Here is a 57,671-nt window from a genome sequence, read left to right on the forward strand (position 1 = left end):
TCCCATTGTGTATTGATCTGGTTGAATCTGGTATGATTGATTTGAAATCCCTGATTTCTCAGAAATTTATGTTGGAGGATGCAGTAGAAGGACTGACACAGTTTGTCCAGAACCCCGCAGAAGCATGTAAGGCTGTGATGGTAACCGATCCGGACCTTTTGTAAAGCGTTCGGAGCATGGACATCGTGTAAATATTCGAGTCGCCGCGAGTACAAGTAGCGGCTCGTTCATTTTATATTAACAGGAGGATCCATGCCATGAGTACCACAATCAAAGATGTAGCGCGGGAGGCAGGCGTTTGCATCGCCACGGTTTCCCGTGCTTTTAATGAACCGGATTGCGTTTCGCAAGAGACGCTTAAGAGGGTCCATTCTGCTGCCAAACGGCTGAATTATTTACCCAATGCCCTGGCAAAGGGACTGATCACGCATTCTACCCAAACGATTGGTGTGCTGGTTCCAGATATTGATAATTTGTTTTATCCATGTGTTGTCAAGGGAATTGATGCTGCATGTTTTAAGAACAATCATTTGAGTATCCTGGCCAATACCTATGACAGTGTTGAAAGGGAACAGTATTATATTCGTTCATTAGGGGAACAGCGTATAGATGGATATATATTTGTAGGAACTCGCTCTACGGATCTGAAGGACAGTGAGCATATCATTAAACTGGCCAAACACAAGCCGGTTGTAATGGTTTATAGTGACCTTTCGGCCTATGGTGTTTGTTCCATTGTGACAGATGATGTTGCTGTGGTTAGTCGTGTTACAAAATCTCTGTTTGAACAGGGACATCAGCGTGTGGCTTTGTTTTCATCTGATGTGCCGCATATGACCTATCTGGATAAGCAGCATGGGTACGAGCAGGCACTGGAAGAAATAAGACGATCTGATGATGCTGTCATTTACAGGGGTCAGCCGTATATTACGGGCGGATATCAATGTATGGAACGAATGCTTCAGGAATTTTCGCCCGAGACCATGCCTACAGCAGTGATGGTCATCAGTGATCAGATGGCACTGGGTGCTTGGCGATGTTGCGAAGACCATGGAATTCGTATTCCAGATGAAATCAAGATTGTTGGATACAGTGGTACAACGTTGATGCGTAAACTGCTGCCTTCCCTGCAAACGGTGGATCAAATGCCTGATAAGCTGGGACATCTGGCAGTGAACATGATTATATCCATGAAAAATGGTGAATATCCGAACATGAAGCAAATAATTTTTGATCCGGTTCTTGGTTAAAAAGGATGGAAAAATATGAATCAATATATTCTTGCCCATGATCTGGGCACGTCCGGTGACAAAGCAACTTTATTTACTATTGAGGGGAACTTGGAAAAAAGTGTGATTGCCAGCTATCCGACCCGGTATCAGGCTGAAAATCACGTAGAACAGGAACCGGAGGATTGGTACAAAGCAGTTTGCCATTCTACACGGGAGCTTTTGGATGGCATTGATCCAGGGGCAGTGGTCGGTGTCAGCTTCAGCGGGCATATGATGGGAGCTGTCCTTTTGGGAGAGGATGGGCAGGTTCTGCGCCCGGCATTGATTTGAGCGGATCAGCGTGCTGTGGAGCAGCGGGATGCGATTTCTGCACAGATTGGCGACGAAGAATTTTACCGGATTACCGGAACGAGGAATAATCCGACGACAGGTCTTGCCAAGCTGCTCTGGGTTTGCGAAAATGAGCATTTACGGCCGGCAAAATTAATAAACTGCAAGGATTATATTGCATATCGGCTTACTGGAGAGATTGGTACGGATTATTCAGACGCTTCAGGTACAGGAGCTTTTGATCTGAATCAATTTGACTGGTCGGATGAAATCCTCGAAACAATGGGAATTTCCAGGGACGTTATGCCGGAACTTCAGGCTTCCGTAGATTTAGTTGGCACTGTTACAGCTGAAGCAGCCAGAGCTAGCGGTCTGTTGGCTGGAACCCCGGTATTTCGCGGCTGTGGTGACGGTACAGCAGCCACAGTAGGTGCCGGTGTAACACGTAAGGGAGAATGCTATTGCTGCCTGGGTTCGTCTGCCTGGGTTGCTTGTGCAGATGATGCTCCCTTATTGGACAAAGAAATGCGTACATTTAACCTGGCTGGTATTCAAAAAGGCAGTGTTTTCCCAATTGGAACCATGCAGGCAGCTGGGGTTTCCTATAACTGGATGAGGGATGAACTTTGCCAGCGGGAACAGTTGGAGGCCGAACGAGATGGAAAAAATATCTATGATTGTATTAATAGCCAGATTGCCCAGGTTCCGTTTGGAGCAAATGGTGTGATTTATCTTCCTTATCTTTTAGGCGAGCGGAGTCCATGGTGGGATGATCGTGCAAAGGGAGCATTCTTAGGTCTTCGGAAATCAACAACACATGCAGATATGCTGCGTGCGGTTATGGAAGGCATCAGTTATAATTTGGCACTGAATCTTGATGTTTTACGCCAACGGCATCAGTTTCGTGAGATTCGTGTCATGGGTGGTTGTGCTAAAGAGATTGTTTGGAGACAGATTTTGGCAGATATGTTTGGACTTCCGGTTCAGAAGCTTAATCATTTGGATGAAGCATGCTCCATGGGAGCGGCTGTTGTTGCAGGCATTGGTGTCGGCATATTTGCAGACAGTGGTGCAGTTGCAAAATTTGTTCAGACCGACGGCGTTTCTGTACCACAGCCAGATGCATCAGAATTTTATAAAAACCAAATTGGGTCCTTTGCTGAAAGTTACCGTCGTTTACAGGGCTTATTTTGAGCAAATGATACTCCATTGGACTGAGAAGCAGGAGGAGACAACGGAGTAGATGATGGTGAAAAGATAATCGCTAAGTGTCCTGAGTAGCAAGCGCAAGCATATCGAGTGTTCTGAACCAACTTAAGAGTTGGATTAGAACACTCGATATTTTTTACTCTATAGGAAATACCGTGTTACATTAAAGTGCGAAAGTCATAATTTCTATAGAGCAAAAAGTCCCTCCGGGGGATCGCACTGCGGCGGAATGGAATCATGTCGCTTATGCGACCCGCCGCAGGCGGATGCTTAAGGATCTGTCTGGGACTGGAGCTTAAGAGAAGGCCCGCTCAAATTTGCGGATGTTCTGGAGCTTTCCGATGACCACGATGATATCCTCCTTCAGGAACTCGTAGTCCGGGGCAAACTCGATGATGGTATCCTGCTGATGCTCGATGGCGATGATATTCAGACTATATTTTTTACGGATATTGATTTCCCGGATGGTTTTGCCCACAAGGGAGTCGCTGACCGGAACCTGTTGGATCTCGATGTCGTTGTCCAGGAAGATGAAGTCCAGAAAGTTGCCGGAGATGAGGCGCTTGCCCAGGCGGGTGGCCATGTCGCGTTCCGGATAGACCACTTCGGCGCCGATTTTCTCCAGGACGGCGCCCTGGTCCTGGCTGGTGGCTTTGGAGATGACGCGGGGGACACCGAGGGAGACCACGTTCAGGGTGGTCAGGATGCTGGTGTCGATTTTACTGCCGATGCAGACCACGACAGTATCGCAGTTCTGGATGCCGACCTCGGAGAGGGCCTCTTTGGAGAGGTTGTCGCATACAAAGGCGTATTCGGTGTACTGCCGCATGGCCTTGACCTTTTCTTCATTCTGATCGACGACGATGACTTCCTTTCCGGCTTCCGCCAGGGTGATGGCCAGTGCGGTGCCGAAGCGGCCCAGGCCGATGATTCCGAAGATGGAGCTGTCTTTTTTCTTTTTCATATTCATGATAATGATCTCCCTTTATATAAGTAAGGTTATTTTTAAAAGTTTTGTAAGTATTTCATAGCTGATTCCTTATGGTGCAAATTACCTGGGTTTTACAGAATCGTGATCGTGTAGAACCTGTTATGTCAACCAATGGTAATGGATTCCTCCGTGTACCGGACGTTCTGCTCCGGCCGTTCAATCCACATGGTGATAATCGTAAATGCGCCCAGTCTTCCGATAAACATCAGGAAAATCAGGATCAGCTTACTGGCTGCATGCAGATCGGCCGTGATTCCCGTGGACAGTCCGACGGTGCCGAAGGCGGAGACAACCTCAAAAAGCAGCTGTCTCATTTCAAAGGAAGGTTCCAGGAGACAGAGCAGAAAGGTTCCGATGAGAACGGCACAGAGGGACAGCTGGGTAATCAGAAAGGCCCGGGAGGTATTCTCTGGTGAAATGCTCCGGTGAAAGGCTCCCATGTGCCGTTTGTTCAGGGCGCTCCGCATGGTCTGCATCAGAATAAAGAAGGTGCTGGTCTTGATACCGCCTCCGGTGGAACCGGGGGACGCGCCGATAAACATCAGCAGAATCATCACAAAGAGTCCCGCGTTGGAAAAATCATTTAAAGGGTAGGTGGCAAAGCCGGCAGTCCGGGCGGTGACGCTATTGAAAAACGCGCCAATCCAGGGCATATGCTCCGTAAAACGAAAGACCAGGGTGCCGGCAGTCAGAAGCGTCAGTGTGGTGCTTATAACCACCTTAGAGTGGAGGGTCAGCTTCCGGAAGGAACGGTTTTTCAGGACGTCCAGAATCACCAGGAAGCCCAGGCCGCCGAAGATAATCAGGCCGCCGGTAACCAGGTTCAGCAGGATGTCGTTCTGATAAGGAATGAGGCTCTGGCCACCGCCTAAAATGTCGAAGCCGGCATTATTAAAGGAAGAAACGGAATGAAAGATACTGATTCCGAGCGCCTTCAGGGGCGGATAGTCCCGGACAAAGACCGGAAAGCTCAGGAGCGCGCCTACTGTTTCGAAAATTAAGGTGGTAAGCAAGATAGCCTTTAACAGTCGGACGATGCCCCTGAAGTTGTCCACATTGAGGGCTTCCTTCAAAAGAAGCCGGCTCTTAAAGCCTACCCGCCGTTTGGTAGCCAGCATAAGGCCTGCGCCCATGGAGGTGAAGCCCAGACCGCCGGTCTGGATAAGCAGCGCCAGAATCACCCGGCCGAAGACCGTATAGGTGTCTCCGGGGTCTACGGTCACCAGGCCTGTGACACAGGTGGCGCTGGTGGCGGTAAAAAGCGCGTCCAGAAAGCTGGTATGGACGCCGGGGCGTAAGGATACCGGCAGCATGAGAAAACAGGCTCCGGTCAGGATAATCAGGAAAAAGCCCGCGACAATCAGTCTTGCGGGCGGCTGGTTTTTAATAAAGCGTAAAATATGTTTCATAGGATCTCCCTTGTTTTTTTAACGACATGCCTCTATTATACGAGGAAAAGGTGGAAGGAACAAGAGATTCGGGAAAATTTAAGAAAAAATCAAACTCTATTTTCAACGCCAACGGTCAACAGAGTTGACATACTAACGTAGTAACGTATAAAATAAGGTTGTAAAATTTTATAGAAACGATCCATTATAAAATGCAGGTGATATCATGAAAATAACCTATATCAACCACAGTGGCTTTTTGGTTGAATCCGGCGACTGTTACTATATTTTCGACTATTACAGGGGTGAATTGCCCTCTCTCGACAGAAAAAAAGAGGTGATTGTCTTTTGCAGTCACTTCCATGAGGATCATTTTAATCCCAAAATCTTCGAAATGCTTGACCATATGGGGATGATGTATCAGGCAATTTTGGCGAAAGATATACGCAACAGGAACCACCTGTCGAATATAAAAATTACATACGCCTATCACGATCAAACCTATGAACTGGACCATGGTACCCGGGTCGATACGTTACTTTCTAACGATAGCGGCGTCGCATTTATCGTTCAAACGAAAGAGGGCACGATTTACCATGCCGGCGACTTAAACGACTGGTATTGGGAAGGAGAGCCGGAAGCGGATAACCGGCGGCTCACTTCGGCGTATCGTGCGGAAATCCGGAAAATTAAGGGCCTGCACTTTGACGCTGCATTCGTTCCCCTTGATCCGAGGCAGGAAGCCCACTATGCCGATGGAATTCTGTATTTTCTGGAAAATGTAGATTGCAATGCTGTTTTTCCCATGCATTATTGGGAGGACGCCAGCGTAATAAAGCGGTTTATCACGGAATATCCGCAATACAAATCACGTATAAAAAACACAGAATGCGCAAAAGGAGAAGTGCTATGAAATTTAAGATGATTCATGAAAACTATAATGTATCCGATCTGGACCGTTCTATAAAATTCTACAACGAAGCTCTCGATCTGCACGAAGTGAGACGAAAGACAGCCAATGATTTTATCATTGTATATCTGAGTAATGAGGTAAGTGATTTTGAGCTGGAGCTTACCTGGCTGAAAGAGCATCCGCAGCCCTATAATCTGGGCGAATGTGAATTTCACCTGGCATTCCGGGCGGACGATTATGAAGCGGCGCATAAAAAGCACAAAGAGATGGGCTGCATTTGCTTTGAAAATGAAGAAATGGGGATCTATTTTATCGAAGATCCGGATGGCTACTGGCTTGAAATTTTGCCGTAAAGCTGTCTGTTATGAAAACGCTGCAATTTTTTTGGAGGAAATGGCACTTGCACCGCCTACAAAACCATGTTATGATTTAGCAGTGAATAGTAGTGAAACAAATGTTAGCAAAGGCTAACCTTTGAAAACAGGAGGACAGTCAAATGTCAATTTTGGTAACAGGCGGTGCGGGCTTTATCGGAAGCCACACCTGTGTAGAGTTATTGAATGCGGGCTATGAGGTAGTAGTTGTAGATAATCTGTATAATGCAAGTGAAAAAGCGCTGGAGCGCGTGGAGCAGATTACAGGAAAGAAGGTTACGTTCTATGAGGCGGATATTCTGGATCGTGACGCCCTGAACGCCATCTTTGATAAGGAGCAGATTGAATCCGTTATTCATTTTGCAGGCTACAAGGCCGTGGGTGAGTCGGTACGCAAGCCCATCGAGTATTACTATAATAATATTACCGGAACTCTGATTCTCTGTGACGTGATGAGAAAGCACAACGTAAAGAACATTGTGTTCAGTTCCTCTGCTACCGTATACGGTGATCCGGCATTTATCCCGATTACCGAGGAATGCCCCAAGGGTAAGATTACCAACCCCTATGGACAGACCAAGGGCATGCTGGAGCAGGTGCTGACTGATATCTTTGTATCCGATCCGGAGTGGAGAGTGGTACTGCTTCGTTACTTCAATCCCATCGGCGCCCACAAGAGCGGCCTCATCGGCGAGGATCCGAAGGGCATTCCGAACAACCTGGTTCCCTATGTGGCGCAGGTAGCCATCGGCAAGCTGAAATGCCTGGGCGTCTTCGGAAATGACTATGATACCCACGACGGAACCGGCGTGCGTGATTACATTCACGTGGTAGATCTGGCAAAGGGACATGTGGCAGCGATTCAAAAGGTAGAGAAGACCGAGCCCGGCGTACTGATTTACAATCTGGGTACCGGAAAGGGCTACAGCGTTCTGGATGTGGTCCATGCCTTTGAGAAGGCCTGCGGCAAGGAGATTCCCTATGAGATCAAGCCGCGCCGTGCAGGCGATATTGCCACCTGTTATGCAGATCCCACCAAGGCAAAGAAGGAGCTGGGCTGGGTAGCAGAGTATGGCATTGAAGAAATGTGTGAGGATTCCTGGAGATGGCAGACCATGAACCCGAACGGTTATGCAGACTAAGATAAGAGTTGGAATATAGAACTGCTTCGGGATACTGCTGCTGAATAGCGGCAGTATCCCCTTTTTGTGGAATAGAAACTATTTTTATATAGAAACTATTTTTATATCGTATGAAAAATTAATTACAGGGGAGAAAACATGAGAAAAGGATTTGACAATGAAAAATATCTGGCTATGCAGTCGGAGCATATCCGGGAGCGCATCGCCCAGTTTGACAATAAGCTGTATCTGGAATTCGGCGGAAAGCTCTACGACGATTATCACGCGTCCCGCGTTCTGCCGGGCTTTGAGCCGGACAGCAAGCTGCGGATGCTGATGCAGCTGGCCGATCAGGTAGAGATCGTCATCGTAATCAGCGCGGAGGATATCGAAAAGAATAAGGTGCGCGGCGATCTGGGAATCACCTACGATTCCGATTTGCTCCGCCTGAAGGCTATCTTCGAGTCCAAGAACCTCTATGTGGGCAGCGTCTGCATTACCCATTTCGCAGGCCAGTACAGCGCGCAGATGTTCCAGAGCCGTCTGGAGAAAATGGGCGTAAAGGTATACCGCCATTACCTGATTCCGGGATACCCGAATAATATTCCCTTTATCGTAAGTGACGAGGGCTACGGCCACAACGAATACATCGAGACTACCAAGCCGCTGGTGGTTGTCACTGCGCCGGGACCGGGAAGCGGAAAGATGGCTACCTGTCTGTCCCAGCTCTATCATGAGCATAAGCGCGGCGTCCGTGCGGGTTATGCCAAGTATGAGACCTTCCCCATCTGGAATCTGCCCCTCGGCCATCCGGTAAATCTGGCTTACGAGGCGGCTACCGCGGATCTGAACGACGTCAATATGATTGACCCCTATCATCTGGAGGCGTATGGAAAAACTACGGTAAATTATAACCGGGACGTGGAGATCTTCCCGGTGCTGCGCGCCATGTTTATGGAGATTTACGGGGAATGCCCCTACAAGTCCCCCACAGATATGGGCGTCAATATGGCCGGCAACTGTATCATAGACGACGAGGCCTGCCGGGAGGCATCCGGACAGGAGATTATCCGCCGCTACTATCAGACGCTGGTCAATATCGCCCGGGGCAAATCCAAAGAGGAAGAGGCTTACAAAATCGAGCTGCTGATGAATAATGCGGGCGTATGCACGAAGGATCGTAAAGTAGTACCGGCAGCCCTGGCCCGCGCCGAGGAAACCGGACACACAGCCGCAGCCATCGAGCTGCCGGACGGCACCCTGCTTACAGGCAAGACCAGCGATCTGATGGGAGCCTGCTCCGCCCTGCTTATTAAGGCGTTGAAGCATCTGGCAGGCATTGACGAGGAGGTACTTCTGATTACTCCCAATGTCATTAAGCCGATCCAGAAGCTGAAGGTAGAGTATCTGGGCAGCCGCAATCCGCGTCTTCACATGGAAGAGGTTCTGATTGCCCTGTCCTCCAGCACAGAGAGCAACCCGCTGGCAGATCTGGCTCTCCGCCAGCTTCCGAATCTCCGGGGCAGCCAGGTGCATACCTCCCGGATGCTGAACGCGGCAGATGAAAAGACTTTCCAGAAACTGGGAATCATGCTGACCTCTGAGGCGAAATAGATACAGAGAATGGGATTAGTGCCCGGAACTGACGCACTTCTGCAGGAATAACAGGAGTGTGTCGGTTCCGGGCCTTGTTTTATTTAGAAATTATTTAGAAATTAGATGTATTGTATATAGCTATACATGGTGTTACAATAGTAATAAAGGAGGTGATAAATGATGGCAGCTAAAACAGCAAATGTGACAGCCAGAATTCAGCCGGATATCAAAGAACAGGCAGAGGCTATCCTGGAAAAACTGGGCATTCCGGTATCTGTGTTTATTGATATGGTATACCGTCAGATCATTATGCGGGATGGGATTCCTTTTGCCTTGGAAATCCCGGAAAAATTTTCCACAAGAGATACATTATCAAAAGAAGATTTTGATACTATCATGCAGACCGGACTGACGCAGGCAAAAAGAGATGAATCTTTATCTGTGGAGGAAGCATTTCAAGAACTGAAAATGGAGAGGTAGGGTATACGGTGAGAAAGTATGAAGTAAAAATCACCAGGCAGGCTCTGACACAGATGAAGGAAATTACGTATTATATTTCATGTGAGTTGTGTGCGCCAGAAGCGGCCAATATACTTGCCGATAAAATGGAAAAAGCAATGTTAACATTGTCAGAACTTCCGCAAAAGTACGCATTATTAGATGAAGAGAATGATAAAGTTCAGGTGATGGCAATTATTTACAATAAAAGAGATCAGATAAAACAGCTTCAAAATTTGGATAGATTAGAGTAAAAAATAAGCTGTGAAACCGGGACTGTCCGCTGAGACAGTCCCGGTTTTTGCTGATGCGCACTCGGCGCAGTGGTAGATGGTTGCCAAGGCAACCGCGCCTCGGCGCGAGAATCCTGCGTTGCAGGATTCTATTTTCACGCTTATAGAAAGCTTAGTTCTGATGTTCATTCCGGTATTCCAGCGCCGCTGCCACAAAGCCCCGGAACAACGGATGGGGCCGGTTCGGCCTGGATTTTAATTCCGGATGGGCCTGCGTCGCCAGGAAGAACGGGTGATCTTTCAGCTCGATCATTTCCACAATCCTTCCATCCGGCGAAATACCGGAAAGCGTCATCCCAGACTGACGCAGCACCTCACGGTAATCATTGTTGACCTCATACCGATGGCGATGACGCTCATGAATGGTCTCCTCGCCGTACAGCTCGTAAGCCTTTGTATCCTTATCCAGAATACACGGATAAGAACCAAGCCGCAGGGTACCGCCGATATCCTCGATTCCATCCTGATCCGGCATCAGATGAATCATCGGATGCGTGGTATTCGGATCCAGCTCCACACTGTGGGCGTCCTCATATCCGATGACATGGCGGGCAAACTCCACAATGGCCATCTGCATACCCAGGCACAGCCCCAGGAAAGGAATATTATTTTCACGGGCATAGCGGATGGCGCTGATCTTACCCTCGATACCGCGATCGCCGAAGCCGCCCGGCACCAGAATACCGTCCACATCGGACAGATACTCCGCCGCATTGGCGTCGTTGACCAGCTCGGAATCCACCCATTTCAGATCTACCACAGAGTGGCTGGCGATACCGCCGTGCTTCAGGGCCTCCACCACACTGATGTAAGCGTCATGCAGCTGGATATATTTTCCAACGATGGCAATATGAACCTCGGAAGTCGGATGGCGAAGAGCTTCCACCATAGAAGTCCAGTCCGTCAGATCCGGTTCCGGACAGGGAAGGTGCAGACATTCGCAGGCCACCTGCGCCAGATGCTCCTTCTCCATAGCCAGCGGAGCCTCGTAGAGATACTCCACATCCAGGTTCTGAAGCACATGGGAGCTGGGCACATTACAGAACAGGGCAATCTTGTCCTTCAGATGGTTGTCCAGCGGATGCTCGCTCCGGCAGACGATAATATCCGGCCAGATCCCCATACCCTGCAGATCCTTCACAGAAGCCTGGGTCGGCTTGGTCTTCAGCTCGCCGGACGCCTTAATATAAGGAATCAGGGTCACATGAATCAGAATCGCGTTCTCATGGCCCACATCGTGCTGGAACTGACGGATCGCCTCCAGAAACGGCTGACTCTCAATATCGCCGACGGTGCCGCCCACCTCAATGATGGCAATATGGGTCTCATCCTCATTGAAATTGCGGTAAAAACGGCTCTTAATTTCGTTTGTAATATGGGGGATAACCTGCACCGTGCCTCCGCCGTAATCGCCGCGGCGCTCCTTGTGCAGAACAGACCAGTAGATTTTACCGGTAGTAACGTTGGAATTTTTCGTCAGAGATTCATCGATAAAGCGCTCATAGTGACCGAGATCCAGGTCGGTCTCAGCGCCGTCGTCCGTCACGAACACCTCGCCGTGCTGAACGGGATTCATCGTACCGGGGTCGATATTGATATAGGGGTCAAACTTCTGCATGGTCACCTTGTAGCCCCGGGCTTTCAGAAGACGGCCCAGAGAAGCGGCAGTAATACCCTTACCGAGACCAGAGACCACTCCGCCGGTGACAAAGACGTATTTAACAGGCATGTGCGATACCTCCTTCAAAAGATATTTAATAGCGGGATAACAGGTAATAAAGAAAGAATCCTGTTCCATAAAAATAACTGAATCATTATACTACTGCGATGGGGAAAAATCCAGATGAAATACGCCGAAAAAATTAGGGAAATGAGGAACAAAATAAAGAAAAAATTGTGGCTGGATCGGACAGTTCAGCCCGCGCCATTCGCAAAAACGCTCCTTTGGAGCTCTCCGCTGCTGTCGCAGCTCATTTTTGCTCATATCGTGGCGCTCCCTCCATGGTTCCATACATGCGGATTTTCATGCGAGCATGAAATCCGCATGCACGGAACCATGGGCTGAACTTGTTTACAGAAATTTCAGATTTTTCCATATTGCTTTATCCAATTCCGGACATTATAATAGAAGTGTTACGTCTGGAAAATAAAACCCATTTTCCGGAGCGTGACATACAAGGAGGAGAAAGATGGAAGAACATAACAACAATTCCAACCGCCCCTCCGGAGGCGGAGATAACAATAAGAATCCGAAGAATCGTCAGAGCATCCTGATGTTCCTGATCATCGCCATGGTAGCGATTCTGTTCTGGAATTACATCGGAAGCATGGGTAACAGCAGCAACACCATCACCTACGACGAATTCGTACAGATGCTGGACGAGGGTAAAGTAGCTAAAGTCGAGATCAACTCCGGCAGCCTGAAAATTACAGCCAAAAACAAAGATGCCCTGGGCCGGGAACAGATTTACACCACCGGTACCGTACCGGATTACCAGCTGCAGGAACGCCTGGAAAAAGCCGGAGTCGAATATTCCGCGCCTGTCGAGGATATGAGAGACATCATCCTGTCTGCCGTGATTAACATCATCCTGCCCATCGTACTGCTGTGGGGCGCATTCGCCCTGCTCATGCGCAGAATGGGCGGCGGAGGCGGCATGATGGGCATGAACGTCGGTAAAAGCAAAGCCAAAGTCTACATCGAAAAAGACACCGGCGTCACCTTCAAAGACGTAGCCGGAGAAGAAGAGGCCAAAGAATCTCTGCAGGAAGTCGTAGACTTCCTCCATAATCCGGGCAAATACGCCCAGATCGGAGCCAAGCTCCCCAAAGGAGCATTGCTCGTAGGCCCGCCGGGAACCGGAAAAACACTGCTGGCCAAAGCCGTAGCAGGAGAGGCGCACGTACCGTTCTTCTCCCTGTCCGGCTCGGATTTCGTAGAAATGTTCGTCGGCGTGGGAGCATCCCGTGTCCGCGACCTGTTCCAGGAAGCCAAGAAGCACTCTCCCTGCATCATCTTCATCGATGAGATCGACGCCATCGGCAAAAGCCGGGACGGCCGCCTGGGCGGAGGCAACGACGAGCGCGAACAGACCCTGAACCAGCTCCTTGCGGAAATGGACGGTTTCGACAGCCACACCGCATGTCTGGTCCTGGGCGCTACCAACCGCCCCGAAGTTCTGGATCCCGCGCTGTTACGTCCGGGCCGCTTTGACCGCCGTATCATCGTAGACAGACCCGACCTGAAAGGCCGCGTAGACATCCTGAAAGTCCATTCCAAAAACGTCAAAATGGACGAAACCGTAGACCTGGACGCCATCGCCCTGGCCACCAGCGGAGCCGTAGGATCCGATCTCGCCAATATGATCAACGAGGCCGCCATCCTTGCGGTAAAGAATGGCCGCCAGGCCGTATCCCAGAAAGACCTCTTCGAATCCGTAGAAGTCGTTTTGGTGGGCAAAGAAAAGAAAGACCGCATCATGAGTAAAGAAGAGCGCCGTATCGTGTCCTACCATGAAGTAGGCCACGCCCTGGTAAGCGCCCTCCAAAAAGACGCCGAGCCCGTCCAGAAAATCACCATCGTACCGAGAACCATGGGAGCCCTGGGCTACGTAATGCAGGTACCGGAAGAAGAAAAATACCTGAATACCAAAAAAGAAATCGACGCCATGCTGGTAGGTCTCCTGGCCGGCCGCGCCGCTGAAGAAATCGTCTTTGACACCGTCACCACCGGAGCTGCCAACGACATCGAAAAAGCCACCCGCCTGGCCAGAGCCATGGTCACTCAGTACGGCATGTCCGAAAAATTCGGTCTCATGGGCCTGGAAGTCCAGGAAAACGAATACCTGAACGGCCGCACCGTCATGAACTGCGGCGACGCTACTGCAGCCGAAGTAGACATGGAAGTCATGAAGATCCTGAAAGCTTCCTATGAGGAAGCGAAGCGTCTCCTGAACGAGAACCGCGAAGTCATGGACAAGATCGCCGACTTCCTGATCCAGAAAGAAACGATCACCGGCAAGGAATTCATGAAGATCTTCCGTGAGGTCAAAGGCCTTCCGGATCCGGACCAACCAGTGGAGGCTCCGCAGGAGCCGACCGCGTCCTCGTTAAGCGGCGAGGAGGCCGGTGCTCCGACCACCATATCGCACAACGAACCAGAAGCATAACGTAACACCTTTCAAAGACAGGCCTGGGCGGAAAAATACATTTCCTAAGGAGCCCCTGATGTGGGGCGAACGGGGAAAAGTATTTTTCCGCCCAGGCCGTCCGTATAAAAGGAGCCCTATCCCATGCAATTCAACATCGAAGAAGAACTGAAAAAACTCCCCGCCAAACCCGGCGTCTACCTCATGCACGATGAGAAAGACGCGATTATCTATGTCGGCAAAGCCATCTCCCTGAAAAATCGCGTCCGCCAATACTTCCAGTCGAGCCGCAACAAAGGACCAAAAATCGAGCAAATGGTCACCCACATTGCCCGCTTCGAATACATTATCACCGACAGCGAACTGGAAGCGCTGGTTCTGGAATGTAACCTCATCAAAGAGCATCGCCCCAAATACAACACCATGCTCATGGATGATAAGACTTATCCGTATATCAAGGTAACAATAAACGAACCCTACCCCCGTGTCTTATTTTCCAGAATGCTGAAAAAAGATAAAGCCAAATACTATGGTCCTTACACCAGCGCAGGGGCCGTCAAAGACACCATCGACCTCGTTCACAAACTCTACAAAATCCGCACCTGCCACCGAGTGCTGCCACGGGATATCGGTAAAGACCGCCCCTGTCTAAACTACCACATCCACCAGTGCGACGCCCCCTGCCAGGGTTACATTTCCCAGGAAGAATATAGAAAAAACATAGGGAAAGTATTAGACTTCCTGAACGGCAACTACGCCCCGCTCCTGAAAGAACTGGAAGAAAAAATGCAGGCTGCTTCAGACGCCATGGAATTTGAAAAAGCCATCGAATACCGCGACCTCCTGAACAGCGTTAAACAGATCGCCCAGAAGCAGAAAATCACCAACAGTGACATGGAAGACAAAGATATCATCGCCATGTCCGTTGACGGCTGGGACGCCGTGGTCCAGGTATTCTTCATCCGCGACGGCCGCCTGATCGGCAGAGACCATTTCTACCTGAAAACCTACGATGGGGAACCAAAAAGCACGATACTCGGCAGCTTCATCAAACAGTTCTATGCCGGAACCCCGTATATTCCCCGGGAACTGATGCTGGAATGCGAGGTCGAAGACCACGAGCTCATAGAACAGTGGCTGACCGCCCGCAAAGGCCACCGGGTTTACCTGCGTGTTCCCAAAATCGGCGAAAAAGAAAAGCTGGTAGAGCTGGCAAAAAAGAACGCTGCCCTGGTCCTGAGCCAGGATCGGGAGCGCATCAAGCGGGAAGAAGGCCGTACCATCGGCGCCATGAAAGAGATTGCAGACATTCTGGGCATGCAAGGCATCCAGCGCATCGAAGCCTTCGATATCTCGAATACCAACGGCTTCGAATCCGTCGGCTCCATGGTCGTCTACGACCATGGCAAGCCCAAACGCAGCGACTACCGCAAATTTAAAATCCGCACCGTCAAAGGCCCCGACGACTACGCCAGCATGCGCGAAGTCCTGACGCGCCGCTTCACCCACGGCATAGAAGAAAGCCGGGAACTGAAAGAACAGGACCGACCCGAGGAACTGGGGAGCTTTACTAAATTTCCCGATCTGCTGATGATGGACGGCGGCCGGGGCCAGGTCAATATCGCTTTACAGGTACTGGACGAGCTGGGCCTCGATATCCCGGTCTGCGGTATGGTCAAAGACGACAACCACCGCACCCGCGGTCTCTATTATCGTAATGTAGAGCTGCCCATTGACCGCAACTCCGAAGGCTTCCGCCTGATTACCCGGATCCAGGACGAAGCCCACCGCTTCGCCATCGAATACCATCGATCCTTAAGAAGCAAAGAACAGGTCCACTCCGTCCTGGACGACATTGAAGGCATCGGCCCGGCCAGACGGAAAGCCCTGATGCGCCATTTTCAATCGCTGGAAGCCATCCGGGAGGCCGACGTGGACGCCCTGGCCGACGTCCCGTCCATGAACCGGGCCGCTGCGGAAAAAGTATGGAAATTTTTCCATTGAGATGAAGGATATGCCTTGTCCCGTCCTGCAACAGTATGATAAAATAGAGATAACGTCCGAGACAGGACACATACGAAATAAACTGGAAAAATAAGGAAGAGAGGAACAACCATGGGCAATATACAAACTGTAGACATGCTGTTGATGGTAGAAAAACTGAACCTGAAAAACCTGACCCCGGATATCGACCTGACTGGCAGAAAGCTGGCGTCCCCGGAGATCAACCGTCCGGCTATCCAGCTGTCCGGCTACTTCGAGCATTTCGCCACAGAGCGTGTGCAGATCCTGGGATACGTAGAGTACACCTACCTGCAGAGCAGAAGCGACGAGGAGAAAAAGCCGATATACGAGCGCTTCTTCTCCAGCAATATCCCCTGCGTGGTCTACACCTCCCGCACCGAGCCGGAGCCCTACGCCCTGGAAATGGCGAACAAATACGACGTACCGGTATTCTATTCCGATAAGAAGACTTCCAACTTCATGGCGGCCATCATCGGCTGGCTGAACGTGCAGCTGGCGCCCCGTATCTCTATCCACGGCGTACTGGTAGACGTATACGGCGAGGGCGTTCTGATTATGGGCGAGAGCGGCATCGGAAAAAGCGAGGCGGCCCTGGAGCTGATTAAGCGGGGTCACCGTCTGGTTACCGACGACGTGGTCGAGATCCATAAGGTCAGCGACGACACCCTGGTAGGCCGTTCCCCGGAGATCACCAAGCACTTCATCGAGCTGCGCGGCATCGGTATCGTGGACGTGAAGACGCTGTTCGGTGTGGAGTGCGTCAAGGAGACGCAGGCCATCGACATGGTCATTAAGCTGGAAGACTGGGATAAGGATAAGGAATACGACCGCCTGGGCCTGACCGAGGAGTACACAGAATTCCTGGGCAATAAGGTAGTCTGCCATTCCCTGCCTATCCGTCCGGGCCGGAACCTGGCCATCATCGTAGAGACTGCAGCAGTCAATAACCGTCAGAAGAAGATGGGCTACAATGCGGCCCAGGAGCTGTACCGCCGCGTACAGGAAAGCATGGCAAGAAAGAACTAAAAAAGATATTGGGGGATATGGGAAATGAAAAAATATTGTTTCGGAGCGGATATCGGCGGAACCACCGTGAAACTGGGGCTCTTTGACGCAGACGGCATTGTCCTGGATAAATGGGAGATTCCGACCCATACAGAAAATGGGGGAGCAGCTATCCTGCCGGATATGGCAAGGGCTGTGTTAGACAAGATAGAAGAGAAGAAGCTGGATAAAGACGGTATCGCAGGCATCGGCGTGGACGTACCGGGACCGGTGGCCGCAGACGGCAGCGTACCCCACACAGCGAATCTGGGCTGGGGCTATAAGGCTGTAACCAGAGAGCTTTCCGAACTCACCGGACTTCCTTGCAAGGCCGGTAACGACGCCAATGTGGCGGCCCTCGGCGAGATGTGGCTGGGCGGCGGCAAGGGCCATCGAGACGTATTGATGATTACCCTGGGAACCGGCGTGGGCGGCGGTATCGTCATCGACGGCCAGATTCTGGTGGGAGCGCATGGCGCAGGCGGCGAGATCGGCCATATCCATGTGAAAGACGGCGAAGAGAGCTGCTGCGGCTGTGGCAACAGGGGCTGCCTGGAGCAGTACGCGTCGGCCACCGGTATCGCCCGCCTGGAGCGGGAGTGGCTGGAGAAGAGCGACGAACCTTCCGTTTTACGCGACCGCGAAATCAGTGCCAAAGCAGTCTTTGACGCAGTAAAAGAGGGCGACGCCCTGGCAAAGAAGGTAGCAGATGAATTTGGCGCGTACCTGGGTAAGGCCGTTGCCTCCATGACCGCCATTCTCGATCCGGAGGTCATCGTTATCGGAGGCGGCGTATCCAAGGCCGGCCCGATTCTGTTGGACTATGTGCGGAAACACTACCAGCCGGTGGCTTATAAGTCCACCCGTGACACCGCCTTCGCCCTGGCGGAGCTGGGCAATGACGCAGGCATCTACGGCTGCGCGAAGCTGATGCTGGACTAGAACGAAAAGAGGCGTTTTTCGACCGAATTTGTGCAATTTACAGAAAATGTGGAAAAAATATCGGCATTTTTCGACGGCAGAAAGTATTGACTTTTGCGGAGCCCCGTAGTAGAATCATCTCAACAAAAGATAATACATAATAAAAAACGAATGATAACAAAGGCGTTACCAATTCCCGTGGTAACGCCTTTTTCCTATTTACAGGGCAACTGGCCCTATCTCTCCCTTTTATTTTATTCGACCTTGCGGTTGCGCTCTCCCGGCGCAGCCGGACAAGTCGAATACACAAAACTATAAGGTTCAAAAAGTTCGTAAAAGCCGTGCTCCTGTTTGCAGGAACGGCTTTTTTTTGCTCTATAGGAAACACTGTGTTACATTAAAGCGTGAAAGCTATGATTCCTATAGAGCAAAAAGCCCTCCGGGGGATCGCACTGCGGCGGAATGGAATCATGTCGCTTACGCGACCCGCCGCAGGCGGAGAATCCTGCAGAGCAGGATTCTATTTTGAACTGATACGCCTTTCCCGGTTGTGTTCCCTGTGTATTATTGTTATAATAAAAATGATGTCGGGGTCAAAAGCCCCCGACTTGATGCCTACGGATTGCTCCGTGCTACGCACTCCCACAATCCTACCCTATATTCGCATATCGTGGGATTATCATCCCACTTTTATGCTCATATCGGGGCGGGTCCTAAGGTCTTTCACCCACCTATGAGCAAGCTCATGTGGGCTTAGACCTTTTGACCCTGGCATCATGAAAATAATACGCAAGAAAATATGAATCAAAGGACAATTGAAATATATGAAAAAGCTTACGAAAGAAAACTGGCTGGAGCTCTCCTTCTTCGCCTTTATCCTGCTGGTCTGGCTGGCCTGGGCCTGGATCCTGCCCTTCAACGAGGGACCGGACGAGTATATGCGTTCCCGTATCGTGGACTACATTGTGGAATACGGCAAGCTGCCCACGGGCTATCAGCAGGAGATTATGGACTATTCCTGGGGCTTTACCTACGGCTTCCGCCCCATTCTGCCCCAGATGGTGGAGGCAGTCTTTGTGCGCGTGGCCATGATCTGGACGAAGGACGCCTTTTCCCTGATCCTTGCGGGCCGTCTGGTGAGTGTGGTCTGCGGCGTGATTTTCGCAGGGCTTGTCCGGGCCATTTCCAAAAATCTCTTTGAACGGGCTGATATCCAGTGGCTGTTCACTCTGCTTACGGTCTGCCTGCCCCAGGCCTGCTTCCTGTTCACCTATCTGAACTGTGACTCCATGGCACTGATGGCGTCGGCTATGATTCTTTTGTTTGTGATACGGGGCATGGAAGACCATTTTTCTGTCAGAAACTGTGTGTGGATTGCGGTATCCTGTGCCATCTGCGTCCTGTCCTATTACAACGCCTACGGCTTTCTGATCACGGCGGCGCTCATTTATCTGGGCTGCCACCTGAAATGGAGCAGGGAGGCAGTGGATGCGACGCAGAAAAGAGAGATCTGGAAGGCCTTCTGGAAAAAGGGTTTTCTGATTCTGGGGCTCGTATTGCTCCTGGCGGGCTGGTGGTTTGTGCGGAATTATTTCCTTTATGACGGGGATATTCTGGGACTGAAGACCCAGGATCAATATGCGGAGCACTACGCCATGGATATTCTGAAGCCGTCGAACCGGCAGAATTATCAGAACCAGGGGTATTCCATGGCATATATGCTGTTTCATTCCGACTGGGCCGCGTCGGTGCTGAAGAGCTTCATCGGCGTGCTGGGTCCCCTTTGGTACGCCCTGCGCTGGTGGATGTATGCGGGTTATGGCCTGCTGTTTATCGCCGGAATCCTCGGTATGCTGCTCGAATGTGCGGCGAAGCTTCGTGACCGGAAGAAGGGCGGCAGCGGGAACCCGGAGCGAATGTTCTGGCATCTGGGTCTGCTGGTGGCGATTCTGGTGCCGAACGTGCTGAACTTCTGGTATTCTTATGCCACGGATTATCAGCCCCAGGGACGCTACAGCATGCCCATGCTGATCCCGTTCATGTACTATATCGCCAGAGGCCTCTTTTTCTGGGTAAAATGGGTGGAGCAGCGGACCGGAGAGGCGATACGCCGGGTCCTGTCCGTCCTGGTGACGCTGGTGTGCCTGTGGATCGCAGGCTGTGCCCTGTTCTGCGTGGTGAAAATCATGTGGCCGGCCTATAAGGATGTGGAGGATAAGTCGGTAGTGAAGGTGTATACCATGGAAGAGCTCTACGGGGATGACTGGGAAGAGAAGATGAGTAATTAAAAAAGCCCCTGAAAAGGGAGGATGCCAGGCAGCTGTTCTGCCTGGCATTTATTATGAAAAAGTTTATTCAAAATAAGGTAATAAGCATTTATTAGGTGTTGCTTTGTTTTTCTTTATCTTATGATGTTATTATATGGGCGGAAAATGAATGGGGTATGAGCACTAATTGAACGATTTTTAAAAGAAATATGAATAAAATATGAACGTCGATCCGGATCAGGGACAGGCGAAAAACAGAAGAGAGTGTGTAAATTTGTTAAAAATCTAAAAATTTTATAAAAATTACGGAAATAATTTTAGATAATCTTAACATTGACAGTTTCTGGAATCTTTGATTATAATATTGCTCATATCAAAGGAGATTTGAAAGCGGAAATTCCGCTGTTCAGGTCTCCTTTTTTAGTTCCATTCGGAAGGGAATGTATTACAACTCCGGAGCCCTTCAGGATAATCTGTAAAAAAGAGGAGGAAGTGTTATGACCCAGGAAATTTTAAGTGCAATCGACGGACAGTTATTCGCTGTCTGGTTCCTGATAGGAGCCGCGTTGGTATTCTGGATGCAGGCAGGCTTTGCCATGGTGGAGGCCGGTTTTACCAGAGCCAAGAATACAGGAAATATCCTGATGAAAAACCTGATGGACTTCTGTATCGGCACGGTGGTCTTTATTCTGATTGGCTTCGGGCTGCTGCTGGGCGAGGACGTGGCAGGATTCATCGGAAAGCCCGGTTTTGATATTTTTACTGCATATGAGAATTTTGATTATTCCAATTTTGTATTTAACCTGGTATTCTGCGCGACCACAGCGACCATCGTATCCGGCGCTATGGCAGAGCGGACCAAGTTCCTGTCCTACTGTGTATACTCCGGCATCATTTCTGCGCTGGTATATCCGATAGAGGCACACTGGATCTGGGGCGGCGGCTGGCTCTCCCAGTTGGGCTTCCATGATTTCGCAGGCTCCTGCGCCATCCATATGGTGGGCGGCCTCAGCGCACTGATTGGTGCGAAAATCCTTGGACCCCGTATTGGAAAATTTGTAAAAGATAAAGAAGGCAAGATTACAAAGGTAAATGCGTTCCCCGGACACAACCTGCCCCTTGGCTGTCTCGGCTGCTTCATTCTGTGGCTTGGCTGGTATGGATTTAACGGCGCTGCCTGCACCAGCGTAGAGCAGCTGGGAAGCGTATTCCTGACCACTACGGTAGCTCCGGCTGTGGCAACCGTCGTATGTATGGTATTTACCTGGATCCGCTATGGCAAGCCCGATGTATCCATGTGCCTGAACGCTTCTCTGGCAGGTCTGGTAGCTATCACAGCACCCTGCGACGTGACAGACTGCTTTGGCGCTATCGTCATCGGCACGGTAGCAGGCGTCCTGGTTGTATTCGGCGTATGGTTCCTGGATTATGTACTTCGCGTAGACGATCCCGTAGGCGCGGTAGCCGTTCATTTCATGAATGGTATGTGGGGAACGATCGCAGTTGGTCTTTTCGCTACTACAAGCGCGCCGGGAAATGATACCCTGACAGGTCTCTTCTACGGCGGCGGCTTTACACTCCTTGGGAAACAGCTTCTCGGTATGTTCTCAGTGCTGGCCTGGACCGCAGTGACCATGACACTGGTATTTTTCTTTATCAAGGCTGTCTTCGGACTCCGCGTCAGTGAGACAGAGGAAATCGTCGGACTGGATTCCATGGAGCATGGTCTGCCTTCCGCATACGCTGGCTTCAGTATCATGGATATCTCTAACACCATGACCATGGAGGTCAACGAGAATACGAACCTGGGTGTGGGCGAGTATGAGGAGGCTTCCGAGGCTCAAAAGAACGCGGCGGTCAAGGTGGTACAGACTCCCGTATCCGCAACCGGTATTTACAAGGTATCGATTATCGCGAAGCTGTCCCGGTATGACAAGCTGAAGAAGGCCATGAACGACATCGGCGTCACCGGCATGACTGTGACCCAGGTCATGGGCTGCGGCATCCAGAAGGGTGCGGGCGAGAAATACCGTGGCGTTGAGATGGATGCGACCCTGCTCCCGAAGGTGAAGGTTGAGGTCATCGTGGGCAGCATCCCGGTGGATACGGTCATCGAGGCGGCCAAGAAGGCCCTGTATACCGGCCACATCGGCGACGGCAAGATTTTTGTATACAATGTGGATAAGGTGGTCAAGGTCCGCACCGGCGAGGTGGACATGGACGCCCTGCAGGATGTAGAGTAAGAGAAATCTGAATTAATAGAACCAATAGAATCAATGGAACCGTCCCGGCGGACGAAGCTTCTTTTCACGCGGATATCGGCGCAGCCAGCCGAAATCGCCTTGAAAAGTATCTTCGCCTGTCCGGGGCGGTTTTGTGTTATACTATAGGCAATTATATAAGAAAGGTTTCTGTTCCAAATGATAAAGGAAGACTTAATTTACGAAATCCTGTCCGTAGTGGAAGAGATTCCGGGGGGCCGGGTCGCCTCCTACGGCCAGATCGCCCGCCTCATCGGTCGGGATAAAAATTCCCGTCTAGTGGGAAAGGTGTTAAGCATGGCTGAGTATTATGGCAGGTACCCCTGCCACCGGGTGGTGAACCACGCCGGGCGAACAGCTCCGGGCTGGAGGGAGCAGAGACTCCTTCTGGAGGACGAGGGAGTGGAGTTCCGGAAAAACGGGTGTGTGGATATGAAACGGTTTCAGTGGGATGCGTGATTTTACACAAACTTAACAAAACCTGCGATTGTCCTTTACCTCTCCTTGATAAGGTGATAACAGAATCAAAAGAAAAAATTAACTTTGAAAAGTTATCATGAATGTAATATCAGGAGGGAGTACAACATGCAACATGTAGAAATGCTGTTTCGTTTTATCGGCGGCCTGGGGATGTTCCTGTACGGCATGAATGTCATGGCGGACGGACTGCAGAAATCTGCGGGAAACAGAATGAAACATTTACTGGAGTTTCTGACCAGGAACCGTCTGATGGGAATTCTGGTGGGAGCCGGAGTGACCGCTATCATCCAGAGCAGCTCAGCCACCACAGTTATGGTAGTCGGTTTTGTAAACGCGGGTCTGATGAACCTGACCCAGGCCGTAGGCGTCATCATGGGCGCCAATATCGGTACGACAGTGACGGCCTGGCTGGTGTCCATGAGCGAATGGGGCGCTTTTCTGAAGCCGGAATTTTTTGCTCCGCTTCTGATTGGTATCGGCGCCTTCATGATGCTGTTTTCCAAGAAGGAAAAAATCGTGGATGTGAGCGAAATCCTGGTCGGCTTCGGCGTTCTGTTCATCGGACTGAATTTTATGTCCGGTGCGATTACCCCTTACCGGGACGCGCCGATTTTCTCTGAGGCATTCCGGGTACTGGGACGGAATCCGATCTTAGGCATGCTGGCCGGCCTGGCGGTTACGGCTCTGATTCAGAGCTCTTCCGCGTCGGTGGGTATTCTGCAGACGCTGGCGGCCAACGGCCTGGTCAACTGGAGCTCGGCGGTATTTATCACCCTGGGGCAGAATATCGGTACCTGTGTAACCGCGCTGCTGTCCAGTCTGGGAGCCCATAAGACGGCCAAGCGCGCGGCAGTCATCCATCTGATGTTCAATACCATCGGCGCAATTGTATTCGGCCTTCTGATGTTTGTGGTCTTTACCATCAACAAGGCCTGGGCGTCTTCGGAAATTAACAGCGTGGGAATTTCCATGTTCCATACCTTCTTTAATGTTACGAATACCCTTCTTCTTTATCCCTTCGGCAATCTTCTGGTAAAGCTGTCCGGAATGATTGTGAAGGACGACGGGGAGGAGGAGCAGGCGGAGGAGGTCTTCGAGCTTCCCCATATCGAGGCTCGTTTTCTGGAGACTCCGTCCTTTGCGGTAGAGGGCGCCCTGAAGGAAACCGTTCGTATGGGCGAACTGGCGATTGCTCACGTGGAGCTTGTATTTGACGCCATTCGGACCGGCAGCCAGAAACGGGTTGACAAGGCAGTCCGCTTAGAGCAGAATATGAATGAGTACGAGAAAAAGATGACAGAATATCTGGCGGAAATCAGCAAGGGTTCCCTGACGGATCATCAGCGTCTGATCATCAATGATCTGTTCTACACCGTCAGCGATCTGGAACGCATCAGCGACCACTGTGATAACCTGGCGGAGCTGACCCAGACCATGATTAGCGAAGGGCTGCATTTTTCCATGGAAGCCATGCAGGGCTTCGAGGAAATCGCCGGACTGACCGTGGACGCGGTGAAGGCGGCGGTGCTGGCCCGTGAGACTGAGAAAATGGCCTACGTGCAGCAGGTGGTTCAGATTGAGGACGAGATCGATGATCTGGAGGAGGATCTCAGAACCCAGCATATTAACAGGCTGGCGCACAATGAATGTTCCGCGGCCCGGGGCGTCATTTTCCTGGATATGCTCAGCAATATTGAACGGATTTCGGATCATGCAAACAACGTGGTAGGCTACGTGGCAGACGAGAAAGAGGGATAAACGTGAAAAAGAAGGTTCTGGTAGGCTATATTATTGCGGCAATGATTGCGTTAGTCGCGTTTGAATACGCATTTTGGACAAACGGCTTCAGCTATCTGGAGCATCAGAGCGAGAAAAGCTATCTGACTCAGGCAGAAATGCTGCGGGATTTGTTCCAGGCAGAGGATGTGGCCGGGGAAAACGGCTATGAGCAGTTTGCGGAGAATTACGCGAAAACCTACAATATCCGGATCACCATTATAGATTCCGAGGGTAACGTGCTGGGAGAGTCCCAGGGCGCCAGCGATTTGATGAGCAATCATCTGAACCGGGAAGAGGTGCAGAAGGCCCTGGAGGGGGAGAGCAACAGTCTGATCCGGAAATCAGATACCTTTGACGTGGACTACTGCTACTGCGCAGTCCCGGTGGACAGCGGCGACTTCCATGGCGTCATGCGTGTGGCCCTGCCTTTAAGTGAACTGAAAAATATGGATAATGAATTTGTCCGCTCCACGATTCTGGTAACCCTGGTGCTTCTGGTTGTGGTATTTTTCCTGGGCGCTTATTTCCGAAAATATGTGCAGGCCATGAAGAAGGTGGAAAATATGCGGCGGGAATTCGTGTCCAACGTCACCCATGAGCTGAAGACACCGCTGACCTCTATCCGGGGCTTTGTGGAAACCCTGAAGGACGGAGCCATTGAGGATCCGAAGATGGCCCACAGATTTTTGGATATCATTGACATTGAGACGGAGCGGCTGAGCCATCTCATCAGCGATACTCTGCTGTTGTCCGAGATTGAGAGCAAGCAGGACACCAACCGGGAGCCCTGCGACGTCAACGCAGTGATCGCCGAGGTGGTGGAGCTTTTGCAGCCCAAGGTCAAGGAGCATGTCCGCCTGATTTTCCAGCCGGATCCGACGTTGAAGCCCTATAACTGCAACCGGGATCGGATCAAGCAGCTGCTGATCAATCTGGTGGACAACGGTCTGAAGGCTACGGAATTCGGCGCCGTTACCGTCAGGTGCCGTACCATGGGAAATGAACTGGTGCTGGAAATCTCGGATACGGGTATCGGAATGGAGGAGGAGCAGCTGGAGCGGATTTTCGAACGCTTCTACCGGGTAGATAAGGGACGATCCAAGGCCCAGGGCGGTACCGGACTGGGACTGTCCATTGTGAAGCATATCGTGGAGTTGTATCACGGAACCGTTCATGTAACCAGTAAACCGGGCGTAGGTACGGAATTTACAGTGAAGCTGCCGTATTAAAAAGCGTATAGAAATATTTGCAGACACGGAAGCATTGCAGAGGAGATATCATGGCAAAAAAAGTCATATTAACCATAGACGATGAGGAACATATCTTAGATCTGTTGGAGTACAATCTGGAAAAAAATGGATACGAAGTTCTGCGGGCTGAGACCGGAGAAAAGGGATTGGCGATTCTCAAAACCATGCAGGTGGATCTGGTGCTGCTGGATTATATGCTGCCCGGCATAGACGGGATTGAGGTGCTGAAAAGCCTGCGGGCAGACAAAAACCTGTCCGCTATGCCGGTGATTATGCTGACCGCCAAGGGCGAGGAAATTGACAAGGTCCTGGGACTGGAGATGGGCGCCGACGATTATATCAGCAAGCCCTTCGGTATCCGGGAGCTGCTGGCCCGGGTGAAAGCCCTGCTTCGCAGAAGCTCCCTGGAAAAAATCGAGTCGGAACCGGAAGATAAGATCACAGCGGGAGACCTGATCATCAACAATACCTCCCGGGAGGTTTATATGGAAGGAAAGCCGGTATTCCTGTCCCTGAAGGAATTTGAGCTTCTCTACCTTCTGGCCAGCCACCGCAACCGGGTATTTACCCGGGAGCAGCTTCTGGAGCTGATTTGGGGGTATGAATATTCCGGAGAAACCCGGACTGTAGACGTCCATGTGCGGAATCTCCGCAAGAAGATCGAAAAGGATCCGGATCACCCCCAGTATATTCAGACCGTGCGCGGCATGGGTTACAAATTTGTCTGAATGATAATTTCATAAGCTCTTCGGTCTGAAGAATCCTGCTTAGAATCCTGTTTGGCAGGATTCTTTTTTTATGCAATAGGAAATTCCTATGGAATCCCCTATTGCATAAAAGCAAGCGGAGCTTGCAAAGATGCGCACTCGGCGCAGTGGTAGATGGTTGCTGATGCAACCGCGCCTCGGCGCGAGAATGTGCCAACGGCACATTCTTTCTTACACAAAAGCCTTACCGGCACTTTACATGAGCTTTACGAAACCTGGCTTTTACCCTTTACATTGGCAGACTAAGATATAAATCACAGGGCGGACAAGAGAAACCAAACGCCCTGGAGAAGAAAAGAGAGAAGAGGCCGGAAACGTTCACCCGGCGAAAAGGAGAAAACATTATGAAAAAGAAAACAGTTAGCTTATTGATGACCATGGCACTTACAGCAGCAATGCTGGCAGGCTGCGGAAGCTCTGAGACCGCAGATACCACAGCAGCTGCGGATACTGCTGCAGCGGCAGATACAGCAACAGCAGATTTTGACACCGAAGAGGATATCTCTGTATATTCCCGTGAGGACGGTTCCGGAACCAGAGGCGCATTCATCGAGCTGTTCGGTGTAGAAGAGAAGGACGCCAACGGAGAAAAGATTGACAACACCACCGAGGACGCCACCATCACCAACAATACTTCCGTTATGATGACCGGTGTGGCAGGCGATGATTACGCAATCGGATACGTATCCTTAGGTTCCCTGAACGATACCGTAAAGGCGCTGAAGATTGACGGCGTAGAGCCGACCGTAGAAAATATCAAGAGCGACAGCTACAAGGTATACAGACCCTTCAACATCGCAACCAAGGGCGAGGTAAGCGAGGCTGCGCAGGATTTCATCGATTATATCCTGAGCGCAGAGGGACAGCAGATTGTAAGCGATGAGGGATACATCACCATCGACGACGCGGCTCCGGCATTCGCAGGCGGCCAGGCAAGCGGCAGCGTGACAGTAGCAGGTTCTTCCTCCGTATCTCCGGTGATGGAGAAGCTGGCAGAGGCTTATATGAAGCTGAATGGCAACGTAAAGATTGAGATTCAGACCAGTGATTCTACTACAGGTATGACCTCCGCTATCGACGGCGTATGCGACATCGGAATGGCTTCCAGAGAGCTGAAGGACACAGAGGCGGCAGAACTTACTGCAACGGTTATCGCACAGGATGGTATCGCGGTAGTTGTAAATAACAACAATCCCATCGACAACCTGACTAAAGACCAGGTAAAGAGCATTTACGTAGGCGAGACTACTTCCTGGAGCGAGGTAGAGTAAGCAAAAGAGGGCAAATGATATGAAACAGGCGGCTTGGAAAGCGCGTATCAAGGAAGTATTTATGCAGGCGGTGTTCTTCATAGCCGCCTGCACCTCTATTCTGGCAGTAATACTCATTTGTGTATTTCTGTTTGCCAACGGACTTCCGGCCATCGGAAAAATCGGACCGATGGAGTTCCTGCTGGGAACCAGATGGAAGCCGGGCAACAACATTTTCGGAATTCTGCCCTTTATCCTGGGCAGTATCTACGTGACAGCGGGAGCAATTCTCATCGGAGTTCCCATCGGAATCCTGACCTCGATTTTCATGGCGTACTATTGCCCAAAGAAAATCTACCGTCCCCTGAAGGCAGCCACTGAGCTGCTGGCAGGAATCCCGTCGGTCGTATATGGTTTCTTCGGCATGATGGTTCTGGTTCCCCTGCTCCGGCAGATTCCCCATTGCAAGGGAAATGTCATGCTGACTGCGTGCATTCTTCTGGGTATCATGATTCTGCCAACTATCATCGGAACCACGGAAACGGCTCTTCGGAGCGTACCGGCCATGTACCATGAGGGAGCGCTGGCACTGGGAGCAACCAAGGAGCGGAGCGTATTTACGGTTATCGTCCCGGCGGCAAAATCCGGCGTGCTGACCGGAATTGTACTGGGAATCGGCCGCGCCATCGGCGAGACCATGGCGGTTATCATGGTAGCCGGAAATCAGACTAAGATGCCGGAAAGTCTGTTTAAGGGCGTCCGTACCATGACGGCAAATATCGTCATTGAGATGGGCTACGCCACAGACCTGCACCGGGAAGCTTTGATTGCCACGGCGGTTGTACTCTTTGTATTTATTCTGATTATCAATTTAAGCGTATCACTGTTAAGGAGGGGCGGAAATGGAAGCAATTAACAAGCAGACGGCAGGCGATAAGCTCCATGCCCTGCAAAAGCATCCGGGTTCCCTGATTCTGTTCCTGCTGGTGGTGCTGGCAGCATGCGTAACTTTTGCCGTACTGATTTTCCTGATCGCCTACATTCTGATCCGGGGCGTACCCTATCTGACGCCGGAGCTGTTCTCCCTGCATTATACCTCGGATAACGTTTCCCTGATGCCGGCGCTGTTCAACACCATCGAAATGATTTTCCTGGCGCTGATTCTGGCGGTTCCTGTGGGTATCTTTTCTGCCATTTATCTGGTGGAATACGCGAAAAAGGGAAATAAATTCGTAGGCGTGGTGCGGGTAACGGCGGAGACGCTGTCGGGTATTCCCTCTATCGTCTATGGCCTGTTTGGTATGCTGTTTTTCGTAACAAAGCTGAAATGGAGCTACTCCATGCTGGCAGGCGCCTTCACCCTAGCGATTATGATTCTTCCGCTGATTATGCGGACCACGGAGGAAGCGTTGATTTCCGTACCGGATTCCTATCGGGAGGGAAGCTTCGGACTGGGAGCCGGAAAGCTCCGGACCGTCTTTCAGGTGGTACTACCTAGCGCGATTCCGGGTATCCTGGCAGGTGTGATCCTGGGAATCGGCCGTATCGTGGGCGAGACGGCGGCGCTGATGTACACCTCCGGAACGGTGGCCAAGTATGCGGGAGCCATGGAATCCGGCCGGACCCTGGCTTTACATATGTACGTGCTGACCAGCGAGGCCCTTCATGTGGATCAAGCCTCTGCCACAGCCGTAGTGCTGCTGGTAATTGTCATCGGAATTAACGCGTTTTCGGGCTTTATTGCAAAGAAGCTGGCGAAGAAGACAGGAGAATAGAAATGGGTATTATGAAGATTGAACATCTGGATCTGTTCTACGGGGATTTCCAGGCGCTCAAAAATGTAAATATGGAGATTGAGAAAAATGAGATTACCGCGTTTATCGGCCCGTCCGGCTGCGGCAAATCCACCTTCCTCAAATCCCTGAACCGTATGAATGATATGGTGGCCGGCTGTAAGATTACCGGAAAGGTAACCTTAAACGGACAGGACATCTACAAGGGAATGGACGTGAATGACCTGCGCCGGAGAGTGGGCATGGTATTCCAGAAGCCGAATCCATTTCCCATGAGTATCTACGACAATATTGCCTATGGTCCCCGGACCCACGGAATCCGGAATAAAGCGAAGCTGGACGAAATCGTAGAGGAATCCCTACGGAACGCGGCGATCTGGGACGAGACCAAGGATCGTCTGAAAAAGAGCGCCCTGGGTATGTCCGGCGGACAGCAGCAGCGTCTCTGTATCGCCAGGGCTCTGGCCGTGAAGCCGGAGATTCTGCTGATGGACGAGCCGACCTCCGCGCTGGATCCGATTTCCACCTCCAAGATTGAGGACCTGTGTATGGAACTGAAGAAGAGCTTTACGATTGTGATGGTAACCCACAACATGCAGCAGGCGGCGCGTATCTCTGACAAGACCGCATTTTTCCTGCTGGGTGAGGTTATCGAGTACGGCAACACGGATCAGATCTTCTCCATGCCGAAGGATACCCGTACCGAAAATTATATTTCAGGAAGGTTTGGTTGATGCTATGAGAGATTTTTATGAAGAACAGCTGAATGAGCTGCATACACAGATGATCGCTATGGGCGGTCTGTGTGAAAAGGCCATTTCCAATGCTACAAAAGCTCTGACAGACGGCGATCTGCACCTGGCAGAGGAAATTATGAAGAATGACGCCATCATCAACCGTCAGGAGCGTGACATTGAAAGTCTCTGTATGAAACTGATTCTCCATCAGCAGCCGGTGGCGGGGGATCTCCGCCGGGTTTCCGCGGCCCTGAAAATGGTGACGGATATGGAGCGTATCGGCGACCAGGCGGCAGATATCGCAGACATCGTCATCGACATGAACGAGAAGCTGCCCGACCAGTTTTTACATATCTGTAAGATGGGTGTGGCGGCCATGAAAATGGTTACAGACAGCGTCACAGCTTACGTGGACGAAGATTTGGAGCTGGCCCGTCAGGTCATCCGGGATGATGATATTGTGGACGGATTGTTTTTAAAGGTAAGAGGGGAAATCCTGGACGCCATCCGTGACGGCGGCAGCAAGGGCGAGGAGGTGCTAGATCTGTTCATGATCACCAAGTATTATGAGCGGATCGGCGACCACGCCACGAACATCGCGGAGTGGGTAGAGTACTCCATAACCGGGGAACGGTCCAACGAGAATTAAATATCGTCTGAATGCTTGAATTTCTGAGAAAGCTGTGATATAGCATATCTTATGCAAATGATAGCAGTATTCCGAGAGAATACAAAATGAAAGCCAGAGAGCTGCAACTCTCTGGCTTTCTTGTCATTTGTTCTTTTAAATGACTTTGAAATATCAGAAAATAATGAAATATTTGCACAAATAAAACAATAATAAAAGAAAAAACTTAAAATAAATGAAAAATAAGTATTGACAAATGGGAAAAGTCCCGCTATAATACAATTAAAGATAAGGAACACGAAAAACAAAACAAAAGCTTCAGAAGAAAGGAAGCGAAAAACAACTCAACTATCTTCTTAAATATAACCCAGTTATATTTAACATAGAGAACGAGTAATCTAAGAAAAGGAGGTACAGTCCAACAGGAACTTAACGAACCACCCCATAATCTGAGAAAAGAGAGGTACGGACCGCCGAAGACTTAAGAGGGACTTCCTAAGAAAGCTTTCAGAAAGATGTCAATCTTAATCAAAAGCAGAATTACGGAAGGCAGGAAAAAGGTAACCGTAAATCAATCGTTCGATGAGAATCGGTAAAAAAGAAGAAAAAGCCGGATGAGAAAGAAGGAAGAAAAGGCAAACCGGTACAAATGAACTTTACAGAAGATCGAAAAACAAAAACCGAAGACAGAAGAAATCGAACGGAAAAAGTCAATGAGACTTTAAAATAAAAAGAAACTGAAAACAGAATAAAGAAATGAGGTATTAGTCCAATGGACAGCATAGTTTAGCAGCGGGTATCAATGTAAGTAGAGTTGATGCCCGCTGAATTATTTTGTTCAAAAATAAATCGAACAAATGTTTGCTTTCGCAAAGAATATATGATATGATATAATGAGCGCAAGAGAGTCAACATACTTGTATGATTGACGAACGACGAATGTTGCTCATGAATCGTAGATTCATGAGATAATACAGGAAAAGAAGTTGAGAAGGAGTGTCCCCATGTCCCTGCAATTCATTTTCGGTAATTCCGGCGCAGGAAAATCTTATACTTTATTTCGGAGCGTGATCGAGGATTCCATCCGGCACCCGGAGCAGAGTTATCTGGTGATTGTGCCGGAGCAGTTTACCATGCAGACCCAGAAGGAGCTGGTGCGGCTGCATCCGGACGGCGGTATCCTGAATATTGATATCTTAAGTTTTCAGCGGCTGGCCTACCGGGTATTCGAGGAGACCGGAACCCAGGTGGGAAAGGTGCTGGAGGAAACCGGAAAGAACCTGGTGCTTCGGAAGCTCGCCCAGGAGAAAAAGGGGGAGCTAAGGGTTCTCGGTGGGAATCTGAAGAAAATGGGCTACATCAGCGAGATCAAGTCGCTGATTTCCGAGCTGACCCAGTATGCGGTGACCGAGGAAGCCCTGGCAGATTTTCTGGAGAAGAGTAAGGAAAAACCTCATTTATATTATAAATTATGCGACGTGCAGGTGCTTTACAAGGCGTTCCATGCCTATCTGGCGGATCAGTATATCACGGCAGAGGAGCTGCTGGAGGTGCTCTGCCGGGTGGCGGAGCGGTCGCAGATGATCCGGGAGAGCGTCATTGTGCTGGACGGCTTTACGGGTTTTACGCCGATCCAGAATAAGCTGATGCAGAAGCTGATGCAGTACGCAAAAAAGGTAATGGTGACCGTGACCATCGACGAGCGGGAGAACCCCTATCATGTGGAGGGTGAGCACCAGCTTTTTTACCTGAGTAAGAAGACTGTGGCGGGATTGAAACGGCTGGCACAGGAAGTGGACGTAAAGGAAGAAGAGCCTGTCTGGGTTCATCCCGGGGAGAAGAGCCGGTTCGCGGCAGGCGGCGAGCTCCAGTGGCTTGAGCAGAATCTGTTCCGGCTGCGGTGGCAGCAGTATCCGCAGAATGATGGTGATAAAAAAGAATGCAAGCCACAGCAGAATTCAGAAAAAGTACGATTTGTTGAAGAAGGTATCTTGGAAAGCGGACAAATGAAAGGGCAGATCAGCCTTCATGTTTTAAAAAATCCGGAGGAAGAGGTCGCCTGGGCTGCAGGCCGGATCCGGGAGCTGATTCGCGAGAAACACTATCACTACCGGGATTTTGCCCTGATTACAGGCGACATGGAGAGCTACAGCCCGGTGCTGGAGAGGGTATTGGCGGACTATGAGATCCCCTGCTTCCTGGACAATAAGCGCAGCATCCTGAAAAATCCCTTTGTGGAGTTCATCCGTGCGCTGCTGGAGATTGCAGAGCAGGATTTCTCCTACGAATCCGTATTCCGGTATCTGCGGAGCGGCCTGTCCGGCATGGAACCGGAAGAGACGGATCTGCTGGAAAATTATGTGCTGGCTCTGGGCATTCGCGGCGCGAAGCGCTGGGAAGAGCGCTTTATTCGTAGTTATAAAGGACTAACCGAAGAAGAATTGGAGCAGATTGACAGTTACCGGACCCGGGTGGCGGAGGATTTGCTTCCCTTTGTGAAAATACAGCGGAAAAAGGCGGTGGACGTCCGGACCAGGACGATGGCGCTCTATGAGCTGATCACCCAAAAAGGGATCCAGAGCAGACTGGCGGTCTTTGAGGAACGTTTTAAACGGGAGAATAACCAGGTGCTGGCCAAGGAGTACCATCAGATATACGGAATTCTGATGGATCTGCTGGATAAGCTGGTGGATTTGATGGGTGACGAGAAGCTGACCATCCGGGAATACACGGAGATTCTGGAGGCCGGCTTCGCGGAAGCCAGGGTCGGCGTCATTCCGCCCGGAGTCGATCAGGTCATGGCCGGAGATATGGAGCGTACCCGTCTGAAGGACGTGAAGATCCTCTTTTTCCTGGGCGTCAATGAGGGCAGCGTGCCGAAGAACAGCTCCCGGGCGGGGCTTTTATCGGATATGGAGCGGGAACAGCTGCGGGTGTCCGGCATGGAACTGGCCCCAACGGCCCGGGAGCAGGGCTATATCCAGCGGTTCTATCTGTATCTGAACCTGACGAAGCCCTCGGACGAGCTGTATCTCTCCTGTACGCTGCTGGACAGCGGCGGCAAGGCCCTGCGTGCGTCCTATCTGATGAATGTGATGAAGCGGCTTTTTCCGGAACTGGAGCTGCGGCAGGAGACGGTGCGGCGGGAAAATGGACTTCCCCGGACCGAGCGGGAGGGCGTGAGGCTGCTCATAGAGGGCCTGAAGGAATACCGGGAGGGCCGGGGCAGTGCGCAGTTTTATGAGCTATACCGGTGGTACGCGAAGCAGGAGCGGTACGAGGAAAAGCTGACCCAGCTTCTGAACGGAGCCTTTTTGGCCCATCAGGACACGAAACTTGGCAAGGCCGTGGCCCATGCCCTGTACGGAACCGTGTTGGAGAACAGCGTGACCAGGCTCGAGCAGTATGCAGCCTGCGCTTACGCCCATTTTCTCATGTATGGATTGAAGCTATCCGAGCGGGAGCAGTATGAGTTTGCGCCGGTGGATATGGGAAATATTTTTCATGAGACCCTGGAGGCTTTTTCGAAGAAGCTGGACGCCAGCGACTATACCTGGAGGACCCTGCCCCAGGAGGTGGCGGATGAATGGGTAGAGGAGTGCCTGGCCTCTCTGACCGTAGATTATGGCAATACGGTGCTGAACAGCACAGCCCGCAACAACTATATGATTCGCCGGATGGCCCGGATTCTGAAGCGGACAGTCTGGGCGTTGGGAGAGCAGATTCGGAAAGGCCTGTTTACGCCGGAAAATTATGAGATCTCATTTTCCAGCGTGTCTGATCTGGAATCCATCAATATCGAACTGTCGCCCGAAGAGCGGCTGAAGCTCCGGGGGCGGATCGACCGGGTGGATACCTGTGAGGACGGGGAGCATGTATATGTGAAGGTCATCGACTATAAGTCCGGCAATACGTCTTTCCAGCTTCTGTCCCTGTACCACGGACTGCAGCTTCAGCTGGTGATTTATCTGAATGCGGCCATAGAGCTGATGAAGAAGGAGCATCCCGATAAGGAGGTACTTCCGGCGGGCGTTCTGTATTATCAGCTCCAGGATCCGGTGCTGGATACAGACGGGGAGGAAGCGGACGTGACAGCCCGGGTGCTGGAGAAGCTGAAGCCAAACGGGCTGATTAATGCGGATCCGGAGATTATTCAGCGTCTTGATCAGTCCATGCCGGGGCGTTCCCAGGTATTGCCCATTGCCTATAATAAGGACGGTTCCCTGCGGGCCGGTTCCTCAGTGGCCAGCAGCGGTCAGTTTGCGGCACTTTCGCGTTATGTCAACCGAAAGATCCAGAAGATTGGTTCGGAGGTGCTGGATGGCCGGATGGATGTGAACCCCTATGAGCTGAAGGGCAGGACAGCCTGCGATTATTGTGCCTACAGTGGCGTCTGCGGGCTGGACAGCAAGACCGGGGGTTTTCACAGGCGGAGACTTCCCATCTTTGGGGATGATGAGATCTGGAAGCAGATAGAGGAGGAAGAACAGTGAGCGTCAGATGGACCGAGGAACAGAAAAAAGTCATCGATGTGAGAGATAAAAATGTGCTGGTCTCGGCTGCAGCCGGTTCCGGTAAGACGGCGGTTCTGGTGGAGCGGATTCTTTCTCTGGTCTGCGGCGAGGGGGAAAATGAGTCGCCCCTGGATGTGGACCGGCTTCTTGTGGTGACCTTTACGAAAGCGGCTGCCGCGGAGATGCGGGAACGGGTGGGTCTGGCTCTGGAGAAGCGCCTGGAGGCGGAACCGGAAAATGAGCATCTGCAGAAGCAGCAGACACTGATTCACAGCGCCCAGATTACGACCATCGACAGCTTTTGTCAGTATGTGATTCGAAATTATTTTCATCAGATTGATCTGGATCCGGCCTTTCGTATCGGAGACGAGGGTGAGTTGAAGCTACTGAAAGGCGATGTGGTGAGGGAGCTTTTGGAGGAGCGTTACGCCGCGGAGGATCCGGAGGAGCGGGCCAGGTTTATAGAGTTCGTGGAAGCTTATGCCACCGGAAAGAGCGATGTGGGCATTGAAAATCTGATTTTGCAGCTCTACGAGTTTGCGGTCAGCTATCCCTACCCAAAGCGCTGGCTGACGGAGTGCATGGAGCCCTATCGGGCGCAGACAGAGAACGCGCTGGAAGACAGCCCTTGGATGCGTTATTTGCTGGATTATGTCAACCAGACATTTGCGGATCTGGAGCAGGAGCTGTATCGGATGATCGGGATCTGTAGGCTGCCGGGCGGGCCGTATCTGTATGAGGATGCGGTGCAGGCGGATTTGATTCAGGTGCAGGAGCTGAAAGCCTGCCGGGGCTATGAGGAGATCCGGGAGCGGCTGGAGAGCCTTTCCTTCGCGCGGCTTTCCGCGAAGAAGGATCCGAATGTGGAGGAAGAGCGGAAGAACCAGATCAAAGCCTTCCGGGAGGGCATGAAAAAGAGCCTGAAGGATCTGAAGGAGAAGTTTTTTAACCTGCCTTTGGCGGGCGTGCAGGAGGTCATTCGGAAAGCCGCGCCGACCACGGAGGTACTGCTTTCTCTGACGGCGGAATTCGCGGATCGGTATCAGGAGAAGAAGCGGCTGAAAAATCTGGCGGATTTTCCGGATCTGGAGCATCTGGCACTGGAGATTCTGGTGGAAGATGTGGAGACCGGAGAGGATGGCGGGCTTAAGATTGTGCCCACGGACGCGGCGCGGGAGCTGTCCGCCCGGTACGCACAGATTATGATCGACGAATATCAGGACAGTAACCTGATTCAGGAGATTATTCTGAACAGCGTAAGCCGCGGGCAGGGAGTCCCCAATGTGTTCATGGTGGGGGACGTGAAGCAGAGCATCTACCGTTTCCGCCTGGCTCGGCCGGAGCTTTTTATGGAGAAATATCACACCTATCCCCAGACAGACGAGGGGACGGAGATCCGGATCGATCTGCATAAGAATTTCCGAAGCCGGAAAGAGGTGCTGGACGGGACGAACTATGTCTTTGAGAAGCTGATGACGGAAGCTGTGGGCGGCATTACCTATGACAGCGCGGCGGCGCTGTATCTGGGAGCGCAGATGCCGGAGCCGGATATAGAGACAGCCTCAGAAAAATGTATTCGGGGAAATGATATTGAACGAGAGAATATAAGCGAAACTTCGCTGGAAAATGAGAGAAAATCTCAAATTAACAGACCAGAACTTTTATTGTTAGAGAAAAATAAGGATGCCCTGCCCGAGGCAGAAGACACCGACCAGGCGGAACTGACGGACCGGGAGATGGAGGCTCATGCGGCAGCCGATTGCATCCGCCGGATCATGGGCGAAGGAAAGGTCTGGGATCGGGACGCAGGCGATTTCCGGCCGGTGCACTATGGGGATATCGTGATTCTGCTCCGCAGTCTGACGGGCTGGGGAGACGTCTATGCCCGGGTGTTGAACGCGGCGGGGATTCCGGCCCATACAGAATCCCGGACAGGCTATTTTACCACGATAGAGATTCAGACTCTGTTGAATCTTCTTCGCATCGTGGATAATCCCAGACAGGATATCCCGCTGGCTGCGGTGCTGAAATCCATGATTGGCGGCTTTACGGATGTGGAGCTGGCAAAGATCAAGAGCGCGTATCCGGATGTGAAGTTTCATGAGGCGTGTAGAAAGTATGCAGAAAAGAAAGAGAAGGAAAATGTAAAAGGGAAGGATGCGGAGTGCACAATAGAAGTACAAATCCAGGAGAAACTTCAGACTTTCTTCCATAACCTCCGCATCTACCGCCAGCGCGCCGAATTTCTTCCCATCCACGAGCTCATCGAGGAGCTTCTGGAAACTACCGGATACGGAGATTACCTGGCGGCGGAGCCGGCGGGGGCCCAGCGGGAGGCCAATGTGCGGATGCTCATTGAGCGGGCCATCGCCTTTGAAAAGACCAGCTACCGGGGACTGTTCCATTTTGTAAGGTATATGGAGCAGCTGCAGAGCTATAACGAAGATTTCGGTGAGGCAGGCATTCTGGGTGAAAATGAGGATGCGGTACGCATCATGACTATCCACAAGAGCAAGGGCCTGGAATTCCCCATCGTCATTGTGGCCGGCCTGGGCAAAAGCTTCAACCGCCAGGACATTCGGAGCCGGGTGGTGATTCACCCGGAGCTGGGCGTGGGCGTAGACTGGGTGGACGCGGCGATGCGTACCCGTACCGCTTCGCTTCCCAAGCGGGTTCTGCAAAAGGCCCTGGATCTGGAGATGCTGGGCGAGGAGCTGCGGGTTCTCTATGTGGCATTTACCAGAGCGAAGGAAAAGCTGATTCTCCTGGGAAGCGCGGCAAAGCTGGAGGAGAAAAAGCAGAAAAGCCTGTCCTTCCGGACGATTTCCACGGCGGGAACCTATCTGGACTGGGTGCTTCCGGCGGCAGCAGGATCGGAAGACAGTCCCTTTGCAGTAGAAGAAGTGGCGCTGGAAGGACAGACTGAAGAAGCACTGACCCGGCAGATTTTGCAGGAGGAACAGCGGGAGGCCTTCCTGCGGCCGGAGGAGCTTCCGGGAACAGACGAAGCGTATGCGAAGATTCTGGAGGAGCAGCTGTCCTATGTCTATCCGTGGCAGGATGACATTTCTCTGCGTGGTAAATTCAGCGTATCCGAGCTGAAGAAAATGGGACAGACCGAGGAGGAAGATGAGGATACCCTGCTCTATCCGGCGGAAGAAATTGTGCCTTATATTCCGCGGTTTATGTCAGACAAAGAGCCGGTCAGCGGAGCAGCCAGAGGTACGGCTTATCACCGGGCGCTGGAATGTCTGGATTTCAGGGGACTGTACCATTCGGAAAAGGTGAAGGAAGGACTGGAGCAGTTGGTGGAGGAAGGACGTATGACCCGGGAGCAGGCGGATGTGGTGCGCCCCTACGATATCTATGCCTTCGCCCAGACGCCGTTGGCGAAACGCATGAGCGCGGCCCGGGACCGAAAGGAATTCCATACAGAACAGCCCTTTGTGATTCAGATGGCTGCCAGGGAGCTGGAGATTGGCTGCGGAAGCGACGAGCCGGTATTGATTCAGGGAATCATCGACGCCTGGTTTTATGAGGAGAATGAACATGGGGAAAACGAGATCGTGGTTGTGGATTACAAGACCGATTTCGTGAAGGACGGTGGAGAACTTCTGAAAAAGTACAGGAAGCAGCTGGATTATTATGAGCTGACCCTGGAACGGCTCACCGGAAAACGGGTGAAGGAAAAGATCATCTATTCCTTCTGCCTGAAAGAAGAGATTCAAGTAGAGTAAAAGAACCGTAAGCGGGTGTTCTATAGTTGAACCGGCTTTCCTAAATGTGTATAATGGATGGGACAGCTAAGAAAACGAAGGAGGAGATTCACATGAAAAAATCAAATGTGCTTATGGGCTTAGTGCAGCTCATGGGGGCAATTATTTTGGGGTGGATTCTGTGGCTCTTTATTTTTGCGTCCATCATACCGGAAGAACAGGAGATCAGCAATTTTCAAAGCGGCATTTCCATTTTGCTGGGAGCGGTAACGGGTGTTCTGGTGCTGATGATCATTAAGTATAATGGCGCTCACAGAGCACAGCAGACAGCCAGAAAAGCGCTCAGTGACATAAAGGTTTATGAGGAAAAATCAGATCGCCTGCTGGATAAGGCAAACCGAGTGGCAGATAAATATATGAAGCATGAGAAAAAAATTTATACCGGTATCGAAGAAGCCAGAAACCAGGGAAAGGGAATGGTGATAAAAATTCGAAATGGTTCGGAATTTCAGCAGGCAGTCGAAAAATTTCCGGAGCTGCGTTCCAATGAGAATATACAGCTGCTTCTCCGTCAGATCCGTGAATGTGAAAATGGACTGGCAGGACAGAAGCTGACATATAACACCTGTGTGGGAAATTATAATGTGGCGATTCACAGTTTCCCATTTAGTATCATTCGTAATGTATGCGGATTTGAAAATATGGAATTTTACAAGGATAGCGGAGACGGGGAATTGATCTCAGACGAAGCACTCGGAATTTAAATAAAAACAGAGATAGAGGAGTAACGACATGCCAGTATTTGATTTTAACAGCGCCCCTGCGGGAGCACCGAAGGAGCCGGAGTGCACCTATACCACATATCGTACCAATGCGGGAGAAGCCAGCGCGGAAAAACCGATTCTGCTGCTGGACAATCAAAAGCGCCGGTGGGATCATCATTCCTGCGGCGTATTTACCAACCCGGCTAAGCAGACAGCCTTTGAATTCAAGGAAGAGGATGGAAAATTCAACGCGGATATTCTGCTGATTGACGCCCGTTTTGTAAGTCTGATCAAATGGCTGGGCGAGCATCAGATTCATGTGCGCCTGTCCGGCACCAACCGGGAGGACGGTTATGCGGTATACAGGATCCGTGAGACAGCCTTCGGCGGCGGAACCAAGCTTTCCGCGGAGGACGGATTTTTACAGTTCATGATTGATCGGCTTTTTTCCAGCAATGCGCCTTCGGAGGAGGAGACGGACGAAGATCGGGACGAGGTCGGCGACGATATGAAGCTGACCAGCCTTCAGAGTATCACGGACTTCATGACCTGCGCAGGCTGTACCCTGCCGGACAATATTCAGCTCTGGGCCAGAAGAAACCTGGCTGTGGCCCGCTCCCATGAGGTATCGCCTGAGGAGAAGCGCCACGCCCAGAGAGCCCTGTCCATCATGATGAATATTCAGTGGAAGAGTAATTATTTTGAGGCAATTGATCCGACAGAGGCCCGCAGAATTCTCGATGAAGAGCTCTACGGCATGGAGAAAGTAAAGCAGCGCATTATCGAAACAATTATACAGATTAACCGTACCCATACCCTGCCCGCCTATGGTCTGCTTCTGGTGGGACCGGCCGGAACCGGAAAATCCCAGATTGCCTATGCGGTGGCGCGGATCCTGAAGCTGCCGTGGACGACCCTGGATATGAGCTCCATCAACGATCCGGAGCAGCTGACCGGAAGCTCCCGTGTATACGCCAACGCGAAGCCGGGTATTATCATGGAAGCATTTTCCATGTCGGGCGAATCCAACCTGGTATTCATCATCAATGAGCTGGACAAGGCCAACGCCGGAAAGGGCAACGGCAACCCGGCGGATGTGCTGCTGACGCTGCTGGATAACCTGGGCTTCACCGATAACTATATGGAGTGTATGGTGCCCACCGTAGGCGTGTACCCCATTGCCACAGCAAATGATAAGAGCCAGATCAGCGCGCCGCTGATGTCCCGGTTTGCGGTGATTGATATTCCGGATTATACGGAGGAGGAGAAAAAGGTAATCTTTTCCAGATTCGCGCTGCCGAAGGTACTGAAGCGGATGAGCCTCCGGGAGGACGAGTGCATCGTGACGCCGGAGGGCCTGGACGCGGTCATTGCCAGGTATGCGGACACCACCGGTATCCGTGATCTGGAGCAGGCGGCGGAGCATATCGCGGCCAACGCACTGTACCAGATCGAGGTTAATGGAGTAAAAGCCGTGCAGTTTGACGCGCAGATGGTGAATGAACTGCTGGGATAATTGATAATTTCATAAAGATTTTCAGACGAAAGATGACGCAGAGTACCCGGGAACGGGGAAACTGCGTCATTTTAATCTAAGAAATAAACTTAATTTTCTCTGGTATAGGAAATCGCGTGCCGGATCTTTTTCAAGGATTCGTGGGCTCCTTCTTCATTGTGGAACATGATCATCACAAAAAGGGCGTCCATGATGCACAGCTGCGACAGGCGGCTGGACAGAGATTCCGAGCGCCAGGTAATCTCCTCCGCTGTGGATACCAGTACGATATCTGCCATTTTGGCCAGAGGGGAAAGTGGGTAACTGGTCAGGACGATAAGCTTCGCCCCGTTTTCCTTCGCAAGCCTTGCGATAGCCAGCGTATCCTTGTTGAGGCCGGTATGGGAAATGAGAAACGCGCAGTCCTTTTCCGTGAGCAGACCCGCATTCATCAGCTGCAAATGATAATCCGAAGCATACCCGCAGGGAATGGGACTTCGCAGAAACTTGTGGTAGCTGTCGAAAGCCACAGCATTGGAGCCGCCGATACCGAAAAACCAGACCCGGTCTGCACTGCTCATGAGAGCGGCGGCCTTCTGAAACTGTCCGCCCTGGGCAATATGCCGGGTATCCTCCAGAGCCTTGATACTGGAGTCGAAGACTTTCTGCAGCATGGCGTCCGGGCTGTCCTGTTCGGAAATCTTCTCATGAATGGAGATTTCGGAATCAAATTCCTCAGTCAGCAGATTGACCTTGAAGTCCTTAAAGCCGTCGTAGCCCAGTTTTTTGGTAAATTGATAGACGGTAGAATCAGCGACTCCCAGATTATGGGCCAGATCGCTGATGCTGCTTCGGGAAACCAGCTTGATGTTGGCAAGAATATAGTCGGCAATTTGTTTTTCTTTTGGGTTCATATCGCGGTAAGTACTTTTAATCCGCATTTTTACAGTAAGATGATTCATGGCAGTCTCCATTTTCCGTACATTCTTTTTTAAGAGTAGCATAAAAAAAGGATTCTGTAAATCGAAAAAAGTTTTTTTAGAAATATTATTTACAAAAAAATATTTTTCTGATATAGTGAGGACACAAAAAGAAAATACCATGGAAAGAAGGAGAATTACGATGAAAAAGGCGGATATCGGACTGATTGGACTGGCGGTTATGGGCGAAAATCTGGTGATGAACATGGAATCCAGAGGTTTTACCGTGGCGGTATATAACCGCAGTACAGAAAAGGTGGACAATTTTGTAAATGGCCGTGGAAAGGGAAAGCATATCATTGGCTGTAAAAGTATCGGGGAGCTGGTGGAGAATCTGGAGCGTCCGCGCAAAATCATGCTGATGATTCGCGCCGGAGAAGCTGTGGATCATATGATTGCGCAGCTGGTACCGGTGTTGGAAGAGGGCGATATCATCATTGACGGCGGCAATTCTTATTTCAAGGATACGATTCGAAGAACCAGGGAGCTCACGGAAAAAGGACTCTGCTATATTGGAACCGGCGTGTCCGGCGGCGAGGAGGGAGCCCTTCATGGTCCCTGCCTGATGCCCGGCGGAAATCCGCAGGCCTGGGAGGCAGTCAAACCGATTTTTATGGCCATCAGCGCGAAGGTGGACGGCGATGTTCCCTGCTGCGAATGGATTGGCGACGATGGAGCAGGTCATTTTGTAAAGATGGTTCATAATGGAATCGAGTATGGCGATATGCAGCTGATCTGCGAGGCCTACCAGCTCATGCGCGACGGTCTGGGCATGACGCCGGATGAGATGCACGAGGTCTTCGCAAAATGGAATGAGACGGAGCTTGACAGCTATCTGATGGAGATTACCCGGGATATTCTGGGCTTCCGGGATGAGAAGGGCGAAGCCGTGGTCGATCAGATTCTGGATACGGCAGGCCAGAAGGGAACTGGAAAATGGACCAGCGAATCTGCGCTGGAGGAGGGCATTCCGCTGACGCTGATCAGCGAGGCAGTGTCGGCCCGCTGCGTGGCTGCCCGGAAGGAGGAGCGCATGGAGGCGTCCGCTGCCTACGGAAGAAAATGCGGAAAAATCATCGAAGACAAAAAAACTTTTGTAGAACAGATTCGAAAAGCCCTTTACGCCGCAAAAATCATTTCCTACGCCCAGGGATATTCTCTGATGAAAACGGCTGCGGAGCATTATGGCTGGAAGCTGAACTACGGCGATATCGCGCTGATCTGGCGGGGCGGCTGTATCATTCGAAGCGTGTTTCTGGGTAAAATCAAGGAAGCCTATGATAAGAACCCGGAGCTGCAGAACCTGATTCTGGATCCGTATTTCAAAGAAGCCATCGAATCCTCACTGGAATCCTGGAGAAAGGTGGTAGCTGCAGGCGCAATAAACGGAATTCCGCTTCCGGCCATGAGCGCGGCTCTGTTCTGGTTCGACAGTTATACCTGTGAAAACCTTCCGGCCAATCTGCTGCAGGCCCAGAGAGATTATTTCGGCGCGCATTGCTATGAGCGGATCGACAGCCCGAGGGGTCAGATGTTCCATACGAACTGGACCGGACATTCCGGAAGTACGGCAGCCGGAAGCTATAACGTCTGATTCTGCTTCATAGATTTTAATTCTGGCAGAACCGTCAGCAGCATCACAAGGAAGCACAGACTTCCACCGATGACATTGCTGACAGGCTCTGCCAGGAAGACACCGTCGGTGCCGAGCCTCAGTCCGTAGGGAAGAAAATAGGTCAGCGGCACGACAATGATGACTTTTCGCAACAGAGAGAAGAATACAGCCTGCTTCTTTTTCCCCAGAGATTTGAACATGGTCTGGCCGATGTACTGGAGCAGCATGAAGATAAAGGCTGAAAAGTACAGTTTCAGGGCCGGAATGGTATCAGTCAGAAGGCTGGCATCAGAGCTGAAAATACTGATTAAAAAGTGAGGAGCGAAAAGAATCACAAGCCACATACTCAGCGTATAGATAAGTGCCATTACAGCCATAGTAATACTGGCCTGTTTTACCTGCTCCGGTCTGCGTGCACCGTAATTGTAGCTGATAACAGGTGAGGAGCCCTCTGTCATGGCATGGATAGGGGTTTCTACCATTTGCCGGATACTGGAAATGATCGTCATCACAGAGATGTAGATATCTCCGCCGGTCACGGCAAGCACGCTGTTGCAGCAGATGCTGACCAAGCTGTTGGTGAGCTGCATGATAAATCCGGCAGTTCCCAGGCTGACGATATTAGCTGCGCAGGATCCGCAGTGCCGGATCTCTTCCGGGGTCAGAAACCGGATTTTGAATTCCGCTTTTTTACGAAGAAAATGCAGAACAAAGGAAGCTGACAGAAACTGAGATATAATGGTAGCAATGGCTGCGCCGGGAGCGCCGAGTCTGAAGATAAAAATGAAAACCGGATCCAGAATCAGGTTGGCAGCGGCACCAATGACGACAGATAACATACCGGTCGTGGAATACCCCTGGGCGTTGATGAAAGGGTTCATCCCTGTGGTGAGCATGGAGGGAAAGGTTCCTAAAAGATAGATCATCAGATAGGGGTACGCGTAAATGAGCGCACTGTCGGACGCTCCGAACAGCACCAGAATCGGCCGGGCGAATGCAAGACCGACTGCCATTAAAACCAGAGCGCAGACGGACAGCAGAAAGAACGCGGTATTGAGAAGCATGCCCGCCTGTTCCGGATCCTTACGACCTCGCGCAATGGAAAACAGGGGCGCGCCGCCGGTGCCGAAGAGATTGCTGAAGGCCGTGATGATGACGATGATCGGGAAGCACAGACCCACAGCACCCAGAGCGGCGGTTCCCACGCCCGGGATACGGGCGATGTAGATACGGTCTACAATATTATAAAGCAGAGTCAGAAGCTGCGCCACCAGCATGGGCAGGGCGGCCTGCAGGATATTTTCGATTATTTTTCCATTTTCAAAATCAATGCGTTTCATTTTATAAATCACCTCAGAGAAAAATCGGGAAGCAAAGCAGCAGTGTGGAAGCTCGGCTTTCGGCATTTAGTATAGCACGCTTTTTTTCATTGGAAAATAGAAGATTTGGAAATACCGTGTTCAGAAATACAGTTTCAGAAACACAGAGCAGTCCGGCTAAATCTCAGTATTTACAAATGAATAAGGAAATAGTATGCTCTGATATAGGACGGTCTCGTCTGTATGGGAGAGATTTACAATGAGTAAAGTTACCAATTACATGGATTTACACGATTTTTGCGTATTTTCATACGATTCCGTCACTTTATCTGCTGTATTTCTTCTCCTGGACCATCACATCGGTGGCTGAGATCCTGTACTTCGTATACACCTGGCGGAAAATGGTGAGGGAAGGGCAGTTATAAGGCGGGCTCCGGGAAATGCGTCCGCAGGGCGTGTGAATGAGACGGCAGAGAACGAGAATTTGAGGAACAGCTATGGAAAATTTTGAAGAGAATTTATTTTTAAAAGCCAATCTGGAAAAAGAAATTCCGATTCTGCGGGCGCAGATTCAGAATCTTTACGAGCAGCTTGACCGGAAATTCCATCTGCAGGGGGCGAAGGTGCCGATTACCTTCGGTATGGACACAGACTGCCTGGGCTCTTATACCCGGGGCAGCCACAATGAGAAGGAGCATTTTCATTTTTCTCTGCTTTTTATCGGCTATGCGGTGAAGAATCCGCTGAGCAAAGAGGACCGGACGGATCTCTATCGCCACGAATACGCGCATTACATGCAGTATCATATGGCGATTCCGAAGCAGTATCAGTGGCAGCCCGGGATCCATGGCAGCGCCTGGAAATACTGCTGTTCCCTGGTGGGCGCCGCGCCGACGCCCTATTATAAAGCGGGCGAGGCGTTGATGAAGCATAATTATGAGAAGGCCCTGAAAAGCCCGATTCACGATAGGACGGTTCCCCTGCGGGATCGATACCGACGGGAGCAGGAGCATAAGAAGACCAGGGACAGCGTGATTCAGTATGAGATCGGCGAGCTGGTGGCCCATCCGAAATTCGGCCACGGCAGGGTGGAAAAGGTGGAGCAGAAGACGGGTTCGGTGAATCTGCATATCCGGTTTGAGGACGGGGTGCGGAAGATTGATCAGAAGTGGCTGATTCGGTCGAAATATCAGAAAAAAGGATGAAAGATAGAAAAAAGGAAAAGCATGACGCAGAGTTTAGAGAAACTTTCCGTCATGCTTTTTATAAATGGATTTATTTTATTTCAAAAGCTCCTTCAAATCCGCCTCCGGCGTCGTAACCGGCGCGATGCCGAAGTGCTCCACCAGATAATTCAGCACATTCGGCGACAGGAAAGCCGGGAGGGTGGGGCCGAGCCGGATATTTTTAATCCCCAGATGCAGCAGGGTCAGCAGGATGCAGACTGCTTTCTGCTCGTACCAGGAAAGCACCATGGACAGGGGCAGGTCGTTCACGCCGCAGCCGAAGGCCTCCGCCAGGGCCACTGCGATCTGAATCGCGCTGTAAGCGTCATTACACTGACCGATATCCATGATCCGGGGCAGTCCGCCGATGGTACCCAGATCCAGATCATTGAAACGGTATTTTCCACAGGCCAGAGTCAGGATTACGGTATCCGCAGGGGTCTGCTTTACAAAATCGGTAAAATAACTGCGTCCGGGACGCGCGCCGTCGCAGCCGCCCACCAGGAAGAAATGCCTGATATCCCCCGCCTTCACAGCGTCAATGACCTTGTCCGCCACGCTGAGCACCGCGCCGTGTCCAAAGCCGGTGGTGACGGTATGGCCACCGTTGATGCCGGTGAAATCTTGATCCTCGGTGTAGCCGCCAAGCTCCAGGGCCTTTTTGATAACCGGAGTAAAGTCCTTCTCCCCGCCGATATGGGTCATTTCCGGATAGGATACCAGGGCGGTCGTGTATACACGATCCGCGTAGCTGGGCTTTGGCGGCATCAGGCAGTTGGTGGTGAAGAGAATCGGCGCGGGCAGATTTGCAAATTCTTTCTGCTGATTCTGCCATGCGGTGCCGAAATTACCCTTCAGGTGAGCGTATTTCTTAAGCTTGGGATAACCGTGGGCAGGCAGCATTTCCCCATGGGTGTAGATGTTGATGCCTTTGCCCTCGGTCTGCTCCAGGAGCAGCTTCAGATCGTGGAGATCGTGGCCGGTAATGACGATGAAGGGGCCTTTTTCTACGGTCAGGGGCACGGTCGTGGGTGCCGGAGTACCATAGGTTTCGGTGTTGGCCTGGTCAAGAAGGGCCATGCACTTCAGGTTTTTCTCACCCACTTCCATGACGATGGGAAGCAGCTCATCCATGCCCCAGTCCTCGCCCACGGCGAAAAGCGCTTTGGCGAAGAACCGATTTACCTCGTCGTCCATGTAGCCCAGCACCATGGCGTGGTGGGCGTAGGCAGCCATACCGCGGACGCCGAAGAGAATGAGGGACTTGAGGCTGCGGATATCCTCTTGGGCGTTCCAGAGCTCATTCATGTCATAGTTATCACTTCGACCACAGCTGGAAGCGCAGGCAGAGCAGCCCGGAGCCAGCTTTGCCTTTTCGGTCTCTACCCGATCTAGCATAGCCCGGATGGTTTTCTCATTGAAGTTTACGTTGGTGACCGTGGTGAAAAGGCCTTCGATGAAAATGGGCCAGGTGTCCGGCGTGGTCACGGTGGCGCCACCTGTAGCCCGGGCCAGTCCGATGAGCGCGCCGGTCAGCTCGTCCTGAAGCTTCGCCACATCGGCAGTTTTCCCACAGACGCCCGCTTTTCCGGTACAGCCGGAGCAGCCGGCGGTCTGTTCGCACTGAAAGCAAAACATATTGTGATCCATTTGAAAATTCTCCTTTCCTTCATTCGCGCGTGTTCTTAGCGCATACAGGTATCCCCGTAGGGGATTTTAATCTAAGCTTCTTCCATCCGTGGAAATGGTATATACCTGCCACGGAATGAATTTCCCACTGTTCTTCAAAGCTGTAACCGCCGCGTGCTCCAGACCGCCACAGCAGGGAACCTCCATGCGGACGATGGTGACGCTTTTGATATCGTTGTGACGGATAATTTCGGTCAGCTTCCCGGAATAATCTACATCATCCAGCTTCGGGCATCCTACCAGGGTAATATGGCCTTTGATGAAGCGCTCATGAAAGGCCGCATAGGCGTAGGCAGTGCAATCCGCTGCGATTAAAAGCTTTGCACCAGAGAAATAAGGCGCGTTCGCAGGCACTAATTTAATCTGTACCGGCCACTGGCACAGGCGGCTTTTCTGTTCTGTGGGAGCCGTTTCCGGCGTGTCACATTCGGAATGCTCGATTTTTCTGGATTGGGTTCCGGGACAGCCACAGGGCAGGGACAGGCCTTCCTTTTGCATCTTTCGTTTTTTATTTTTCAGGACGGCTGCCTCGTCGTATGCGGCAGTCTCCCGTTCCACGAAGGTAATGGCTCCGGTGGGGCAGGTGGGGAGACAGTCGCCCAGTCCGTCGCAGTAATCATCCCGCATAAGCTTTGCTTTGCCATCCACCATGGCGATGGCGCCTTCGTGGCAGGCAGCGGCACAGGCGCCGCAGCCGTTGCATTTATCCGGATCAATCTCAATGATTCGTCGTTTCATGTGTTTACCTCCTTGCTTTTATGAGGCTAGTATAATAAAATGAACGTAACAAATCGGTTGAAAATTCAACAAAAGGAGATTTTTATGGAGGAATATTTATCCATCCTTCGATCTGCGCAGCTTTTTTCCGGAGTGACGGAGGCGGAGCTGCTTTCGATGCTGACCTGTCTGGACGCAAAGACAGAAAGCTATCCAAAGGGAAGTTTCCTGCTTCGAGCCGGAGACAGGACAGAGTCTGTCGGACTTATTTTATCCGGAACGGTACTGATTATTCAGGAAGACATCTGGGGCAATCGGAATATCCAGTCCAAGGCAGGTCCCGGCCAGACCTTTGCAGCCGCTTTCGCCTGTGCCCAGGGAGCCGTGCTGAATGTGAGTGTCGTGGCCGAGGCGCCTGTAAAGGTGATGTTTCTGAACGTAAAGAGAATCCTGACCGTCTGCTCCTCAGCCTGTGCCCACCACAATCAGGTCATCCGAAACCTCCTGGGAGAATTGGCGGGCAACAACCTGCATATCAGCGAAAAACTCACCCACATGTGCCAGCGCACCACCCGTGCCAAGCTCATGTCTTATCTGTCCGCCATGTCCCAGCGCGCCGACAGCTACGAATTCGACATCCCCTTTTCCCGTCAGCAGCTGGCAGATTATCTGGCGGTGGAGCGAAGCGGCCTGTCGTTGGAGCTGGGGAAAATGCGGGATGAGGGGATGGTGGAGTTTCGGAAGAATCATTTCAGGCTGCGGATATAGAAGTTTGCGGACAGAAAATGGAATGATTAAAAAAACGGTATGGTGGAGAAAAGTATGAAAATAAGAAAAACAGGTTACTATAGTATCCTTGGTTTTTTGATGATTGCTCTGGCGGGCTGCGGCTATACGAAAGAGGAAAAAGAAGCGATGAAGCGCTATGAAAAGCAGGGGCGCGAAAACGCGGAAAATTACATCGAAGAGAAGTACGGGATCCACGCAGAGATCCGGAAAGTGACCTGCGAGAAGTACGGTTCCGGCCCGATACCGGATTTTTCCCCTTCTCCCACGGGGAATGTGTTCGTGAAAATGAACTATCAGGGAGAAGAATTTTCCGTTGTCATTTCCGGAGATGGGAAGAATGCAGATGGAATCGACAATTATCAGTTCCAGGAGATTACCGCAGCGTTCAAGCGGGAAGTATACGACGTTACCGAGGTTCCGGCAGAGAGTGCCTTTCTGTGCTACGGAGAATATGGAACGATAAAAGAGGAAAAGAATGGCATGATTCATGCATTTTTTGACGGGGAGAACCTGGCGGAAATCCTTCAGGATGGCTCTGCGAGAGCCATGATTTCCTATATAAATCAGGACGCGTCCCAGCTTCCTGCATCCGAGATAAGCCAGAAGACTGGCGTGGACACGCTTTTGTTCGCGGACTACGAGAGCCGGGAGGCCTGTCAGTCCATTCGTCAGCCATACTATAATCTGTCAGGCTGGCCGATTGAAAATGGCATCGAAGCTCAATTGTATCAGATGAACGGATACCGTGTGGTCAGCGCAGGCGAAGATACTTTTATAAAATGCGAAAAGAAAATACAGGACGGCGTCATCCTGATCACCGAACAGCCGGAGGAGCAGGTCAGCCTTAAAAAGACCGTTTTAGACCCACAGGAAAACTGGAACGGAAACGGCTTCCTGGACGCGCAGCAGGTATCGGACGCTTATGCCCTGGATACAAACGCAGGCAAAGTCTATGTGTATTTCCCGGTAGAAAAATTGAACACAAAAGAAGTGGAACACGCACAGCTGGTCAAACAGTACCAGTATCAGGGTGAGACCTGCTACGACAACCTCCTGGGCGGCGTAACGGACGATGGAAAATACATTCAGGGTATCGTTTATACGAGGGATGAGACGGAAATTAAGATATCGGTGTTTGTGGATGGAAAGTAGACCAGTCCTTGCAGCGTATGCAGCAAGGCTTTCATCGCCATGGGCAATCAGAAATTCAGAGAAAATCGTAGGGTCAATCTGCATGTGGCTGGCCATACCAACAGGGAAAGATTGGCTTACATACTCCTGATGGATGTGCAGATGCCAGTTATGAATGGCTATGAGGCAACGAGGGCAATCCGCAGGGCATTGAACAGTGATAAATGGAAAGTAATCAGACATAAAAGAATCGAAAAGGATAGTTAGGGATAGAAAGAATATGAAAGGAAAAAGAGTGATTGCAGGCATTCTGCTTGCAGGAATTTTAGTAGTCACCCTGGCAGGGTGCAAAAACACAGGCAACACGAAAGAAGAAAACGAAAAGCCTGTTATTACCCTCGGCAGCGACAACTATCCACCATACAATTATCTGAATGAGGATGGTGTACCGACGGGAATCGATGTAGAACTGGCTACGGAAGCTTTTAAAAGAATGGGGTATCAGGTGGATGTTGTCCGGATTAACTGGGAGAAGAAAAAAGAACTGGTGGAGAGCGGAGAGATTGACTGTATCATGGGCTGTTTTTCTATGGAAGGGCGTCTTGATGATTACCGTTGGGCAGGACCGTACATAGCAAGTCGTCAGGTGGTCGCTGTAAATGAGAACAGTGATATTTATAAACTGAGTGACCTGGAGGGTAAAAACCTGGCTGTTCAGTCCACAACCAAACCGGAAGGCATTTTTCTGAACCGGACGGATGCGAGAATCCCAAAGCTGGGCAATCTGATCAGCCTGGGACACAGGGAGCTGATCTATACATTTCTGAGAAAAGGATATGTAGATGCAGTCGCCGCACATGAGGAATCGATTGTTCAGTATATGAAGGATTATGATGCAAGCTTCCGTATCCTGGAAGAACCTTTGATGATCACCGGAATAGGTGTCGCTTTTGCAAAAGATGATGACAGAGGAATCTGTGAGCAGATGAGCCAGACTTTGGAAGAAATGCGTCAGGATGGCACATCCCTGAAAATTATTGAAAAATATCTGGATGATCCCCAGAAATATTTGGAGGTGGATGATCTTGGATATTAAGAGAAAGAAAAAAGAAAAACGAATCCAGCTGATCGGTGGTCTGATCGGAATCTGTGTGGCAGTAGTTTCTCTGTTTTATTTCTTTCAGGCGGAGAAAGCGGAAGCAGAGAAAAGAATGGTAGAGATTGTAAATTATGTCAAAGTGCAGTGTTCCACCTACACCCATTATAATGAATCTTCGGAATCCAAAAGTCTTCTCCGTGCTATTGAAAGTGCCAGACAGATGAGTACAAATATTAACATGGAAACAGAAAACGGCGGGCAGCTAAGCGAGGATTTTCTGAAAGAAAACCTGCAGACTCTCTGGGTGGATGGCATCATTGTACTGGATACAGAAGGAAAGATGGATTGTGAATACAGTACGAATGAATTTCTGGCAAATGAGATTACAGAGTATCTGCAAAAAGATAGTATCATGGATTTTGCCGGATATGATGAAAGAACTTATTCGGAACGATTTGACAGGAAAGATGGATCACATATCGACATTGCAGCCTGTGCCAGAAAAGATGCACCAGGTATTGTAGCAATCTACTATTACACTTCTCCTGAATTTGCCAGAAACTATACCCTGACAATACAGGGGCTTTTAAATGGCTATAGTGTCCAGAAAGATGGAACGATTATTGTTGCAGACGATGGGATCGTGGTTGCCAGCAATGATCAGAGCCTGTTAGGGCAGAATACAGCCGACAACGAAGTTGTTCAGGAAATGAAAAAACATACAGACAGTCAGCACATTTATCATTTGAAGAATGAAGGAACCGGATGTTATGGAATTATGCTGAAGCAGCGTGATTATTATATCTATGCGTATCTTCCGGATACAGCGGTGTTCCATAACCTTCCATTAAATATGATAAGCGTTATTTTTCTTTATTTCCTGATATTCAGTATATTCTGGTTCTGGGCATACAGAACGAATCTGACGCATCAGAAAATGGAACAGGAAAAAGACGAAAAATATAAGGCAGAACTTCTGATAGCTGCAAAAAAGGCAGAAGCCGCCAATGAGGCAAAAACCGAGTTCTTTCAGCGAATGAGCCATGATATACGGACTCCGATCAATGGAATCTGCGGCATAGTCAATATGGCAGACCATTATGCAGATGATATGGAGAAACAGACGGAATACAGAACAAAGGTGAAAGAGGCATCCAATCTGTTGCTGGAACTGGTAAATGATGTCCTGGACATGAGTAAGCTTGAGTCAGGTGAAATCGTTCTGGAAGAGATCCCATTTAATCTGAGCAGTATTTCCAGGGAAGTATTTGTTGTGATCGAACAGATGACTGCAGAACAGAATATCCAGATTGTGTGGGAGAAAAAAGAAATCACACACCGGAATTTTATTGGAAGTCCGGGATATGTGAAACGGGTGATGATGAATGTCCTGTCGAATGCAGTGAAATATAACAGAGAAAACGGACAGATCTATATCAGCTGCATGGAAATTCCATCCGAACAGCCGGAAATGACCACAATGGAATTTGTCTGCCGGGATACCGGAATCGGAATGACTGAGGAGTTCCAGAAATGTGTATTTGAACCATTTGCACAGGAACACACAGGAAGCCGCACAAAATTTGCAGGAACAGGTCTGGGAATGGCGATTGCAAAGAATCTGGTCGAGAAAATGGGTGGAACGATTACCTTTGAAAGTAAAGAAGGTATGGGAACTACATTTGTGATCAGGGTTCCGTTCAAAATAGATCCGGATGCGGACAAACGTGAAGAACAGAAGGATGTATCAGAAAAATCTATAAAGGGGCTGCATATTCTTCTGGCAGAAGACAATGAACTGAACATGGAAATTGCAGAATTTGTGCTTCAGAATGAAGGCGCTGAGGTGACCAAAGCATGGAATGGTCAGGAAGCTGTTGAGATATTCGGAAAAAGTGAACCTGGTGAATTTGATGTCATTCTTATGGATATTATGATGCCGGTCGTGAATGGTTATGAAGCTACAAAGATGATCCGTTCTCTGGACAGAGAGGATGCAAAGAAAATACCGATTATTGCAATGACAGCAAATGCGTTTACGGAGGACAGAATAAGGGCAAAAGAAGCAGGGATGGATGAACATGTTGCTAAGCCTGTTGATGTGAAATTACTGGTAAAGGTAATTCATAAATTGGTAGGATGATGAAAAATATGGATAAAAGACAAAAAATACTGATTGTAGATGATGCAAAGGAAGAATTGAACCGGGTAGCGACCGGTTAAACACCCCGTTGGTAAACTTCTGATTTTTACCAACGAATTTACCAATATTGCAGAGAAAAATATAAGAAGACTTGAAACGAATTGAAAAGAAAAGCAAGATTCCATGTTTCAGTTCTATGTCAGAAATCCTGTAAGATTGGCTTACATACAAGGATATTCAGGTTTTATACAAAGATATAAGGAGTTACAAAAAATGGTAAAAATCTTATTTATCTGCCACGGTAGTGTTTAAGGGACGGAGCAAAAGCCTTGAGTTTATTGGGTTCCTTGGATGGAAATGTAGAATTTACACCTTATTTACACCTTTGGAAGATCGGATTGGAAAAGCTGAAATAATAATATAAATGCGTGGGAGAAATCCTACGCTTTTTACATATAATCGCACAATTTGAATGAAAAAGCCTCATGATCATGTGGGAAAATGAAAGTAAAACTTATTAGATGATATAATGTATTAATTTGTAATTTGAAAGAATATTTGAGGTTTATAGGAATTTATCTGACGGTATACACCTACCATATAGTAGTTATAAAATAGAACGGTACAAATGGATAGTTAGGTAAGAAGATAAAGGTTGTTTAATTGTTAAAAGCTCTTGCGGAAAAAAGCATTTTAAAATAATATATGATTGTAAGAGATGTATAATTTTTACAATGGAGAATAAGATATGTTTGGTAAGAACCAGATCATACAAAATCTTGTGGATTATCCGCTGCTGATTATTGATGATTTAGGAATAGAACGAAATTCCGAGTTTGCTTTGGAGCAGGTCTATAATGTGATAGATAGCCGTTATTGTAAAATGCTTCCGCTGATCGTAACAACGAATCTGGGACTGAATGAAATGAAATCCACAGATTTGGATACTGCCCATCAGCGTATTTACAGTAGAATACTTGAAATGTGTGTTCCCATCTATTGTGGTGGAGAAGATAAGAGAAAAGAAGAAGGGACAGAAAAACTCGTACAGGTGCAGAACCTGATTACCGGTTAATCTGTCTTTTTCCATTAAAGGGGGTGATTGCCATGATTATTGATCTGGACAGCAGTTGAATCGCTGAAAGGAGGGAAAAGTTATGCAGGAAGAGGTAACTCAGAAAACGGTCACGTTCTGTATTCGGGCTACTAAGATTACAGCAGACCTGTTGAAAAAGGTTCTTGTTGCGTATCTGCGTCATCAGAATCTTTATGCGATAAAAGAAAAGTGCCAGCACGGATCCATTCAGGTTCCATACAGTTACTATGACTGCGGTATACCGGATTATTTTACGAGTGTACCGCTGCACTGGCACAGTGAAATGGAATTAAATTACATAAAATCTGGCAGACGAAGAGTTCTGGTCCCTGTATCTCAGGAACCCCCGGGGTATCATGAACTCCATGATTCGGTCCGGACTATTATGTAGTGTGCACACAAAAATCTTGCAACGTCTGATCTGTTACTGAAAAGCGAACTGCTTCGCTTATTTTATCTGCTGGCATCGACACCGGGACTCTGCACCGAACACACGGTTTCGACAGAATCCCGGATGACCGAAACACTTCGGCCTGTTCTCACTTATATACAGAAACATCATTCTGAATCTGTCACCATAGAGCAGCTGGCAAAGATCGCTCATATGAGCAGCAGTTACTTTATGAACTGTTTCAAACAGAATTTCGGTCTCGGAGCCATTGAATATCTGAATCAGGTACGTATCCGATCAGCATGCGACCTTCTGCGCAATACGGATCGCAGTATCTCCGACATTGCTTTCGATACCGGATTTCATAACCTTTCAAATTTCAATCGACAGTTTCGCACCAAGGTAGGATGTTCTCCTCAGACTTACCGAAAAGAATCCGTTCTTTCCTGATAGATCCAGTAAGTGATCATCAACATGATCCAGGCGCCGATCCAGGCAGATACTTCTGCCAGAGCAACACCACAAAAAGCCAGATATGGAGTCAGCAGCTTTACCATGACCACTCGAAGAGACACTTCCAGGACTCCTGAAAGCATCGGAACAAACGTATGTCCCATGCCCTGACACCCGTTGCGGAACACAAACAGCCATCCCAGAGGAAACAGACAGATGCCTGTAACCGCCAGAAAATCTCTTGTGTAAGAAATAATCGACGCATCATTCAACATGAAAGAAGTCAGAAACTCAGGAATACACAGCAACATCAAAGCCAGTGGAATATTTATCAGGATCGTCAGGATAACTCCTTCCCGGATACCGGTACGTATCCGCTCCTTTTTTCTGGCACCATAATTCTGTCCCACAAAAGTAAGAAGTGCCAGGCCCACTGTATTTGCCGGCTGTTCAAAAAGACTGAGGATCTTGGTGCATGCCGCATAGGCAGCCACATAGCTTGTTCCCATATTGTTGACAAATGTCTGCAATACCATTCCACCCACTGCAGTGACAGAATTCATAACGGCAACAGGCAGACCTTTCAATGTCAGTCTTTTGATGATTACACTCTGTGGTTTCCAGTCCGTTTTTTTCGGGATCAGATTTTTTTCCCTTCCTATGTAGTAACAGCAGTAAAGCGCAGACAGAACCTGTGCCAGAACAGTGGCTAACGCTGCGCCAAAAACACCCATATGCAGCGGAAAAACGAATAACAGATCCATCAGAACATTAGCAGTGGCAGAAATTATCATTGCAACCAGAGGCACCCGGCTGTTTCCGACAGAACGCAGAAGTGTCATGGCAAAATTATTAAAAATTGTAATGGTGGTTCCCGCAAGAATTGTTCCGAAATATTGCAGTGTTTCCGTCATCAGGTCTTCCGGTGTATGGAGAAATGTAAATAATTGCCGCATGAAGGCCAGACTTACCACTGTGATCACAATCCCAATAGCCAGACAGATCCAGACAGACATTGCCAGCTCCTTACGAAGTTTTTCATAATTGCCACTTCCAAAAGACTGAGAAATACAGATTCCCAATCCTCCTGTCAGCCCAATTGCGAAACCAATGATCAGAAAATGTACGGAACTGGTATTTCCGACTGCTGCAAGTGCCGTATCGCCAATTCCTTTTCCCACCACCATAGAGTCTGCAAAGCTGTATAACTGCTGAAACAGATTTCCTGCCAGGATCGGC

At 50.2% G+C, this 57,671-nt stretch carries 43 protein-coding genes and 1 pseudogene (1 of these 44 running past the window's edge); 36 read left to right on the forward strand and 8 right to left on the reverse strand.

Annotated features, from left to right (window positions below):
* Nucleotides 1-257: 257 nt before the first annotated feature.
* The 3 genes and pseudogenes from OCV63_RS12795 (at nt 258) to OCV63_RS12805 (ending at nt 2,756) form a co-directional block, all read left to right on the forward strand.
* Nucleotides 258-1,250, forward strand: a complete 993-nt coding sequence (locus OCV63_RS12795) for a LacI family DNA-binding transcriptional regulator (protein WP_158364447.1) — start codon at nt 258-260, stop codon at nt 1,248-1,250.
* A gap of 15 nt (nt 1,251-1,265) precedes the next feature.
* Nucleotides 1,266-1,982: pseudogene (locus tag OCV63_RS12800) on the forward strand (FGGY family carbohydrate kinase); the annotation flags it as partial.
* A 48-nt stretch (nt 1,983-2,030) separates the two neighbouring features.
* The gene (locus OCV63_RS12805; RefSeq protein WP_262670868.1) at nt 2,031-2,756 is read left to right on the forward strand and encodes an FGGY-family carbohydrate kinase; all 726 of its coding nucleotides are present in this window, start codon (nt 2,031-2,033) and stop codon (nt 2,754-2,756) included.
* A 310-nt stretch (nt 2,757-3,066) separates the two neighbouring features.
* Here OCV63_RS12805 and OCV63_RS12810 read toward each other — a convergent pair whose 3' ends face one another.
* Both OCV63_RS12810 and OCV63_RS12815 read right to left on the reverse strand, forming a co-directional pair.
* Nucleotides 3,067-3,735, reverse strand: a complete 669-nt coding sequence (locus OCV63_RS12810) for a potassium channel family protein (protein WP_158364536.1) — start codon at nt 3,733-3,735, stop codon at nt 3,067-3,069.
* 131 nt (nt 3,736-3,866) lie between these two features.
* Complete coding sequence (locus tag OCV63_RS12815; protein WP_158364453.1) at nt 3,867-5,171, reverse strand: TrkH family potassium uptake protein; 1,305 nt, start codon at nt 5,169-5,171, stop codon at nt 3,867-3,869.
* 205 nt (nt 5,172-5,376) lie between these two features.
* Between OCV63_RS12815 and OCV63_RS12820 the strand changes: the two genes are divergently transcribed.
* From OCV63_RS12820 to OCV63_RS12845, 6 genes are all read left to right on the forward strand, one after another.
* Nucleotides 5,377-6,063 carry an MBL fold metallo-hydrolase gene (locus tag OCV63_RS12820; protein ID WP_158364454.1) on the forward strand — a complete coding sequence of 229 codons (687 nt, stop codon included), beginning with the start codon at nt 5,377-5,379 and terminating at the stop codon, nt 6,061-6,063.
* Nucleotides 6,060-6,416: a VOC family protein gene (locus tag OCV63_RS12825; protein ID WP_158364456.1), complete on the forward strand. Its 357-nt coding sequence runs from the start codon at nt 6,060-6,062 to the stop codon at nt 6,414-6,416. The genes OCV63_RS12820 and OCV63_RS12825 overlap by 4 nt, the downstream gene beginning before the upstream one ends.
* Nucleotides 6,417-6,559: 143 nt before the next feature.
* Nucleotides 6,560-7,579 carry a UDP-glucose 4-epimerase GalE gene (galE, locus tag OCV63_RS12830; RefSeq protein ID WP_158364458.1) on the forward strand — a complete coding sequence of 340 codons (1,020 nt, stop codon included), beginning with the start codon at nt 6,560-6,562 and terminating at the stop codon, nt 7,577-7,579.
* A 138-nt stretch (nt 7,580-7,717) separates the two neighbouring features.
* Nucleotides 7,718-9,172: a DUF1846 domain-containing protein gene (locus OCV63_RS12835; RefSeq protein WP_158364460.1), complete on the forward strand. Its 1,455-nt coding sequence runs from the start codon at nt 7,718-7,720 to the stop codon at nt 9,170-9,172.
* Nucleotides 9,173-9,331: 159 nt separating this feature from the next.
* Nucleotides 9,332-9,634: a type II toxin-antitoxin system RelB/DinJ family antitoxin gene (locus OCV63_RS12840; RefSeq protein WP_158364462.1), complete on the forward strand. Its 303-nt coding sequence runs from the start codon at nt 9,332-9,334 to the stop codon at nt 9,632-9,634.
* Between the two features lie 8 nt (nt 9,635-9,642).
* Nucleotides 9,643-9,906 carry a type II toxin-antitoxin system RelE/ParE family toxin gene (locus OCV63_RS12845; RefSeq protein WP_158364464.1) on the forward strand — a complete coding sequence of 88 codons (264 nt, stop codon included), beginning with the start codon at nt 9,643-9,645 and terminating at the stop codon, nt 9,904-9,906.
* A 151-nt stretch (nt 9,907-10,057) separates the two neighbouring features.
* Here the strand turns inward: OCV63_RS12845 and OCV63_RS12850 are convergent, their stop codons facing one another.
* Complete coding sequence (locus OCV63_RS12850) at nt 10,058-11,674, reverse strand: CTP synthase (protein ID WP_158364466.1); 1,617 nt, start codon at nt 11,672-11,674, stop codon at nt 10,058-10,060.
* Between the two features lie 460 nt (nt 11,675-12,134).
* Here OCV63_RS12850 and ftsH point away from each other — a divergent pair, with 460 nt between their 5' ends.
* The 19 genes from ftsH to OCV63_RS12945 all read left to right on the forward strand — a co-directional run bounded on the left by ftsH (nt 12,135) and on the right by OCV63_RS12945 (nt 41,805).
* Nucleotides 12,135-14,114 (forward strand): ATP-dependent zinc metalloprotease FtsH, encoded by a 1,980-nt coding sequence (ftsH, locus tag OCV63_RS12855; protein ID WP_158364468.1) that lies wholly within the window; start codon nt 12,135-12,137, stop codon nt 14,112-14,114.
* A 123-nt stretch (nt 14,115-14,237) separates the two neighbouring features.
* On the forward strand, nt 14,238-16,097 hold the full coding sequence (uvrC, locus tag OCV63_RS12860) for an excinuclease ABC subunit UvrC (RefSeq protein WP_158364470.1): 1,860 nt from the start codon (nt 14,238-14,240) through the stop codon (nt 16,095-16,097).
* 111 nt (nt 16,098-16,208) lie between these two features.
* Nucleotides 16,209-17,144, forward strand: a complete 936-nt coding sequence (hprK, locus tag OCV63_RS12865; protein WP_331485555.1) for an HPr(Ser) kinase/phosphatase — start codon at nt 16,209-16,211, stop codon at nt 17,142-17,144.
* Nucleotides 17,145-17,168: 24 nt separating this feature from the next.
* A complete protein-coding gene (locus OCV63_RS12870; RefSeq protein WP_158364471.1) occupies nt 17,169-18,104 on the forward strand; it encodes an ROK family glucokinase in 936 nt (311 codons plus the stop codon).
* Between the two features lie 803 nt (nt 18,105-18,907).
* A complete protein-coding gene (locus OCV63_RS12875) occupies nt 18,908-20,371 on the forward strand; it encodes a DUF2142 domain-containing protein (protein WP_158364475.1) in 1,464 nt (487 codons plus the stop codon).
* A 476-nt stretch (nt 20,372-20,847) separates the two neighbouring features.
* Complete coding sequence (locus tag OCV63_RS12880; RefSeq protein WP_158364477.1) at nt 20,848-22,593, forward strand: ammonium transporter; 1,746 nt, start codon at nt 20,848-20,850, stop codon at nt 22,591-22,593.
* 177 nt (nt 22,594-22,770) lie between these two features.
* The gene (locus OCV63_RS12885; RefSeq protein WP_158364479.1) at nt 22,771-23,070 is read left to right on the forward strand and encodes an MGMT family protein; all 300 of its coding nucleotides are present in this window, start codon (nt 22,771-22,773) and stop codon (nt 23,068-23,070) included.
* A gap of 126 nt (nt 23,071-23,196) precedes the next feature.
* Nucleotides 23,197-24,849, forward strand: coding sequence for a Na/Pi cotransporter family protein (locus OCV63_RS12890; protein WP_158364481.1), 1,653 nt, complete (start codon nt 23,197-23,199; stop codon nt 24,847-24,849).
* Nucleotides 24,850-24,851: 2 nt separating this feature from the next.
* A complete protein-coding gene (locus OCV63_RS12895) occupies nt 24,852-26,099 on the forward strand; it encodes a sensor histidine kinase (protein ID WP_158364483.1) in 1,248 nt (415 codons plus the stop codon).
* Nucleotides 26,100-26,149: 50 nt separating this feature from the next.
* Nucleotides 26,150-26,848 (forward strand): response regulator transcription factor, encoded by a 699-nt coding sequence (locus OCV63_RS12900; protein WP_158364485.1) that lies wholly within the window; start codon nt 26,150-26,152, stop codon nt 26,846-26,848.
* 383 nt (nt 26,849-27,231) lie between these two features.
* Nucleotides 27,232-28,158, forward strand: a complete 927-nt coding sequence (locus OCV63_RS12905) for a substrate-binding domain-containing protein (protein ID WP_262670861.1) — start codon at nt 27,232-27,234, stop codon at nt 28,156-28,158.
* Between the two features lie 19 nt (nt 28,159-28,177).
* Entirely contained in the window at nt 28,178-29,053 is an 876-nt protein-coding gene (gene pstC / locus OCV63_RS12910) for a phosphate ABC transporter permease subunit PstC (RefSeq protein WP_158364488.1), read from the forward strand.
* Nucleotides 29,040-29,912, forward strand: coding sequence for a phosphate ABC transporter permease PstA (gene pstA / locus OCV63_RS12915; RefSeq protein ID WP_158364490.1), 873 nt, complete (start codon nt 29,040-29,042; stop codon nt 29,910-29,912). The genes pstC and pstA overlap by 14 nt, the downstream gene beginning before the upstream one ends.
* Nucleotides 29,913-29,914: 2 nt before the next feature.
* Nucleotides 29,915-30,664: a phosphate ABC transporter ATP-binding protein PstB gene (gene pstB / locus OCV63_RS12920; RefSeq protein WP_158364492.1), complete on the forward strand. Its 750-nt coding sequence runs from the start codon at nt 29,915-29,917 to the stop codon at nt 30,662-30,664.
* A 4-nt stretch (nt 30,665-30,668) separates the two neighbouring features.
* Nucleotides 30,669-31,316, forward strand: a complete 648-nt coding sequence (gene phoU / locus OCV63_RS12925; protein WP_158364494.1) for a phosphate signaling complex protein PhoU — start codon at nt 30,669-30,671, stop codon at nt 31,314-31,316.
* A 983-nt stretch (nt 31,317-32,299) separates the two neighbouring features.
* Nucleotides 32,300-35,788, forward strand: a complete 3,489-nt coding sequence (locus OCV63_RS12930) for a PD-(D/E)XK nuclease family protein (RefSeq protein ID WP_158364496.1) — start codon at nt 32,300-32,302, stop codon at nt 35,786-35,788.
* Nucleotides 35,785-39,546, forward strand: coding sequence for a UvrD-helicase domain-containing protein (locus tag OCV63_RS12935; RefSeq protein ID WP_158364498.1), 3,762 nt, complete (start codon nt 35,785-35,787; stop codon nt 39,544-39,546). The genes OCV63_RS12930 and OCV63_RS12935 overlap by 4 nt, the downstream gene beginning before the upstream one ends.
* A gap of 92 nt (nt 39,547-39,638) precedes the next feature.
* Nucleotides 39,639-40,289: a LemA family protein gene (locus OCV63_RS12940; protein WP_262670862.1), complete on the forward strand. Its 651-nt coding sequence runs from the start codon at nt 39,639-39,641 to the stop codon at nt 40,287-40,289.
* A gap of 28 nt (nt 40,290-40,317) precedes the next feature.
* Entirely contained in the window at nt 40,318-41,805 is a 1,488-nt protein-coding gene (locus OCV63_RS12945) for an AAA family ATPase (RefSeq protein ID WP_158364502.1), read from the forward strand.
* Between the two features lie 89 nt (nt 41,806-41,894).
* On the opposite strand, the gene OCV63_RS12950 is transcribed toward OCV63_RS12945, so the two are convergent.
* The gene (locus OCV63_RS12950) at nt 41,895-42,746 is read right to left on the reverse strand and encodes a MurR/RpiR family transcriptional regulator (RefSeq protein WP_158364504.1); all 852 of its coding nucleotides are present in this window, start codon (nt 42,744-42,746) and stop codon (nt 41,895-41,897) included.
* 160 nt (nt 42,747-42,906) lie between these two features.
* Between OCV63_RS12950 and gnd the strand changes: the two genes are divergently transcribed.
* Entirely contained in the window at nt 42,907-44,358 is a 1,452-nt protein-coding gene (gnd, locus tag OCV63_RS12955; RefSeq protein WP_158364506.1) for a decarboxylating NADP(+)-dependent phosphogluconate dehydrogenase, read from the forward strand.
* On the opposite strand, the gene OCV63_RS12960 is transcribed toward gnd, so the two are convergent.
* Nucleotides 44,346-45,719: an MATE family efflux transporter gene (locus tag OCV63_RS12960; RefSeq protein ID WP_158364508.1), complete on the reverse strand. Its 1,374-nt coding sequence runs from the start codon at nt 45,717-45,719 to the stop codon at nt 44,346-44,348. The two genes, gnd and OCV63_RS12960, sit on opposite strands and share 13 nt — an antisense overlap.
* A 476-nt stretch (nt 45,720-46,195) precedes the next feature.
* Here OCV63_RS12960 and OCV63_RS12965 point away from each other — a divergent pair, with 476 nt between their 5' ends.
* A complete protein-coding gene (locus OCV63_RS12965; protein ID WP_262670863.1) occupies nt 46,196-46,903 on the forward strand; it encodes a hypothetical protein in 708 nt (235 codons plus the stop codon).
* Nucleotides 46,904-46,978: 75 nt separating this feature from the next.
* Here OCV63_RS12965 and hcp read toward each other — a convergent pair whose 3' ends face one another.
* Both hcp and OCV63_RS12975 read right to left on the reverse strand, forming a co-directional pair.
* Entirely contained in the window at nt 46,979-48,574 is a 1,596-nt protein-coding gene (gene hcp / locus OCV63_RS12970) for a hydroxylamine reductase (RefSeq protein ID WP_262670864.1), read from the reverse strand.
* A gap of 66 nt (nt 48,575-48,640) precedes the next feature.
* Nucleotides 48,641-49,351 carry a 4Fe-4S dicluster domain-containing protein gene (locus tag OCV63_RS12975; protein ID WP_158364510.1) on the reverse strand — a complete coding sequence of 237 codons (711 nt, stop codon included), beginning with the start codon at nt 49,349-49,351 and terminating at the stop codon, nt 48,641-48,643.
* 84 nt (nt 49,352-49,435) lie between these two features.
* On the opposite strand from OCV63_RS12975, the gene OCV63_RS12980 reads away from it, so the two are divergent.
* The 6 genes from OCV63_RS12980 (at nt 49,436) to OCV63_RS17780 (ending at nt 56,429) form a co-directional block, all read left to right on the forward strand.
* The gene (locus OCV63_RS12980) at nt 49,436-50,098 is read left to right on the forward strand and encodes a Crp/Fnr family transcriptional regulator (protein ID WP_158364512.1); all 663 of its coding nucleotides are present in this window, start codon (nt 49,436-49,438) and stop codon (nt 50,096-50,098) included.
* 54 nt (nt 50,099-50,152) lie between these two features.
* Nucleotides 50,153-51,271, forward strand: coding sequence for a hypothetical protein (locus tag OCV63_RS12985; RefSeq protein WP_158364514.1), 1,119 nt, complete (start codon nt 50,153-50,155; stop codon nt 51,269-51,271).
* Nucleotides 51,272-51,530: 259 nt separating this feature from the next.
* The gene (locus tag OCV63_RS12990; protein ID WP_158364518.1) at nt 51,531-52,346 is read left to right on the forward strand and encodes a substrate-binding periplasmic protein; all 816 of its coding nucleotides are present in this window, start codon (nt 51,531-51,533) and stop codon (nt 52,344-52,346) included.
* Nucleotides 52,330-54,492 carry an ATP-binding protein gene (locus OCV63_RS12995; protein WP_158364520.1) on the forward strand — a complete coding sequence of 721 codons (2,163 nt, stop codon included), beginning with the start codon at nt 52,330-52,332 and terminating at the stop codon, nt 54,490-54,492. Before OCV63_RS12990 ends, OCV63_RS12995 begins: the two co-directional genes overlap by 17 nt.
* Before the next feature lie 748 nt (nt 54,493-55,240).
* The gene (locus tag OCV63_RS13000) at nt 55,241-55,567 is read left to right on the forward strand and encodes an ATP-binding protein (protein ID WP_262670865.1); all 327 of its coding nucleotides are present in this window, start codon (nt 55,241-55,243) and stop codon (nt 55,565-55,567) included.
* A gap of 535 nt (nt 55,568-56,102) precedes the next feature.
* Entirely contained in the window at nt 56,103-56,429 is a 327-nt protein-coding gene (locus tag OCV63_RS17780; protein WP_158364522.1) for a helix-turn-helix domain-containing protein, read from the forward strand.
* Here OCV63_RS17780 and OCV63_RS13005 read toward each other — a convergent pair.
* Nucleotides 56,402-57,671: the 3' portion of an MATE family efflux transporter gene (locus OCV63_RS13005; protein WP_158364524.1), read on the reverse strand. Its footprint extends 68 nt past the window's final position; the window shows 1,270 of its 1,338 coding nt (coding positions 69-1,338); its start codon lies beyond the right edge, outside the window — the gene reads right to left on this strand; the stop codon is at nt 56,402-56,404. The two genes, OCV63_RS17780 and OCV63_RS13005, sit on opposite strands and share 28 nt — an antisense overlap.

It is taken from the genome of Laedolimicola ammoniilytica (assembly GCF_025567165.1).
GTDB lineage: Bacteria > Bacillota > Clostridia > Lachnospirales > Lachnospiraceae > Laedolimicola > Laedolimicola ammoniilytica.

Excerpts from the sequence above, each read along its gene's own strand:
- OCV63_RS12795 (WP_158364447.1), top strand. The coding sequence starts at position 258 with ATGAGTACCACAATCAAAGATGTAGCGCGGGAGGCAGGCGTTTGCATC.
- OCV63_RS12810 (WP_158364536.1), bottom strand. The coding sequence starts at position 3,735 with ATGAAAAAGAAAAAAGACAGCTCCATCTTCGGAATCATCGGCCTGGGC.
- OCV63_RS12815 (WP_158364453.1), bottom strand. The coding sequence starts at position 5,171 with ATGAAACATATTTTACGCTTTATTAAAAACCAGCCGCCCGCAAGACTG.
- OCV63_RS12820 (WP_158364454.1), top strand. The coding sequence starts at position 5,377 with ATGAAAATAACCTATATCAACCACAGTGGCTTTTTGGTTGAATCCGGC.
- OCV63_RS12825 (WP_158364456.1), top strand. The coding sequence starts at position 6,060 with ATGAAATTTAAGATGATTCATGAAAACTATAATGTATCCGATCTGGAC.
- galE (WP_158364458.1), top strand. The coding sequence starts at position 6,560 with ATGTCAATTTTGGTAACAGGCGGTGCGGGCTTTATCGGAAGCCACACC.
- OCV63_RS12835 (WP_158364460.1), top strand. The coding sequence starts at position 7,718 with ATGAGAAAAGGATTTGACAATGAAAAATATCTGGCTATGCAGTCGGAG.
- OCV63_RS12840 (WP_158364462.1), top strand. The coding sequence starts at position 9,332 with ATGATGGCAGCTAAAACAGCAAATGTGACAGCCAGAATTCAGCCGGAT.
- OCV63_RS12850 (WP_158364466.1), bottom strand. The coding sequence starts at position 11,674 with ATGCCTGTTAAATACGTCTTTGTCACCGGCGGAGTGGTCTCTGGTCTC.
- ftsH (WP_158364468.1), top strand. The coding sequence starts at position 12,135 with ATGGAAGAACATAACAACAATTCCAACCGCCCCTCCGGAGGCGGAGAT.
- uvrC (WP_158364470.1), top strand. The coding sequence starts at position 14,238 with ATGCAATTCAACATCGAAGAAGAACTGAAAAAACTCCCCGCCAAACCC.
- hprK (WP_331485555.1), top strand. The coding sequence starts at position 16,209 with ATGGGCAATATACAAACTGTAGACATGCTGTTGATGGTAGAAAAACTG.
- OCV63_RS12870 (WP_158364471.1), top strand. The coding sequence starts at position 17,169 with ATGAAAAAATATTGTTTCGGAGCGGATATCGGCGGAACCACCGTGAAA.
- OCV63_RS12875 (WP_158364475.1), top strand. The coding sequence starts at position 18,908 with ATGAAAAAGCTTACGAAAGAAAACTGGCTGGAGCTCTCCTTCTTCGCC.
- OCV63_RS12880 (WP_158364477.1), top strand. The coding sequence starts at position 20,848 with ATGACCCAGGAAATTTTAAGTGCAATCGACGGACAGTTATTCGCTGTC.
- OCV63_RS12885 (WP_158364479.1), top strand. The coding sequence starts at position 22,771 with ATGATAAAGGAAGACTTAATTTACGAAATCCTGTCCGTAGTGGAAGAG.
- OCV63_RS12890 (WP_158364481.1), top strand. The coding sequence starts at position 23,197 with ATGCAACATGTAGAAATGCTGTTTCGTTTTATCGGCGGCCTGGGGATG.
- OCV63_RS12900 (WP_158364485.1), top strand. The coding sequence starts at position 26,150 with ATGGCAAAAAAAGTCATATTAACCATAGACGATGAGGAACATATCTTA.
- OCV63_RS12905 (WP_262670861.1), top strand. The coding sequence starts at position 27,232 with ATGAAAAAGAAAACAGTTAGCTTATTGATGACCATGGCACTTACAGCA.
- pstC (WP_158364488.1), top strand. The coding sequence starts at position 28,178 with ATGAAACAGGCGGCTTGGAAAGCGCGTATCAAGGAAGTATTTATGCAG.
- pstA (WP_158364490.1), top strand. The coding sequence starts at position 29,040 with ATGGAAGCAATTAACAAGCAGACGGCAGGCGATAAGCTCCATGCCCTG.
- pstB (WP_158364492.1), top strand. The coding sequence starts at position 29,915 with ATGGGTATTATGAAGATTGAACATCTGGATCTGTTCTACGGGGATTTC.
- phoU (WP_158364494.1), top strand. The coding sequence starts at position 30,669 with ATGAGAGATTTTTATGAAGAACAGCTGAATGAGCTGCATACACAGATG.
- OCV63_RS12930 (WP_158364496.1), top strand. The coding sequence starts at position 32,300 with ATGTCCCTGCAATTCATTTTCGGTAATTCCGGCGCAGGAAAATCTTAT.
- OCV63_RS12940 (WP_262670862.1), top strand. The coding sequence starts at position 39,639 with ATGAAAAAATCAAATGTGCTTATGGGCTTAGTGCAGCTCATGGGGGCA.
- OCV63_RS12945 (WP_158364502.1), top strand. The coding sequence starts at position 40,318 with ATGCCAGTATTTGATTTTAACAGCGCCCCTGCGGGAGCACCGAAGGAG.
- OCV63_RS12950 (WP_158364504.1), bottom strand. The coding sequence starts at position 42,746 with ATGAATCATCTTACTGTAAAAATGCGGATTAAAAGTACTTACCGCGAT.
- gnd (WP_158364506.1), top strand. The coding sequence starts at position 42,907 with ATGAAAAAGGCGGATATCGGACTGATTGGACTGGCGGTTATGGGCGAA.
- OCV63_RS12960 (WP_158364508.1), bottom strand. The coding sequence starts at position 45,719 with ATGAAACGCATTGATTTTGAAAATGGAAAAATAATCGAAAATATCCTG.
- OCV63_RS12965 (WP_262670863.1), top strand. The coding sequence starts at position 46,196 with ATGGAAAATTTTGAAGAGAATTTATTTTTAAAAGCCAATCTGGAAAAA.
- hcp (WP_262670864.1), bottom strand. The coding sequence starts at position 48,574 with ATGGATCACAATATGTTTTGCTTTCAGTGCGAACAGACCGCCGGCTGC.
- OCV63_RS12975 (WP_158364510.1), bottom strand. The coding sequence starts at position 49,351 with ATGAAACGACGAATCATTGAGATTGATCCGGATAAATGCAACGGCTGC.
- OCV63_RS12980 (WP_158364512.1), top strand. The coding sequence starts at position 49,436 with ATGGAGGAATATTTATCCATCCTTCGATCTGCGCAGCTTTTTTCCGGA.
- OCV63_RS12985 (WP_158364514.1), top strand. The coding sequence starts at position 50,153 with ATGAAAATAAGAAAAACAGGTTACTATAGTATCCTTGGTTTTTTGATG.
- OCV63_RS12990 (WP_158364518.1), top strand. The coding sequence starts at position 51,531 with ATGAAAGGAAAAAGAGTGATTGCAGGCATTCTGCTTGCAGGAATTTTA.
- OCV63_RS12995 (WP_158364520.1), top strand. The coding sequence starts at position 52,330 with ATGATCTTGGATATTAAGAGAAAGAAAAAAGAAAAACGAATCCAGCTG.
- OCV63_RS13000 (WP_262670865.1), top strand. The coding sequence starts at position 55,241 with ATGTTTGGTAAGAACCAGATCATACAAAATCTTGTGGATTATCCGCTG.
- OCV63_RS17780 (WP_158364522.1), top strand. The coding sequence starts at position 56,103 with ATGACCGAAACACTTCGGCCTGTTCTCACTTATATACAGAAACATCAT.